Origin of the sequence: Ruegeria denitrificans (genome assembly GCF_001458295.1) — a bacterium.
Classification (GTDB): Bacteria; Pseudomonadota; Alphaproteobacteria; order Rhodobacterales; family Rhodobacteraceae; genus Ruegeria; species Ruegeria denitrificans.
On record NZ_CYUD01000012.1, the window covers coordinates 57,672 to 114,585 of the forward strand.

A 56,914-nucleotide genomic window follows, 5' to 3' on the forward strand; every position below is an offset into this window, starting at 1 on the left:
ATGCTGGGCGCACATCGGCGCGAGTTCGGCAATATCGTCGGCCATGTCGAGGGAATCTCGGACACTTCTTCGCTGGGCGCATGGACGGCTGAACAATTCGACCCCAGCCTTGACTGGACAAAGGTCGAAAAACTGATGGAACAATGGGGCGGCAAGGTCATCCTCAAGGGCATTCTGGACGCCGAAGACGCCAAAATGGCTGCGAAGCTGGGGGCCGACGCCATCGTCGTATCCAACCACGGCGGGCGGCAGCTGGACGGTGCGCTGAGTTCTATTCGCATGCTGCCGCAGATCATGGATGCGGTCGGCAGCGACGTCGAGGTTCATATGGACAGTGGCATCCGCTCGGGCCAGGACGTGCTAAAGGCATTGGCGCTGGGTGCCAAAGGCACCTATATCGGCCGCGCCTTCGTCTATGGGCTGGGGGCGATGGGTCAGAAAGGCGTCACCACCGCGCTGGACGTCATTCAAAAGGAACTCGATACCACCATGGCACTGTGTGGCGAGCGGAACGTGGATGATCTGGGTCGTCACAACCTGCTGATCCCCGAGGATTTTGAAGGTCGATGGCAAGATACGCCGCCCGCTAACTGACCGGCATTGGACTGGCGGTCTTGTCAATTCATGAATTGCACTTTGGTTCAATACAACGCGCCGTCTGCAGGCTGAGATATATGTTTCAGGGCCTTACAGATTGTAGGGCCTTGGCATTTGAGGGATTTACTGCCTGGGCGCGAGCCCTGCGAATTCGCCCAGAACCAGTTGGGCCACTTTAACCAATTATACATCCTGCTACGGCACCGAGCTGACACAGGACGACCTCTCTGGATATAACTGGCTTTCGAGCCCTCAGCAGGACGGGCATTATTTTTTATTTTCAGAATGAGCCTCAGCCCTTCCCCACGATATTCTGAACGTTGGAGGTTTCGTCGACGGCAGTCTCTGCAAGAAATCTGCGGGCATCTATCAGATCGACCGTATGCTCCCCTCCTGTCACTGTTTCCAAAACATTAATTAAGTCGGAAGTGGGAACGGGAACGTCTCCAGATTTTTTGCAGAGTCTGATAAAATCAACCGCGGTCCGAAGCTCGAACATTTTTGCCTGTTGTCGCCGGGCCGTGTCCAAGGCCTTACGAAACTCCGCTTCAACAATTCCGCCTTCGGAAGTCGCTATCGCATAAACACGGTCTGTTTCAGCCTGTGCCCATCCTTCATTTGTGAGGTTTTGATGCTTGCGTGCATCGGCCAATGAACGCAAGGCACTATCCCGCTCACCTATTTTCAAACTGAGTTCGGCAATCAAAGTAAGAAAGAAAGGTTTGTAATTTCCGGCCCCGCTGGCCCACCATGCTTCCGAAGCCTCTCGAAAAGATTGGATTGTTCTGGTCTCGGGTGAAACATAGGCATTCACCCAGCTTCGCCAAAGAGCTGCAGTCAACGACATGAATTTAAACGAGTGTTTGGAAGATAGCTCCTCAAGCTGGTTTGCGACGTGAAGCACCTGGTCAGGCTCGCGGCGCAAAAGATGCAGCATGCACAGGTAGGTTAACGACTGTGCGATGCTGTGAGCATGCTCAAGCCTTCGCGCTGCTGCGACGGCTTGCTTCTGAACTTCAAGTGCTTTGTCTGGCGCTCCGCGCATCCAAATAGCTATACTCAAGAAACACGACGTGATCGCGGCATGGTCTGATCCGAAGATATAGGCCAGGTGCCCATGACGTTTCCTGTCGTATAACTCCAATGCTTTATTCAAATGTTGATACGCCAGGTCCAGTTGCCCAATATGGAACAGGACTGCGCCCATCGCCCGATGAGCCACCATCTGATGTTGTGTTTCATTCGTTGAATCCGCCAAATCCAACAATTGCGCTGCAACATTTCTGGCCAAATCGTACTCCGCACGCACCAAATGAAAGGAATACAGACCATTCAAAACCGGGAATAAATGTTCTGTCTCTTCTGCCCGCTCACATAAGTCGCGTATTCTTGCGTAGACAGTCCCGGTTTCGTCGGCGGCTATTCCTGCAGTCGATCGCAAAACACCCGCTCTGAGAACTTGAACTTCGATTTCTTTCCGATCCCGTTCAATACTGTGCTGCAATTCTTTCAACTGCTCGATTGCCAAGGACAGTTGCGTGTTTGCTTCAATATTGGCAGAACGCTGAACTGCACGCTGGCCAGCGAGATAGCGGTGGTCGATGGCCTCTTTGCCCATCCCCGCCATTGTGTAGTGGTGAGCCAGGATTTCCGGACTGGCGTCGCCAATATGAGATGTTTTGTCATTCAATACTTCTGCGACACGGGAATGCAATATCCGACGCTCGCTCTTTAAAAGGCTGTTGTAGGCTGTGTCGCGAATAAGCGCATGACGATAGCTGAATGTTTCAATGTTTTCTTCTTCAGAAACTGTAACAATGCCCGCATCGAACAGAAGCTCTAATCCCGCGCGAAGCGCCTTGTCGCTGATACGGGCTACTTTGGCGATCAACGGGTATGAAAATTGAGGTCCGATTACCGCGCCGATTTGAGCTATTTCCTTGACCGAACTCAGGCGATCCAGCCGCGCCATCAGCGCATCATGCAACGTACTGGGAACCGAACTTGCCGGAGAAGCCCCACCCAATGAATATGCGGCCGTTCCCTGCGTCAAATTCCCGGTTTCCAGAAGATCCTTTGTCACTTCTTCGACATACAATGGGACACCGTCGGATCTGGCGGCAATCGTGTCGTACATTTCGTCAGCGATCGACTGACCTTTGGCAACTTCGTCCACAATGCTTTTCACTTGTTGAAAATCCAATTGCTTCAAAACCACCTTTGAAAGGTTGGATTGCAATACCCATCCCAGGTCGAATTCAGGCCTGAATGTCATCACAACCAATACCCGAAGGTCGCGAATCCGGTCCGCAATTCGATCCAGCAGCAACTTAGTTGTCGGGTCGATCCAATGCGCGTCTTCAAACAAGAGCAGCACTGGTTTTTCCTCTGCCTGCGACGCCAGATTGCTCAGCAGCATTTCCAACGTCTGCTCCATGTATTGCTGCGGGGACAGATCCAGAGTCCCCAATTGGTCTTCGAATGGAACCGAAAGAAGGGACGCTGCCAGCTTCAGGGCATGATTGGACCGATCGCTCATAACGGAGGAGATCTTTTTGAGTTTCACGTCGTCTGGTTCGTCGGCGCGCAGACCTGCAGCATTTTCAATTTGTCGAATGACCGGATAAAACGCACTCGCGTAATGGTAGGGAGAACACTGATATCGAATTTGAGCGTGCGACACCCTCGGAATATTCTGCCTTAATTCTTCAACCAGTCTGGACTTGCCAATTCCTGGTTCACCGGACACCAGCACAACCTGTCCTTGACCGGCACTTGCCAGCTTCCACTTTTCAGTCAGGGTTTCATATTCTGTGGCACGACCGACCAAAGGGTTCAGTGAGATGTCATCTAACGCCATGAAGCGGCTGACTGTATCTCGTGCTCCGGTCACTTGCCAGGCTTCAACTTCCTTAGCAAAACCTTTGAGGTTGAACGCACCACGCAGTACATATTCGAAAGCATCACCCGCCAAATGATGCGTGCTGGGAGCGACGATCAGCGTGCCAGGATCAGCCATTGCTTGCAGACGTGCGGCCAGGTTCGGCGTCTCCCCCATCGCCGTTCCATCCTCAAACATTTTTTCACCACGTAAATCGCCGACAACGACCAACCCAGTCGCTATCCCTACGCGAACATTCAGTTTTGCATGAGTGCGAATATTGGGAATTTCCTCGATAATGCGCAGACCCGCCCGAATAGCTCGCTCTGGGTCATCTTCATGCGCGTGGGGAAACCCGAAAAAGACCATAATCCCGTCGCCATAGTAGCTTGCGATGTGGCCATCAAAAGCGGCAACAGAAGCGGCGCAGGTTTCTTTGAACAGTCGAAGTACTTCTGCCAGATCTTCCGGGTCGACGCGCTGGGAAATTTCAGTTGAGCCGACCAAATCTATAAACATGACAGTAAGCTGCCGACGCTCAGCGACGATTGCAGGACCTAACGCAGTGTTGTGCGGGCGAGTTCCCCCCACTGCATCGGCTCGAACGGCTTTCATGAAACGCCGCCGCGGACCTAGAGCCAGTCCGATCATAGTGAGATCTTTGTCCGTCAACTCGGTCAAATCACCAAGTTCGATTTCGTGCTCAGCAAAGGCCGCAGCATACTTGGACAAGCCATGTTTCTCTAGCCAGCGCGAGATTTCAGACATTTGATCCTTTCGCTTGCGGCCGCTGCAGCACTTTCGTCTGCAACACACCGACATGCATTTCATTGTCTATTTGGTTTTTTCAAAGCGCTCAGAAGTATCTTCTAACCACCCGGTCTTCTTTCTTTAAATGAAGAACGCCGTATTCGTTTGGTCAAGGGTTTCATCGGTTCCAAACCAGCCCCTTTCTGCATTGGATCGCGAAAGACGTGGTCACAGATTGCTTGGTTTCTACATCATTGCAGACGGCTCTGCAGAACTTGTGAGTGCGACTGTTGCCCGCGACAACACACAGCGAATGAAGTCTGCCCTAGTCGTCGCCAGATGGTATTGGCGTGATGCACTGGAATCCCTTGTTCATCTGGCTCAATATACCTCCGAACGCGAGGCAGAGCTTCGCTGAAAATTATTCGGTCTAACCCCTTTCCAAACCCAATGAATCAAGCTAAGGACGCGGCTTCACGCGGGCATACAGCCTTGGAGGATGCCCGCCCTAACTTTGGAGAATTATCATGGCTGGAGAGATTCCTGATCTCGTAGCTCTGGAACGGACGGGGACAGGCAAGGGCGCCGCTCGTCAGGCACGCCGCGACGGCATGGTTCCGGGCATTGTTTTTGGTGGCGATAAAGAACCGCTGCCGATTCAGATCCCGTTCAACGTCCTGTTCAAGAGCCTGAAAGCAGGCCGGTTCAAGTCGACCTTGTGGAACCTGAAAGTTGAAGGTCACGAAGACGTCCGCGTCATCTGCCGCGACGTTCAGCGTGACGTTGTCAAAGACCTGCCGACCCACCTGGACCTGATGCGTCTGCGTCGGACCACCAAGATCGCGCTGTTCATCCCGGTTGAGTTCATCAACGAGGAAGAAGCACCCGGCATCAAGAAGGGCGGCGTTCTGACCGTTGTTCGTCCGGAAGTCGAACTGATGTGCACCGCAGGTGACATTCCTGAGAAAATCGTTGTTGACGTGACCGGAATGAACATCAACGACGTTGTCACCATTTCCTCGGTTGACCTACCGGTCGGCACCACGCCGACCATCGACCGTGACTTCGTGATCGCGAATGTCTCGGCACCGACAGGCCTGTCGACCGATGACGATGAGGAAGAAGGCGAAGAAGTGGCTGCAGACGAAGTCGAAGTCGTCGGCCAGGAAGAAGCCGAAGAATAAGTCCGGACTCAACAATTCGGATTTGGAAACGGGGCCTTTTTCAGGCCCCGTTTTCTTTTGGTGCAACCGGGCTGGAAAACTGGTGGCATTCCATGCCATCAACCACCTGCACAGGTTGCAAGGCACAAGGACGAGACTATGAAACTGTTTGTCGGATTGGGGAACCCGGGGTCGAAATACGCCCGCAACCGGCACAATATCGGCTTTATGGCTGTTGACCGCATTGCCGAGGATCACGGCTTTGGCCCGTGGAAATCCAAGTTTCAGGCCGAGATCACCGAAGGTCGTCTGGGCCACGAAAAGGTGCTGCTCATCAAGCCGCAGACGTTCATGAACCGTTCTGGTCAGTCCGTCGGCGAGGCGATGCGGTTCTACAAGCTCGACTCAACCGATGTGACCATCTTTCATGATGAGTTGGACCTCGCCCCCGGCAAGGTGCGCGTCAAGGCGGGCGGTGGGCATGCCGGGCACAACGGGCTGCGCTCGATCCACGACCATATCAGCCCGGCCTATGATCGTGTGCGGTTGGGGATCGGCCATCCGGGCCGCAAGGAAATGGTCTCGCCTTACGTTTTGGGCGATTTTGCCAAAGCCGATGGTGACTGGCTGGATGATGTGCTGCGCGGTGTGTCGGACGGCGCAGGCTATCTGGCTGATGGGGATGGCGGCAAGTTCATGAATGCCGTCGCTCTGCGAACGGCCCCGCCGCGGTCATCAAAATCTCTGGCTGAGGCGCCCAAACAATCCAGCAAACCCGCCCCTGAACCCGAGGTCGACACGCGCTCGGCCATGCAAAAGCTGTTGGACAAGTTCAAATAGGGTGGCTGACCTTGCCGTAACGTCCCAATTGCAGAACGGCTTCTGCCGCGCTCCAATACGGTACGGCTAGGAGGGGCGACATATGAGAGTTTTTTTAAAGTGGCTGCTGCGCATCGTTTTGATGCTGGTGCTGGCGGCGGTCGTCGTCGGATTCTGGAAACGCGAAGAGCTGCAACGGTTGATGGCCGTGAACTCTTTGTTTTCCGAGGAAAAGATCGTTCACAACTTCTCTCATATGAACGACGCATTCCTGACGGTCGACCTGCCGCGCGGCGATGGACCAACCTGGGAATTACCCTATGGCGCTGGCTTTGAGCTGCCTGAGGGCACTGATGAATGGATCGAGGATCGCGCGGTCACCTCTCTGCTGGTGATGCAGGACGGGCATATCCGGTTCGAAGAATACTACCTTGGCACTGCACCCGAGGATCGCCGGATTTCGTGGTCAGTGGCCAAAAGCTATCTGTCCGCTCTGTTCGGCATCCTGTTGGCCGAAGGCGCAATCGACTCGCTGGACGATCCGGTGGTGAAATATGCGCCGAAATTGGAAGGCACCGCCTATGAAGGCCCATCGGTTCGCAATGTGTTGAACATGGCCAGCGGCGTCACCTTCGATGAGGACTATTTCGACCCCAATTCAGACATCAACCGCATGGGGCGCGTCATTGCCCTGGGCGGAGAGTTGGACGATTTCGCAGCCTCGCTGCAGGACAGTTTCGCCACGCCGGGCGAGACCTGGCAATACGTGTCGATTGACACCCATGTCCTCGGGATGGTGATCCGCGGGGCTACGGGGCGCAGTGTGACAGATTTATTGGTCGAAAAGATCATTCAACCCTTGGGTCTGGAACGCGACGGCTATTACGTGACCGACGGTGCCGGGGTTGCGTTTGTTCTGGGCGGTTTGAACTTTACGACGCGCGATTTTGCGCGCTTTGGTCAGATGATCCTGCAAAATGGCGCCCATGACGGCCAGCAACTTGTGCCTGCGGATTGGATCGCCGAATCCGTCCTGCCCAGCGCCCCAACCGCACCCGGCAAGATCGGCTATGGCTTTCAGTGGTGGATTCCCCTCGGTGCGCACGAAGGCGAATTTCTGGCCCGTGGCGTGTACGGTCAGTACATCTATTTCGACCAGCCGCGTGGTGTTTTGATTGTCACAACTGGCGCAGATCGCCAGTTCCGTGACCCCGGTATCAATGAGCTAAACGTAGAAATGTTCCGCAAGATCGCCCAAAGCCTGTAAGATGGTCCCATGCAAAAACAAGACAGTATCAATGTATTGGGCGGTGTGCTCAGCCCTTGTTCCCGTGATCCGCTAACCGGGTTCTTTCGGGACGGGGCTTGCAACACCTGCCCCGAGGATCAGGGCAGCCATACGGTTTGCGCGGTGATGACCGCCGAATTTCTGGCCTTTTCAAAATATGTAGGCAACGACCTGAGCACCCCGCGCCCCGAGTTCAATTTTCCAGGTTTGAACCCCGGTGACAGCTGGTGTCTGTGCGCCGCGCGCTTTCTGCAGGCCCATGACGAAGGTTGCGCCCCGATGGTGCATCTTGAGGCGACCCATCAGCGGGCGCTTGAGATCATTCCGCTGCGCCTTCTGAAAGAGAACGCCGCTTCAGAGTAAGCGGGCCGGCCCGGGAAACCCCGGACCGGCCCTTATTCGGAATTAATCCCGCAGTTTGACGAGGTCGGACATCAACCCTTCGGTCCCGTTATGGACCGCCAGCCGCTCGACCTTCCCGGCGATGGTTTCCAGAGCTTCCAGCTCTTTCAACCGTAGCATCACCGGGTTTTCCGCCATCACCTTCGCGGTGTTCAGCAGAGACCGTGTGGCGTTGGTTTCTTCCCGCCGCCGGATGACGTTGGCCTCGGCTTGTTTTTCGGCGGCGACCACAGCGGTCAGGATTTCCCGCATCTCCCCGGGCAGGATGACGTCTTTCAACGCGATCTCCCCCACTTCGATACCGATCCCGGCCATCTGTGTCCGCACCCGATCCGCAGCCTCGGTGTCGACGGTCACTTTCTCGGCCAGCAGCCGGTCCAGCGTCATCGCCCCCAAGGTTTTCCGGAACGCCAGTTGCAGCGCCCGGTGCAGGGACTGATCGAAATCCTTGACCGCCCCCACCGCCTTGATCGGATCAACGACCCGGTAGTCGGCGGACAGGTTGACCCGGATGGTGACCCGGTCCTTGGTCAGGATCTCTTGCCCTGTCACCTCATGAGTCCGTTGCCGCAGGTCGATTTGCTTGACCTCGACCTTCCGTCCCACTTTCCAGAAGGCATGCGCCCCGGGATTCAGCTGATCTACGAACACCCCGTCAACCGTCAGCAGCCCGGTATGCCCGTCGGCAACCTCGACCTGCGTCAGGTTCAGCCGCAGCCCGGCCCGAACCAACCGCTGTGCCGTCGCTTTGGGCACAGCCATCGTCTCGGTCAGTGCGTGATGTTCGACCTTCCACGGCCCTGCAGCCTTCCAGACAAGCGCCCGCGCTTCGGGGTTCAGGACCCGAACAGGCACCTCATCCCGCAACAGAACCAGAACTTCGTCAGGCCCAGCCCGGAACTCAGTCAGATGCGTGGCGGCCAGTTCAGGCCGGTTCTGCATCAGCGCCCGCTCATAGGACGACACGAAAAAGAGATTCTCCAGATCGTGCAACTCGGTCAGTACATCCTTGCGAGGCAACCGGTGTTTCCCGGCACCCAGGATTGCATCGAACACCCCGTTGCGCAGGACCAGCATCCGCTGGGTCTCGGTCAGGGTCAACCGCCGGTAGCCGGTCAGCCGGTCAATCAGATCTTGGAACAGTGTCATATCATTTCTCCTTTTCGTCTCGCTCTATCGTCGTCGCAAATGCGAACTCCTTTTCATGTTTTCAGTGGGTTGCACCCCGAACGGATGACAGGTGTGAAGCCTTTGGGCGAAGGCTGGAAAGATCCGGACATCCCCCGCGCCATGCCCCTGCGCGGGAGGGTCAGAGAGAGGGGCGCGGGATCCATGCGCCGCCTTACCCTATGGGGTAAGCGGGGCACCGATACGGCGGCACCATCATCTGCCCTCCGGCACAAAGCCAGAGCAGCGAAGACCCCTGCCCCGCCCGACTAAAGCCTGACGTTGCGCGGTGTCGCCCCTGCTGGGGAACACCCGGCCCCTTATGATTTTGGACCGTTTTCACGGGCCGGCGTGGAAGGCCGGTGCTGACTTAACAGCTTTGTCAAATGACGGGATTCGAACCCGTTACACATCGATTTGCGGTCGATTGCTCTCACCAGAATGAGCTACATTTGGAGCTTTGGAAGGAATTGAACCTTCGCCTACAGATGGGAAACCTGCCGCTCTATCCAATTGAGCTACAAAGCATACCAATCCCGGGTTCGGCCCTGGCATACGGGGTCGGCAATGCTGTCCGCACCGAGAGAGTGATCACCTCTGCCCGCTAGGGTCCGGCCCGTCGTGACCGGTAACGGCGGGTTTAGGCGAAGCCGCTGGATTCGCTCAATAATTTTTTTAGGCCCGGAATCAGACCTGTGGCTGTCGCGCAACAAAATTACCCAGTTGCGCAATATTCAAAAAGCCCAGGACTAAAATACAAAGCGGCGCACCCGGTTCAGGCACGCCGCTCTTGTCGAAAATTTCAAATTTTACCACTTGGTCAGTCGGCGCTGCGGCCTTCGGTATCCGACATGTCGAAGTTCAGATATTTGGCCACGGTCTGCACGTCCTTGTCACCGCGCCCACACATGTTCATGCAGATCAGGTGATCCTCGGGCAGTTCGGGTGCGATTTTCATCACATGCGCCAGCGCGTGGCAGGGCTCCAACGCCGGGATGATGCCCTCGGTCGCGCAGCACAGCTGGAACGCCTCAAGCGCCTCTTTGTCGGTGATCGCAACGTAGTTGGCGCGGCCAATATCGTTTAGCCAGGAATGTTCGGGCCCGATGCCCGGATAATCCAGCCCGGCCGAGATCGAATAGCCCTCCAGAATCTGGCCGTCATCATCCTGCAGCAGATAGGTGCGGTTGCCGTGCAATACGCCCGGACGTCCACCTGTCAGCGAGGCGCAATGCTCCATCTTTTCGTTCACGCCTTTACCACCGGCCTCAACGCCAATGATGTTGACCTCTTTGTCATCAAGGAACGGATAGAACAGACCCATCGCGTTCGATCCACCGCCAATGGCGGCAATGATCGTGTCGGGCAGACGGCCTTCGGCCTTCATCATCTGTTCCTTGGCTTCCTTGCCAATGATCGACTGGAAATCGCGGACCATCGCTGGATACGGATGCGGCCCCGCGACGGTGCCGATGCAGTAGAACGTGTCGCGGACATTGGTTACCCAGTCGCGCAGCGCGTCGTTCATCGCGTCTTTCAGTGTGCCACGGCCAGAGGTCACCGGAATCACCTCGGCCCCCAACAAGCGCATACGGAACACGTTCGGAGCCTGACGCTGCACGTCATGTGCACCCATGTAAACCACACATTTCAGGCCGAATTTGGCGCAGACGGTGGCGGTGGCCACGCCGTGCTGGCCTGCCCCGGTTTCCGCGATTATCCGGGTCTTACCCATACGCCGCGCCAAAATGATCTGGCCCAGCACGTTGTTGATCTTGTGCGCGCCGGTGTGGTTCAGCTCATCACGCTTGAGGTAAATCTTTGCGCCACCCAGATGCTCGGTCAGGCGTTCCGCGTAATACAGCGGCGAGGGGCGGCCCACATAGTTCGCCCATAGGTCGTCCATCTCGGCCCAGAAGGTGGGATCATCCTTGGCCTTTTCATATTCCTCTTCCAGCGACAGGATCAGAGGCATCAGCGTTTCGCTGACGAACCGCCCGCCGAATATGCCGAACCGGCCCTTTTCGTCGGGGCCGGACATGAAGGAATTGAAAAGATCGTTGGCCATGGGTGTCTCCCTCGTCGTACCCGTTGTTCATAGGAGGTGACGACAGGATTTGCCATGGCAAAACGTATCATTCCGCCGCTTCAACAAGCTGCGCCCAGACCTGCAATGCCTGCTGGTTGCTGGGCACTGCAATGCAAGGGAAATGGTAGAACTGATTTACGTCTGCGAGCCGCGAGGCCACCTGCACCACGCGGCGGTGAGGGCCGGACTGGGCGAAGGTCAGCATGGCTTCGAGGTCATGCCAAACGCTTAGGGAGAAATACAAACCCTGATGCGGGAACACACCGGCGTGCAGACACAGCGGATCACCGCGCGCCTGCAGCAATGCCTGATGCGCGCGCCAGTAGAACTCTGGCCCATAGTACCACCGTTTCAATGAAACTCCGCCGATTGCCGCCAGCATGATTGCGTCCTCCCCTACCGGGGATACGCGGATGCCGGTCGATCAGATCACCGGGTTGCGTCGATAAAGGCCTGAACCAATGCTGCATCCTTGACGCCGGGCGCGCTTTCGACGCCTGACGACACATCGACTTGTCGCGCGCCGGTCATTCGGATCGCCTCGGCAACGTTTTCCGGCGTTAACCCTCCGGCCAGCATCCATGGGCGCCGCCAGTATTTACGCCCCGCCAACAGGCGCCAGTCAAAAGCCAGGCCATTGCCGCCCGGCAGTTCCGCATTTCGGGGCGGCTTGGCGTCGATCAGCAACTGGTCGGCAACCTCGGAATAGAGGTTAATCGCAGCAAGGTCTTCCGCTTCGGCCACGCCGATGGCCTTCATCACTGGCAAACCAAAACGGTCGCGAACCTCGGCCACACGATCCGGGCTTTCCTTGCCGTGCAATTGCAACATGTCCAACGGCACATTGGCCACAATCCGGTCCAGATCCTCATCTGTCGCGTTCACCGTCAACGCGACCTTGGCAACCCCGGCAGGCACCAAGTGGGCCAACTCTGCCGCGGACGCCACCTCCAGATGACGTGGCGACTTGGGGAAAAAGACAAACCCGACATAACGCGTACCGGCATCCACCGCCGCGCGCACGTGATCAGGGGCGGTTAAACCGCAGATTTTGACGGATACATCAGACATAAAAGGGCCTCAGCTGGCCTCGTCCAACAGTGCAAGGACTTCGTCCTGACCTTCGTTCTGCTTTTTCTTGAGCTTCTTGACCTCACGCTCAAGCTTGCGGACTTCGCTTTTCTTTGTGGACGCATCGCGGCGATGCTTATGCTCGCGCAGCCATTCCCAAAGGAAACCGATGACCAGACCGGCAACCACACCGCCCAGCACCACAACAAACAGCGGCAGCGAAGTGCTGAGGTTAAAGCCCAAAAGCTCGGCAAATGCATCGGGCATCAGGGTCAGTTCAACCGTTTCGCGGTTTGCCAGCGAAACGGAAATAAGCACGATCCCGAGGATCGCCAGAAAAGCATATCGAAGGTAGCGTATCATGCCTTAGGCTTTACCGTTCAATCGGTCCCTAAGCAACTTGCCAGTTTTGAAAAACGGTACACATTTTTCTTCGACCTGAACGGTTTCTCCGGTGCGCGGATTACGACCAACGCGCGCGTCGCGCTGTTTTACCGAAAAGGCACCGAACCCGCGCAGTTCCACACGGTCACCGCGGGCCATTGCATCCGTCACTTCTTCGAACACGGTATTCACGATCCGCTCGACGTCGCGTTGATACAGATGCGGGTTTTCGTCGGCGATTTTCTGAATCAGTTCTGAACGGATCATAAGCGTTACCCTCCCAGGCGACCGGTTATCCATGTCTATTTATTTGGACAGTATAGGAAAAAACCGTGATCGGGGGAACGTAAACTCTTTGTGCAAAGCCCTCAATTTCGCGCCAAGATACGCGTTTTTTTGCTTGTGGGCATGAAATACACGTCTAAAGCGTAAACGACAGCCGGAATAAGCCCAAAATTAGGAACATATTGATTCGCAACAAAAACGGCCCCGCGCGGAAACGCGGGGCCGTAAATTCGGCTAAGGCTTAGGCCCGGGCTTAGTCGCCCGATTTCAGCGCTGCACCCAGGATGTCGCCCAGCGATGCGCCCGAGTCGGAAGAACCGTACTGTTCCACGGCCTCTTTCTCTTCGGCGATCTCGCGTGCCTTGATCGACAGACCCAGACGGCGAGTCTTGCTGTCAACGTTGGTGACGCGGACGTCGACCTTGTTACCGACCGAGAAACGCTCGGGGCGTTGTTCGGCACGGTCACGGCTCAGGTCCGAACGGCGGATGAAGGACTTCATGCCTTCGTACTCCACCTCGATACCGCCATCTTCGATCGCAGTAACTTCGACGGTGATGATCGAGCCACGCTTCACGCCGCCCACGGCTTCGGCGAACTTGTCACCTCCCAGGGCTTTGATCGACAGCGAGATACGCTCTTTTTCCACGTCAACTTCCGAGACAACGGCCGAAACCATGTCGCCTTTGCGGTAGTTCTGGATGGCATCCTCGCCACGCTCGTCCCAGGACAGGTCCGACAGGTGAACCATGCCGTCGATGTCGCCTTCGAGGCCGATGAACAGACCGAATTCGGTGATGTTCTTGACTTCGCCTTCGACTTCGGTGCCCTCGGGGTGTGTTTCTGCAAACACTTCCCACGGGTTGCGCTGAGTCTGCTTCAGGCCCAGAGACACGCGACGCTTGGCGCCGTCGATTTCCAGAACCATGACGTCGACTTCCTGGCTGGTCGAAACGATCTTGCCGGGGTGGACGTTTTTCTTGGTCCAGGACATCTCGGACACGTGCACCAGACCTTCGACACCAGCTTCCAGCTCGACGAACGCGCCGTAGTCGGTGATGTTGGTGACGCGACCCTGATGGACCGAGCCCAGCGGGTACTTGGCAGCAACCAGATCCCACGGATCTTCTTGCAACTGCTTCATGCCCAGGCTGATGCGGTGGGTCTCTTTGTTGATCTTGATGACCTGAACCTTGATGGTTTCGCCGATCGTCAGGATCTCGGACGGGTGGTTGACACGACGCCATGCCATGTCAGTGACGTGCAGCAGGCCGTCAACGCCGCCCAGGTCAACAAATGCACCGTATTCGGTGATGTTCTTGACGACACCCTCGACGGTCTGACCTTCGGACAGGTTGCCGATAACTTCGGCACGTTGTTCGGCACGCGATTCTTCCAGGATTGCGCGGCGCGAAACAACGATGTTGCCACGGCGGCGGTCCATTTTCAGAATCTGAAACGGCTGCTTCAGACCCATCAGCGGGCCAGCGTCGCGCACGGGGCGCACATCAACCTGCGAGCCGGGCAGGAACGCAACTGCGCCACCCAGATCGACGGTGAATCCACCTTTGACGCGGCCAAAGATTGCACCTTCGACGCGCTGGTCGTCGGCATATGCTTTTTCCAGACGGTCCCATGCCTCTTCACGGCGGGCCATCTCGCGCGAGATGACGGCTTCGCCACGGGCGTTTTCTGCGGCGCGCAGGTAGACTTCTACCTCGTCACCAACAGCGATTTCAGGAGCTTCGCCGGGATTCGCGAATTCTTTCAGATCAACGCGGCCTTCCATTTTGTAGCCTACGTCGATGATGGCTTGGCCGGCTTCGATCGCCAGTACCTTGCCTTTGACAACAGAACCCTCTTCGGGCGTGTCCATTTCGAAGCTTTCGTTCAGGAGGGCTTCGAATTCCTCCATGGTTGTATCAGCCATCTGGCAGTGTTTTCCTTTACATACGTTTTTACTGGCCGAGCGGTTGTCTCCGCCGGTCTTGTTTCATGACGTCTTCGGGCGTGATCCGGGGCGCATCCGACTACACAAACACAAAGGGCCGAGGTAACCCGGCCCTGCTCAGATACGTCATCCGGACGTTGACCGCCCTTGTTAGACAGCGCGCGTATAGGCGGATTCCCAGCTATGTGCAAGAGCAAAGCCCATGTTTTTAAGGTTCGGCAGGTCTTTGCAGGCGCCTTATTCAGCTTTTGCCACTCCAAACCCTGGCATCACGCCGCAGCATGGCTTGTTCAATTTCATTCAGGCGCGTCAGTGCAGCAGCGGGGTTGCGCGCGCCACCGGCCCGGTTCCATATCTTCTGTGCGGAAACAGGGCTCCACGGCAGGCAGTCCGAGGCCAACCATTTTCGCAGCCCCATTGGAAGGGAATCGTAGACCTGCATAGGTGCCACGTGCCGCCGTCGGCGCTTGAGGCCGCTCCGCAGATTCCGCCCAACCCTACGGCCTTGTTCCAGTTGTTCCAGCAAAGTGCTCGCCCTTTAGCTATATAATGTTATTACATTACATTTCATAAAGAACAAGAACTCTCACAACAGCAATCCGAGGGCGGGGAAGTAACGCCCCGCCCATCATCTATTTCAAATTACTCGCAATACGAATCGCAACGAAGATCTAGAACAGCTGCAAATCCTTAGCACCACTTTGAATTTCAGCGAAATTCGGCATGTTCTGAATCGTCACAGGTGCCGGTGTGGTGCCTGGCATCGGCACTGTCGGTTTCATTCCGGCGGTTTTGCCAAAGGCTGGCCGCTCCAACTCACCTCGGATTTCACGTAGCAGCGTTTTGTGATCCGGCATTGATTTGATTATCTGCGCCAGATCCGCCTTTGCGCGTTGCATGCCCTGAAGCCAAATCTGTTTCTTCAACGGCCGTATACGATCGCGGATACCGGTACCATAGCCGGTATCATAAGACTGTTTTCCCAGAAGAACTGTCTGGTAAACGCGATGGTCAAAAAGCGTGGCGAATTCGACATCGTGATCCATCGGCAGACGGTGCTGCCACAACTCGAGATTTTCGGCCAACCGATCCGGCACCTTCATCTCTGTGCGTGCGTCGATCCAGTATTGATCATCTTTGCGGTTGCCCAACCGATAGTGCAGACAGATGAATTCCAGCACCTCGTTATAGAGCTTGTCCATCTGCCGATTGTATCTGTCGCGCAGTGATGGTTCGACGTCTTTAGTGGGCAAATGCTCGGCAAACCAACGTACGGCATGATCAACCATATGGATCGCAGTACTTTCCAACGGCTCAATAAATCCGCCGGACAGACCGATTGCCACACAGTTCTTGACCCAAGCGTTGCGAACACGACCGACACGCATCGGAATGACGCGCGGCGTAGCCCCTTTACCGCTGTCACCCAGCCATTTGAGGTATTCATCTGCCGCCTGATCATCCGTGCGATGTGCGGATGAGAATACATAACCTGTGCCGACACGATTATAGAGCGGCACCCGCCATGTCCAACCGGCACCAAGAGCGGTAGACCGCGTGAGGCTTTCGATCTTCTCTGGTTTGGGATGCTCAATCTGCAACGCCATAGCTCGATCATTGGGCAGATAGTCCGAATAATCCAAAAATGGCTCGCCCAGCGCCTGATTGATAATCAGCCCGCGGAACCCCGTGCAGTCTATGACCATTTCGATGTCATGGCGGCCCTTGCGCTCTAGCATCAGATGGCTGACGTTGCCCTGTTCATCCAGCTCGACTGACTGGACCTCGTCCCGGATATGCTCCACGCCGCGCTTGGTGCAAACTTTCGTAAGCATGCCTGCAAACTTCACCGCATCCAGATGATACGCATAGCCAAAACGTTGCTCAAATTCGGGTTGCCCCAATTGCCTCGCGCCCTTGCATAGGCGGCCCAGATGATCGTGTGGTGAGATGGATTGCGTAAAGTCCCGATCGCCGTTGCCGAAACGCAGGAAAAACTCGGCCGCTTCCAAACCCTGTACCATCTGGCCATGGGCAAAGGGGTTCACATAATCAATACGATTACCCTTGCGGTCCTTGTTCCAATTGCAAAACTTCACACCCAGCTTGAACGACGCATTGGTTTCGCGAAAAAAGTCCCGCTCAGAAATGCCCGCTTGCCGCAACGTGACCGGCATACGCGGCACCGTGGCCTCGCCGACACCTACGGTTGCAATATTAGGGCTTTCGATCAGGCAGATGCGCGGACGATCCTTAGAAGCTGATGTGCGTGAAAACACCATGTCTAGGATCAGCGCGGTCATCCAACCCGCTGTGCCTCCACCCACGATGGTGATCTGGCTCAAACGATTGTTCATATTTTCTGTCCCTGTTGGCTCGAGGGAATTTTTTTTGCTGCCTCCTCTTTCTTTGAGGCTTATGAAGCAGCTTTCCCTTTTAGCATGGGAAAGACTATAGCAGCTTTCCCGCATCCAGCTAGGGTTTGCTGCATACATCTCCAGCCCAGTGAGACACAGCGGATTCGAAATGAGCGCACATTCCGTGCAGGGGTCAGATTTCTTCACCCTTTTTTAGCAGATCCTCGATCAATTGCCGCTGTAATTCATTGCTGTCACCGCCACCAAATTGGATCGCGCCACCGCTATAGGACGTGCCGTAAGTTGTGGCGATATTCACCGTCTGCGCCAGACCAGAGATCAGCTGATCCTTCTTCAAAGACGAAAGAGGATGAATAAACGTTGCCCAAACAATGCCGTTCGCAATTGCATAACGGGCGTCCAGGGCAGTGTCGAAATTAGCCTGCATCATACGGTGCAGCTCCTCCTTCGACAGCTCGTTTGCATTGCGGATTGCGACCATCGCGCGCATTCGATCAGTGCTGACATCGGTGACGACAAGAACAGGAATGTCTGACAGTGTCAGTTCAAAACCTGGCCCCTGAGGCTGCGCATCGGGATCAAGAGCAAAGAGGATCTTGCCCAGGCGTTCATAATCCATCGGCGGCTCGGCTTCAGGCGCGTCCTGGGCCGCCAGACCTCCGGCCAGAAAAATCAGCATTAGGGCTAGTCGGATCATGGCATCTCTCCTGCAGGCTACACCCTTACCATAGGCACCTACCCACATCCTGACCAAACAAAGCTTGGTGAAGAGTATGTCGCGTACCGCCACAAGTTTGAACGATCTGCAAAGTTTACCGGCCTTACTGCGATAGCCCGTTCAAAACTCTGCCTCTAACTTTGTTTCAGAGGTTGGTTCCCCAGCCAACCCGAACCTGAACAGTAAAGGAAAACACAATGAAATCTCTGGTTCTGACAACCCTGATCGCCACCCTGCCCCTGATCGCCGCACCGGCCTTTGCAGCGGATGAGATCAACGTCTCAAACGGTATCTCGGCTGCAGGCGCGCCCTTGGCCGCACATGGCGTTGATCTGGTTGCCCTGATAAATGAGGGCAACCCGGTAGAAGGGTTTGCCACCCATTCTTCGACCTATGACGGCGCATCCTATTACTTCACCAGCGCCGCAAATCTCGAAGCGTTCGAGGCCAACCCCACCGCATATCTGCCCCAACATGGCGGCTTCTGTTCGTTTGGCGTATCGGTTGGCAAAAAATTCGACGGTGATCCGGATCAGTATCTGGTCGCAGACGGCAAGCTGTACCTGTTCCTGAATGCCGAAACCCGGGCCGCGTTCCTGAAGGACGTACCTGCCACCGCAAAAACCGCTGACGATCAGTGGGCACAGATCAGATCTGTCGCTGTAGGCAAGCTGTAATTCCCCCCACCCGCGGCGTTAAGGCGTCGCGGGGCACTTGCTTTCGACAAGGGCCACGGCCTGCGCCAAGGCGGCCTCGACACTCAGATCGGATGTGTCCAACAGCACGGCGTCCGCAGCAGGTTTCATCGGCGCAGTACTGCGTTCGGCATCCCGCACGTCACGCTCGCGCACATCCGCCAGCACAAACTCACGGGTCACATTCGCACCCTTAGCGCTCAGTTCAAGAAAACGACGTTCCGCCCGCACCTCGGTACTGGCAGTAACGAACAGTTTTACTTCTGCCTCAGGGCAGATCACCGTTCCAATATCGCGACCATCCAAGACCGCGCCCCCTGCCCGTCGAGCAAAGACACGCTGGAAATCCACCAGCGCCGCGCGCACTTCGGGAACCACCGCCACTTTTGACGCTGCTTGCGCAATCTCGGCTGTACGCAGATCGCCTTGTTGCAGTTCTTCTGCAGTCAATGCCTGCGCGGCCTCAACAGGATCGGTCCCATCCAGCGTCCGACGTCCAACCGCACGATAAAGCAACCCCGTATCCAGATGCGCAAAACCGAACTGCGCCGCCACCCCTTTCGAGATCGTCCCTTTGCCCGCCGCGGCGGGACCGTCGATGGCGACGGTGAAACTCATGTGCGTGCGACCTTGGCACCCAGCGCCGCCATCAGCGGTTCAAAAATGGGAAAAGAAGTCGCGATTGGCCCACCATCATCCACGGAAACCGGAGTTTTCGCGCCCATCCCCATGACCATGAAAGACATGGCAATGCGGTGATCCAGAAAGCTCTCACAGGTGCCGCCGCCGGGGACATTGCCAATGCCCATCCCTTCGACCGACCACCATTCCTCGCCTTCCTCCACGGTGACGCCATTGGCCCGCAGGCCGCGCGCCATAGCATCAATCCGGTCACTTTCTTTGACGCGCAGCTCTTTCACGCCGCCCATCATTGTGGTGCCGGTGGCATTTGCCGCAACCACAGACAACACCGGGTATTCGTCGATCATCGAGGCCGCGCGCTCGGGCGGCACATTGATGCCCTTCATATTAGGCGAGTATTTTGCTCGCAGATCGGCGACGGGTTCACCGCCCTCTTTACGTTCATTCTCGTAGGTCAGATCAGCGCCCATGTCGCGGAGTGTAGTAAACAGTCCTGCACGGGTCGGGTTCAGGCCGATACCTGGCACCAGCACATCCGAACCCGGCGTGATCAGCGCCGCACAGACCGGAAAGGCCGCGCTGGACGGATCGCGCGGTACGGCGATGACCTGCGGTTTCAATTCGGGACGGCCGGTCAGGGTAATCACCCGGCCCTCATCGGTATCCTCGACGGTGATTTCGGCACCGAATCCGGCCAGCATCCGTTCCGAATGATCGCGGGTGGCCTCTTTCTCGATCACAACAGTCTTGCCCGGCGCATTCAGACCGGCCAGCAGCACGGCGGATTTCACCTGAGCCGACGGCACCGGAACTTCGTACCGGACAGAAACCGGCTCTGCCGCGCCCACAATGGTCATTGGCAGACGGCCACCCGAGCGCCCCACCGATTGCGTTCCGAACAAAACCAGCGGATCAGTCACACGCGCCATCGGGCGCTTGTTCAAGCTGGCATCACCGGTAAAGGTCGCCGAGATCGGACAGGTCGCCATAGCACCCATGATCAGTCGAACACCGGTGCCCGAGTTACCGCAATCAATCACCTGATCCGGCTCGGCAAAGCCGCCGATACCCACACCATGCACAGTCCACTTGCCATTGCCATGATCCGTCACTTCGGCTCCAAAGGCGCGCATGGCTTTGGCGGTGTCCAGCACATCCTCACCCTCAAGCAGGCCCGAAATTCTGGTCTCACCCACCGCCATTGCACCCAGGATCAGCGACCGGTGCGAGATCGACTTGTCACCGGGCACCTCTGCCGTGCCGGTCAGCGGGCCGCAAGGATGCGAGGTCATCGGGATGGGCGTGCCGTGTCCGGACATGGGGGCTCCTGTTTTCGCTATCAGTTCAAGGCGGATTAGCGAATTGGGGCCGGTTGGTCCAGCCGCAATCAGCCTTTACGCCGGAAGGTCAGATAATGTGGCGTCCGACCTTCACGCAGGGCCTTCTGTTCATAGCGGGTGGAAATCCAGTCATCCCACGGCTCACGCCAGTCAGCGGGGCGTTCGGCCAACCACTCAAACCCGGCACGCGGAACCTCTTCCAGCGTCTGGCGCACATAATCAGGAATGTCGGTGGCCACGCGGAAAATCGAACCGGGCTTCAGGACGCGTGCCAAGGGCTCTAAATGTTCCGGCGTCACAAAACGGCGACGATGATGACGCGTTTTGGGCCATGGGTCAGGATACAGCAGAAACGCACGCGAAATGCTGGCCTCGGGCAGAACATCAAACAGATCCCGCGCATCGCCGGGATGAACAGCCAGATTTTCGACCCCAGCCTTGCGGATTTTCCCCAGCAACATGGCGACACCGTTGATATACGGCTCAGCCCCAATAATACCGATATCGGGATTACTTGCGGCCTGATGCACCAGATGCTCACCGCCGCCAAAGCCGACCTCAAGCCAGACCTCCTTACCGCTGAACAGCGCCTTCAGGTCCAGCGGATGACGTTCGGGGTTAGCCTCCCAATCCACCGCACCCGGCGACAAGGCGTCGAGGTCTTCATTCAGATACGTCTTTTGACTCTGCTTCAGGGTTTTGCCCTTAAAGCGGCCATAGAAGTTTCTGCGGGGGCGTTGGGGTGTCTGAGTGCTCATGGCGGTGCCCATACTGCGCAGGCAAAGCCAAAGCAAGGGGCGGTCGCGTCAGTTCTGCCGGCACGCCGCCCCATATTGCATTTCTAACAATAGAGCGCGCCCGCAAGGGCGCACCTTTTGACAGCGGAACGGTTAGACCGCCGCCTTCAGTGCGTCAGTCAGATCCGTGCGCTCCCAGCTGAAGCCGCCATCTGCATCCGGCTGACGCCCGAAATGACCATAAGCAGCCGTGCGCTGGTAGATCGGCTTGTTCAACTGCAGATGCTCGCGAATACCGCGTGGTGTCAGGTCCATGACCTGACCAACGGCTTTCTCGATCTGAGCGTCCGCAATTTGACCGGTTCCATGCGTGTCGGCATAAATTGACAGCGGCTTGGACACGCCAATCGCATAACTCAGCTGAATGGTGCAACGATCTGCCATGCCCGCAGCAACCACGTTTTTGGCCAGATAACGCGCGGCATAAGCAGCCGAGCGGTCCACCTTGGTTGGATCTTTCCCCGAGAACGCGCCTCCTCCATGCGGTGCGGCACCGCCATAGGTGTCCACGATGATCTTACGCCCCGTCAGGCCCGCATCACCGTCCGGACCGCCGATCACGAACTTGCCCGTGGGGTTCACGTGCCATTCGGTTTCGTTGTTCAACCAACCATCAGGCAGGGTTTCACGGATATAGGGCTCAACAATGGCGCGGATATCGTCCGAACTCAGCGCCTCATCCAAATGCTGCGTCGACAGCACGATTGAGCTGACACCGACCGGCTTGCCATCCCGATAGATCACAGATAGCTGCGATTTCGCGTCCGGGCCCAGCGCGGGCTCAGACCCGTTCTTGCGTACCTCGGCCAGACGCCGCAGGATCGCATGGGAATACTGGATCGGCGCGGGCATCAGCGCGGGTGTCTCAGTGGTGGCATAGCCGAACATGATACCCTGGTCGCCGGCACCTTCGTCCTTGTTGTCCGAGGCATCTACACCTTGCGCGATATGGGCGGACTGTTCGTGCAACAGGTTCGTCACCTCGACGGTCTCGTGGTGGAATTTGTCCTGCTCGTAACCGATATCCTTGATACAGGCACGCGCAATCTCGTCGATGCGGCCCATATAGTCGTGCAGTTTATCCTGATCAGACAGACCTACTTCGCCGCCAATGACGACACGGTCTGTGGTCGCAAAGGTTTCACACGCCACGCGGGCTTCGGGTTCTTCGTTCAGAAATGCATCAAGTACAGCATCCGAGATCCGGTCGCATACCTTATCCGGGTGCCCTTCGGAGACTGATTCCGAAGTGAAAGTATAGTTCTGTCGGGACATGAAAGTGCTCCATTAAGATTTCCCCATCACGCCAGGAAGCCGTTGTGACGAGCATTCGAGGGGATACGCCCACACAAACACAGGGTCAATCGGTAATTAAGCGTGTGCCCGCCGTGCGTTGCGCCAAAGCAGCGCAACCAAGGCTCCCAGAAGGACAAAAACCGGGACATCGCCAATTTTGGAATAAGCAGTAGGGGCAAGCGGCGCGGGCAGTTTTGCATCTATAAACCCGGCCTGTCCCAGTGGCAGCGCTTTGGTGATACGCCCTAATGGATCAATCATCGCAGATACACCGGTATTGGCTGACCGCATCATCGGCAGCCCCTGTTCGATGGCGCGCATCTGCGCTTGAACCAGATGTTGATACGGGCCAGACCTCGTGCCGAACCAAGCGTCATTGGTAATCTGTAGCAGGAAATCCGCGCGCCCCGGAGCGGACAGCACATCCTGCGTAAACACGGCCTCATAACAGATCAGCGGCAGCGCTTTGCCCAACTTCCCCGCATTCATCAAGGCTGCCCCCGGCCCCGCGCTGAACCCATGGCCACTGGTGGCAGCCATGCCATAGATACCAAATTTTGCCATCACTTCACCAAACGGCACGTATTCCCCAAACGGGGCCAGATGGTGCTTATCGTACAAACCTTGCTGCCGGCCCTGCTCATCCAGGTAGATCATCGAGTTATAGATGCGCGGCCCGTCGCCCCTCTGAATGCCCAAAAACACCGGCGTGCCCTGCGCCGCATCGGTAACAGCGTTCAGATAGGGTTGCGCGCTGCCCAGCCATGCTGGCACCGAGGTTTCGGGCCAGATGATCAGGTCGGGTCGGGGCTGAGCGGCGGTAAACTCGATCTGACGCGCAAAGAACAAGGGGGCGTAGTCCGGGTCCCATTTCTGATGTTGGGGCGCGTTGGGCTGGATCAGGCGTACGACGTGGCCGGTTTCCGTAACCGCAGGGCGCATGGCGGCATAGCTCAGCGCCAAACAGGCGGCGGCCCCAGTCAGAGCAATCGGCAACGCAAACCCACTGCGTTGCGTCAGTGCCGCCCCCAAGGGCAATGTCGCCAACAGGGTCAATGCACCCAAACCGTAGGGTCCGAACAGTGACAAAAGCTGAGCTACCGGAGAGCTAACCCAGACCTGCGCCAACCCTGCCCAAGGGAACCCCGTCAGCACATAGCCGCGGGCGAATTCCGCCAGTGACACGGCTACAGCCAGAAAGGCGGCCTGCGCGACTGCACCACCCTTTGGCCGTCGCGCGATCCAAAAGGCCAGCGCCCAGAACAGGGCAAGCCCCCCGGCCATGAATATCAGAGCAAAAGGTGCCATCCAGGCGTGCCGTTCAGCGTCTACGAAGAATGGCTCGACAATCCAGCTCAGGCCATGCGCGAAATACCCGGTGGCAAAAGCCCACCCCAACCAGGCGGCCCTTCCCCGCGTCTCGGTTGACAGAAACAGCGGCGCGAGCAGCACCAGCGCAATCAGCGTTGCGGCCCACACACCAAAGGGCGCAAGCCCAAACGCCGCCAGTGCACCCAAAAACGCGGCTAGAGCGCATCTCAGCCAAAACCTCCAGCCCTGAGCAGGGTTCATGCAGCGAGGTCCGGCAACATGACACGCAGACGCTTGATCCGGCGCGGATCGGCGTCGATGACCTCGAATTCAGGGCCTTCGGGATGCAAGACAACCTCGCCCCGTGTGGGCACCCGACCCGACAGCATGAAGACCAGACCGCCCAGCGTGTCGATCTCTTCTTCGTCCACATCCTCGTGGCTGGTCAGAGAGCGCCCGATCTCGGCCTCGAACTCCTCCAGTGGGACGCGGGCTTGAACGATATAACAGCCGGGCTTTTCCTGAACCCATAGCTGATCTTCATCGGCGTCATGTTCATCGGCAATTTCACCCACGACCTGTTCGATCAGATCCTCGATCGTCAGCAGCCCGTCGACACCGCCATATTCGTCGATCACAAGCGCCATATGGCGACGTTCCGTCTGCATCTTGGTCAGCAGCACGCCAATCGGCATCGAGGGCGGCACAAACAGCAACGTCCGCAACATCGTGACCAGTTCGAATTCACTGGACCCGCCATTGAACCCATGGGTCAGGGCAAAATCCTTGAGGTGCACAAATCCCAAAGGGGTATCCAGCGTGCCCTCATATACCGGAATCCGCGACAGGCCGCTTTCGCGGAACACCTGCGCCAACTCGTCTTTGGTGATTGTTGAAGCGACCGAGATGATCTCGGCCGTCGGGATGGCTACGTCCTCAACCCGCATCCGTCGTAGGTTGATCATGCCACGCGGCTGTGCCTTGTCGACATCGTGACCGTTGGCCACCTGACCCTCGTCATTCTCGCCCTGCGGAGAAAACGCGTCCACTATTCGAGAAAACAAACCGGCTTTCTCTTTGCTATCTTCACCGCCGTTCCTGGATTGCGCGCCCTGCGCCGCCATAGAACTGCCGTCTGTCTCGCCCATAATCCTATTCCAAATAATCGGCCTAGATGGCCCGTCTACGTATTATATGGGTCATCGATACCCATTTTGCCAAGTATAGCGACCTCAACCGTTTCCATCAAAGTGGCGTCGAGGTCACGAATGTGATCATAGCCCAGCAAATGCAACGTTCCGTGAACGATCAGATGCGTAACGTGATCATCCATGGTTTTCCCCGCCTCATCCGCTTCGCGTGCACATGTGTCGTAGGCAATCGCGATATCGCCCAGTGCAATCTCGCCGGTGAAGTCCGGCGCGGGCGGCGTCGGGCACTGCCCCGGTTCATCGGCGGCCAGGTCTTCGGCAGGCCAGCTGAGCACATTGGTCGGATTGGACTTTTCACGGAATTCCGCGTTCAGCTCTGCGATCCGAGCATCATCACAGGCCAGCAAACTGATTTCGCACAGATCGGCGTCCAGATCGCAATAATCCAGCACCGCCTGAATGCCGCGCGTGGCCAAGGGCTCCAGCCCCTGCCAACGCGCATCCTCAATTGTCAGTTCAAGGTTCATATCACCACGTCCAAAGCCTGCGGCCGCGGACGATTATCCCGTCTCACGGCCCGAGTCGGCCTCATACGCTTCGATAATGGCGGCGACAAGCGGGTGGCGAACAACATCCTTCGAAGTGAAATAGTTGAAGCTGATATTCGGGATCGTCTTCAACAAACGTTCCGCATCTTGCAGCCCCGACTGAACCCCGCGCGGCAGGTCCACCTGCGAGCGGTCACCGGTGATCACCATACGGCTGCCTTCACCCAGACGGGTCAGGAACATCTTCATCTGCATGGTCGTGGCGTTCTGCGCCTCATCCAGCACAACAAACGCATTGGCCAAAGTCCGACCGCGCATAAAGGCCAGCGGTGCAATTTCGATTCGTTTTTCCTCGATCAGCTTGGCCAGTTGCTTGCCGGGCAGAAAGTCGTTCAGCGCATCGTAGAGCGGCTGCATATACGGATCGACCTTGTCCTTCATGTCACCGGGCAGATAGCCCAGTTTCTCGCCGGCCTCGACCGCCGGACGGCTGAGGATAATCCGATCCACATGGCCGCCGATAAACATCGACACACCGACGGCTACGGCCAAATAGGTTTTACCTGTACCCGCAGGCCCGATTCCAAAAGCCAATTCGTTGTTAAACAGCGACTGAACATAGGCCTTTTGCGCATCGGTACGTGGTTCGACCAGCTTTTTGCGGGTCTTGATTTCGACCGTGCCGCCCTTGAACATTTCAAGCTGATCGCCGTCGCGACTGCCAGTATCCTGTTCCGAACCGCCCATCCGCAATTCGCGATCCACATCGGCGGCTTCAACGTCACGCCCGCCTTCCAGACGGGTGTACAGGGCCTGCAGCACCTCAATCACCTGTTTTTGCGAGTCTTCATCTCCCATGACAACCAACTGGTTGCCACGGCGCACAATTTGCACGGACAGCTTTTGTTCGATTTCGGTCAAGTTGCGGTCATACTCGCCGCACAAATCAATCAGCAACCGATTGTCAGGGAATTCAACAAACGCCTCACGTTGGGGCATGTCATCTTGCGGTGGGGTAAGGGCACCGATGGCCAATCCGTTCTCCTGTCTTGGCGTTTATACCCTGAGCGTAGACAACAAGTCTCGGTGGGCGCAAGCCACAGTTTCAAATTTTCCCAATCGGATGGCAAAACCGCCGAAGGAAGTTGCAGCCGTTGCCTGCACCAATCCCCCGCATTTTCAGAACGTGTAGTTCAATCCAAAGCGCACACCACGGTATCGCGGCGTGGACTTAGTTGAGAACCCATTGCCAAAATCAACATCGCGCGAGTCGAACTGAACGTATTCAAATTCACCTGTAATCGACCAGTTGTCGTTCAGACTATGTTCGGCGCCAATGCTGACGGAATACCCATCACGCGAGTCGCTGTCTTCAAAGGATTGCAGCGTGCCGAAGGAAGCCAGACTGCTTGTGGTCGTCACGTCACCCTGCACATATCCAACCGAGACAAAATATAAAACCGTACCGCTTTTGTTGGTCAAACCATTGCGAAAACGCAGCGACAGGATGTCCGAGACTTCAGAGCCGCCGGTAACCGTTACAGCGCCAACCTCGGTCGACACCTCATCGTCGATTTTTCCGAAGTCATAGCCGAGTTCGAAGCCATAAACGTAGTCTCTGCCGCCGATAGATGGCAGTACACCGCGCCACCCCCCACGGATACCACCGTAGCCGCCACTCAGGTCCAGTTCGCCAATCGCGAAAAGGTCCGTCGGTGTCCGAAACCCGAATCGATCCGTACCGCCCGAGGCATAGGCCCCGCTCAAACCGACATAGAACGCGCTCACATCACTTCCGAGACGCGTTGGGCTGACGACCGGAGGATCGGTCACACCCTGTTCGAGGTTACCCGCAACGGTCGCGCTGGAAAAAAGTGAAAACACCAGCACTGTCGAAAAAACAAACCGACCGTTTTGGCCAAAGAAACGTGTTAGGAATTTCACTCGTACCCTCCATCGTTCCAACCCGACAACCGGGTCAGTACCGACCTGAATTTCAGGAAACAGAAACCCTTTTCCCCAAATGCGCCCGGCTTTTGTCCGAGCATAGTTACCAGCGATAAATCAAGGGTTAAATTTTGGAACAATTACCCGCTATGGCTTTCAAACGGCACTGTTTGACTGCCTCAGAACAAAGCCCCGGCCAATGAATTTGCCCCCGAACCGGTGATCTGAACATCCCGCAATTCTCCAACCGCAACATCGGCCTCAGACACGTGAACCGAATGCAAATACTCGGATTTTCCGACCATCTGCCCCGGCAACCGACCGGGTTTTTCAAACAGAACTCTGACCTTGCGCCCAACCATTGCATCCTGAATTTCCCGCTGATGCTGCGTGATCAGTGCCTGTAGGCGTTGCAGGCGATTATCCGCCGCCTCAGGATCGACCTGAGGCCGTTCGGCCGCGGGCGTTCCCGGGCGTGTCGAGTATTTGAAGGAATAGGCGTAGCCGTATTTGACCTCTTCCACCAGATCCATGGTGGCCTGGAAATCCTCTTCGGTCTCTTCGGGAAAACCGACGATAAAGTCACCAGACATCACGATATCGGGACGCGCGGCGCGGATACGCTCGATCAGACGCAGATAGCTTTCGGCGGTGTGACTGCGGTTCATGCGCTTGAGGATGCGATCCGAGCCCGACTGCACAGGCAGATGCAGATACGGCATCAGCTTTTCGCAGGTTCCGTGCGCCTCAATCAGGTCATCGGCCATGTCATTGGGGTGCGAGGTGGTAAAGCGGATGCGCTCCAGCCCATCGACCTTGTTCAACTCCCAAATCAGCCCAGCCAGTGTCATGTCGCCGTTCACGCCAGCGCCGTGATAGGCGTTGACGTTCTGACCCAGCAAAGTGATTTCGCGCACGCCGCGTTCGACCAGATCTTGCGCTTCGCGGATGATACGATCTGCCGGACGGCTGACTTCAGCCCCACGGGTATAGGGCACCACGCAGAAGGCACAGAACTTGTCACAGCCCTCCTGCACGGTCAGAAACGCCGTCGGGCCGCGCTTGGCCTTGGGGCGGTTTTTCAGCTTTTCGAATTTATCTTCTTCAGGGAAATCCGTGTCCAGCGCCCTGGCGCCAGTGCGCGTCTTGGCCTCCATCTCGGGCAGGCGATGATAGCTTTGCGGCCCCACAACCAGATCGACCAGCGGCTGTCGGCGCATGATCTCTTCGCCCTCGGCCTGCGCCACACAACCCGCTACGCCGATCTTGAGGTCAGGCTTTTCCGCCTTCAAACCTTTGAACCTGCCAAGTTCGGAATAGACCTTTTCGGCGGCCTTTTCCCGGATATGGCAGGTGTTCAGCAGGATCATGTCGGCATCATCGGGGCTTTGCGTTTCCACATAACCCTGCCCACCCAGCGTCTCGGACATGCGTTCGCTGTCGTAGACGTTCATCTGGCAACCGTAGGTTTTGATATACAGCTTTTTGGGTTCCGACATGGGTATGGCCTTTGCACTCGCTGGATCGGCGTCATCTATACCCTACGAACGCCGCTTGCAATGCCGAGGCGGATACCCGATTTTAACCGTAGATTCCAGCCAAGTGGAACCGGACAGGCAATGCAATACGACTCTCTCGATGATTTCCTCACCTCAGGCAAGTCCGCCCTGGCCAAGGGCCCTGTCGCGCTGATCTTCGTCGAAGACAATGTCGAGGTCGACAGCACCCTGCGCCACCATCTGCATCTGGGTTTTAAATCCGTGATTGCGTGCATGCCGCAGGATTTCGCGCTGGGTTCTGAACTGTCTGAGCGCATCCACAGGGTCACCCTGACCTGCGTGCCCAGCACGGTTGCATTTGACACCATCAACAAGATCATTCAGGCCGCGCCGGGTATCTGGATGTATTACTGCTATAACGCCGAGTACCTGTTCTTTCCGTTTTGCGAGACCCGCACGGTGGGCGAATTGTTGGCCTTCCACACCGAGGAACGCCGCGACGCTATGCTAAGTCATGTCGTCGACCTTTATGCTGACGACCTGAACACCTTTCCAAACGGCGTTGCCCCGGATCACGCCATGCTGGACAGCACAGGATATTACGCCCACACCCGCCATGACGCCGAAGGCCACCCGGTTGAGCGGCAGTTGGATATGTCTGGCGGCCTGCGCTGGCGGTTCGAAGATCACATCCCCTATGAACGCCGCCGCATCGACCGGATTGCTCTGTTCAAATCGCGCAAGGGGTTGGAATTGCGGCCCGACCACACCTTTAACGAGCCGGAATACAACACCTATGCCTGCCCGTGGCATCACAATATGACGGCGGCTGTGTGTTCATTCCGCGCGGCCAAAGCGTTGAAAACCAACGCCGGGTCTACCTTCGATATTCCTAGCTTCTGCTGGCACAACTCGGTGCCGTTTCAATGGAAGTCCGGTCAACTTCTGGATCTCGGACTGATCGAATCTGGTCAGTGGTTCTGACCCCGCCCTAGCGCCGTAGCAGTACCGGGAACCAGTCCTCGCGCAGCCGTTGGCCGGGGATCATGTCATGACCGGGGAACGGCGGAGAGGTCCGGCCCGGACGTTCTATATACCGCGCATCATCTCCGACCAGCCGCAGAGAAAACGCCCGGCGACGACTGTCGGATTGGTTTCCCCGCGCGCCGTGCAGGGTGCGATAGTTGAACGCCACCGCGTCGCCCGGTTCCATTTCGAATTCCACGACCCTCATGCCCTCGGCGTCCGGGTCCGGAATGGGGATATACTGGCCTTCATCGGGAAAGAACCCCTCTTCCGACACCCAACGGGTCGGCAGAACCTCTTTCTCCCAACGGTGTGACCCCGCCACGCAGCGTAACGTTGCCTTTCTAACCGCATCCAGAGGCGACCAGAAGCTGATCGTCTGCTGCCCTTCCACGAAATAATACGGCCCGTCCTGATGCCACGGTGTCGCCATCGAGGTACCGGGCTCTTTGACCAGAACGTGATCGTGGAACATCTGCACGGTTTGCGACTGCATAAGGTCCGCTGCAACCTCGGCCACCGGAGAGTTTTCGATCACTTCCCGAAACTGATCAATCCGCGACCAGTTGCAGTAATCGTCAAAGAACAGACCGGTCTCGCCCTGTTTCTTGTTTTCCGACGCATACGGGCCCGGCTCGGCCATATTTGCGGCAACGCCTTCGCGCAACGTTTCGACGTGATCAGCATACAGCCCCCTGATCAGGACAACGCCGTCCTGCTGAAAAGTGTCAATCATCTCTTGCGTGACCAGTGGGTGCGTCATGTCTGTCTCCGTGCCGATTGGTTGGATGATCTGCACATGGGAAAGCCCTCTGTTCAAGTCATATCTTTCAAAGGTAGACTTAACTTCATGTTATATATTTCACTACGCAAATACGAATATGTCTGTGCCATCGGGCGCCATGGCAGCCTGTCCGCCGCCGCGCAGTACCTGAATGTCTCGCAGCCCGCGTTGTCCAATGCGTTGACTCGGGTCGAGGCACAATTAGGCTATCCCCTCTTCGCCCGTAGGCGCGGGGCAGCCATGGCGCTTACACCGCAAGGGCGCAGTTTCATCGAAGAGGCCGAAGCCCTGCTGGCCAGCGCCGCCCGGTTGGAAAATGCTGCTGAAACAGGCGCGGGCAAGGCACGATTGCGGTTGGGATGTTTCGTTGATCTGGCACCCTTTCTACTATCGCGCGCTCTGCACCAATTGCGCGTGCAGATGCCGGACGTGGCGATCACTTACAGGGTGGACAGTTTCGAGGGGCTGATCTCGGGCCTGATTGATGGACGGATCGACCTGGCGCTGACCTACGGGCTGAGCATGGATGCCGGCTTTACCCAGCAAACTCTGTTTACCAGCACACCGCATGCGCTGATGTCTCCGGATCATCCTTTGGCGACACAAAACGACGTTGGCCTGCAGGATCTGGCGCACTACCCGCTGATCTTGTCAGAAGAAGGTCTTTCGGCGCAGCATGTGCTGGGTTTGTTTCGGCAGATCGGGGAAAATCCAACAGTGGCGCATCGCGCGGCCTCGTTGGAAATTCAGCGCAGCCTTGCGGCGCATGGCGAAGGGGTTACGATCAGCTATGCCAACCCGCCAGCCAAGATCACTTATGACGGGATGCCGCTGTTAAGCCTGCCCGTTTCGGACCCGTTCGCGGCAGAACCCGTGGTGCTCGCGCGGCACGGCACTGGCCCCACAGACGCGCAGATTGCGAATGCAGAGCGGGCTTTGGCCGATCTGAATACGTGAGATTATTTTTTTCGCAGACGGATCACGACGTCGACAGACGCAATTTCCACCCCTTCGGGCGCTTCGGGCAGACGCTGAATCACCAACTGATCCGATGGTGCATCGCTCAGGCGGCTCTCATCCTCCCAGAAAAAATGGGGGTGATCATGGGTATTGGTGTCGAAATAGCTTTTCGAACCATCCACCGTGATTTCCTGCAGCACCCCGGCCTCGCAGAACGCGCGTAGGGTGTTGTAGACGGTCGCAAGTGAAACGGCATCGCCATTCTTCTTGGCCGCATCAAACAGGCTTTCCGCTGTGACGTGGCGATGTTTGCCGTCGCCCACCAGCAATTCGGCCAAGGCAACGCGCTGACGCGTCGGGCGCAATCCGGCGTCTACCAACCAGGTTGTGGCTATGTTCTGGCTCTGAGGTGTCATTAATCCGATACCTGATCTCTGTTGAAGTATATATAAGGGTTCCGGCTAGGCAATTTCAAATGAAATTCATTCGCAAAGAATGCCCTGAACACAACATGATGTGGGCGACCGCTCTTGCAGGACCTTGCATACGGGTGCTAGGTGAGGCCAGATTAGATAAACGGACCCCTGGCAGGAGAGGCGGCAGAATGGCCCAATTCCCGAGCAGCTTTGACAAAGACGATCTGCTGAAATGCGCCCGTGGCGAGTTATTCGGCCCCGGTAACGCGCAGCTACCTGCTCCACCGATGCTGATGATGGACCGCATCACCGACATTTCGGAAGATGGCGGTGCGCACGGAAAAGGCCATGTGCTGGCCGAATTCGATATTACCCCGGACCTGTGGTTCTTTGACTGCCACTTTCCCGGCAACCCGATCATGCCTGGCTGTCTTGGGCTGGACGGTCTGTGGCAGCTGACCGGCTTCAACCTGGGCTGGCGTGGCTGGCAAGGGCGCGGCATGGCCGTGGGCGTGGGCGAGGTCAAACTGACCGGCATGGTGCGCCCGGACCGCAAGATGCTGACCTACAAGATTGATTTCAAGAAAGCGATCCAGACCCGCCGCCTGACGATGGGCGTGGCAGATGGTATCGTCGAAGCGGACGGCGAAATGATTTACGACGTCAAAGATATGAAAGTCGTTCTGTCCGAAGCCTAAGCCGGACTGGCTTGAAATAAGGAGCACGCACATGCGTCGAGTAGTTGTCACCGGTCTGGGGGTTGTCTCTTCCATCGGGAACAATGCCGAAGAGGTTCTGGCCTCACTCAAGGCTGGGAAATCCGGCATCGTGGCCAATGAACAGATGGTCGAACATGGCTTTCGCAGCCAGATCGCCGGATCGCTGGATATCGATGTATCCGAGCATGTAGACAAGCGCACCTTGCGCTTCATGGGCCCCGGCGCGGCCTATGCCCATATTGCCATGACCCAGGCGATTGCCGATTCCGGTCTGAGCGAAGATCAGGTTCAGAACCCGCGTACCGGGCTTGTGGCCGGATCGGGTGGCCCATCAACCAGCGCCATGCTGACCGCGCATCAGACAGTGCTGAAAACCGGCGCAACCAAGCGGATCGGACCGTTCGCGGTTCCGAAATGCATGTGCTCGACAATTTCCGCGAACCTGGCGACTGCGTTTAAGATCAAGGGCATCAACTATTCAATCACGTCGGCCTGCTCGACCTCGCTGCATTGCATCGGCAACGCGGCGGAACAGATCATGATGGGCAAGCAGGACGTGATGTTTGCCGGCGGTGGCGAAGAACTGGACTGGACGCTGTCCTGCCTGTTCGACGCGATGGGGGCGATGTCCTCGAAATACAACGACACGCCCGACAAAGCCTCGCGTGCGTTCGACCAGGATCGCGACGGGTTCGTGATTTCCGGCGGTGGCGGTATCGTCGTGCTTGAGGATCTGGAACACGCATTGGCACGCGGCGCAAAAATCTATGCCGAAGTGACCGGCTACGCCGCAACCTCGGACGGGCACGACATGGTGGCCCCGTCCGGTGAAGGTGGCGAGCGCGCCATGCGTCTGGCTATGGCAACCCTGCCCGAAGGCCGCAAGGTCGGCTACATCAACGCCCATGGCACCTCGACCCCGGTCGGCGATGTGGGTGAGGTCGAAGCGGTACGCCGTATCTTTGGCGAAGGCAACGTGCCCCCGATTTCATCGACCAAGTCGATGACGGGCCACGCACAGGGGGCCGCTGGCGCGCTTGAGGCGGTCTTCTGCCTGCTGATGCTGCACCATGATTTCATTACTCCGTCGATCAATGTCGACACACTTGCCGAAGGCATCCTGCCCGGTGAAATTGCAACTCAAGTAGTTGAAAACGCAGGCTTGGACAGCGTAATGACCAACAGCTTCGGCTTTGGTGGCACGAATGGGTCCATGGTTCTGTCTAAGTATAACGGGTGAAAATGATGTCGGATCTTCTCAAGGGCAAACGCGGCCTGATCATGGGCGTGGCAAATGACCGCTCGATTGCGTGGGGCATTGCCAAAGCCATGCACGAAGCCGGCGCAGAGCTGGCCTTCACCTATCAAGGTGAGGCGTTCGGCAAACGGCTGGAGCCTTTGGCGCAAAGCCTGGGCAGCGATTTCATGGTAGATGCGGATGTCACCGACGACGCCTCGCTGGACCGCGCGTTCGACGAACTCGGCGCACGTTGGCCCAGCATCGACTTTGTGGTTCACGCGATTGCCTATTCGGACAAATCCGAACTGACGGGCCGCTTTCTGAACACCACGCGGGCGAATTTCAAGCATTCCATGGATGTCTCGGCCTACTCCTTTATCGAAGTCGCGCGCCGCGCTTACCCGCTGATGAAGGACAACGGTGGCTCGCTGCTGACGCTGACCTATCAGGGGTCGAACCGGGTTGTGCCGAATTACAACGTCATGGGCGTGGCCAAAGCGGCGTTGGAATCGGCGACGCGCTATCTGGCCAATGATCTGGGCCCCGAAGGCATCCGCGTGAACGCCATCTCACCCGGCCCGATGAAAACGCTGGCCGGTGCGGCCATCGGCGGCGCGCGCAAGACCTATAAGTTCTGCGATCAGAACGCGCCGATGCGCGCGAATGCAACGCTCGAAGCAGTCGGCGGCACCGCAGTTTACCTGACTTCGGACGCCGGAGCCTGCACCTCAGGCGAGATCATCCGGGTCGACGGAGGGTTCCACGTTCTGGGCATGCCGCAACCCAATCACATGTGACCCGATCTTTCCCTGCCCGTGCCCAGATTTAACCATCTTTCACGGGCACGGATAGCGGCATGAGCAAAGCAGAACAAATCATCGCAACCACCACGCGGGCTTCCCGACGAAAATCGGGTTTTCTGGGTCAACGCGGCCGGATCGCATTACTGACCCTGACCATGCTGCTGATGCTGTTTGTGTTCTTCACACAGCCGGACGTACGCACAGCCCTAACTTCCTGGACCAGCCTGACTTCAGGCTGATCCAACAAGCGGGTCAAAACCTGGTCAGTTAATCGATACGACCTCGATATCGAAAATCAGATCCTGCCCGGCCAACGGATGATTGGCATCCAGAGTAACGGTTGCCTCATCCACTTCCACCACCGTCACAGGCAATGCCTGCCCATCCGGTGTCTGCATCTGCAATTGAGTGCCAAGCTCCAGCGGGATGTCATCCGGTATCCCTTCGCGCGGGATCTGCTGCCGCATCTCCGGGTTGATCGGACCATAGGCATCCACACAGGCAATTTCGACACGCTTTTTCTCGCCGGCCGCCAGACCTGGCATGGCCGTATCCAGACCGGGAATGATCTGACCGGACCCAACCACAAATTCCAGCGGATCGCGCCCTTCGGAACTGTCGAACACGTTTCCGTCCAGCAAAGAGCCCTTATAGTGGATGCGAACCGTGTCGCCTTGCTTGATCTCGGTCATAAGTGGCCTCCGGCCGTAAATAAATTGAGCGGCCAACCCTAGGGGGTGACACGGTATTGTAAACCCTTCCCTCTTTTGTGCCTGCAACTCTTGTGCCAACCTGCGCCCAATTGAGGGAGGGGAATTGATGCCGATCACCACTTGCGTATTCGACGCCTATGGCACGTTGTTCGACGTGGCCGCCGCCGCACGGCAAGCCGCCGCCGAACCCGGATTCGAGAAGCTGCAACAGAAATGGCCCGAACTGGCCAATCACTGGCGGCTGAAACAGTTGCAATACACGTGGCTGCGCGCGATCACCGATGCCCACGCCGATTTCTGGGACGTTACACAGGACGGTCTGGACTGGGCGTTGGAAGCCACCGGGCTTGAGGGCGCCCCAACCCTGCGCCAGCGTCTGTTAGATCTGTATTGGGAATTGCAGGCCTATCCGGAAGTGCCCCAGATGCTGACGGCCCTGAAAGAGGGTGGTCTGAACACCGCGATTCTGTCCAATGGATCGCCGCCCATGTTGGATGGTGCCGTGCAATCGGCAGGGATTGGAGGCGTGCTGGACGATGTGCTGTCGGTCGAAAGCGTCGGCGTCTTCAAACCGCACTCCAGTGTCTACGATCTTGTGCAGCAGCGCTTCGGTTGCGCCCGTGACGAAGTGCTTTTTGTCAGCTCGAACGGTTGGGACGCTGCCGGTGCCAGCGGGTATGGGTTCACGACCGCTTGGGTTAATCGCGCGAACGAGCCAATGGACCGCTTGCCATGGAAGCCTGCGCATGTTCTGTCCGATCTGACGACGATCCCTCAACTGGCCGGTCTTTAATGGCTTTTTTCACTACCTCTGACGACAGGCGTATTTTCTTCGAAGACACCGGGACCGGCACCCCAGTGCTGTGCCTTGCCGGGCTGACCCGCAACAGCAGGGATTTCGCGTTCCTGGCACCGCATATCACCGATTTACGGATGATCACGATGGATTACCGGGGGCGCGGGCAATCGGACCATGACCCCGACTATATAAACTACAACATCATCCGCGAATCCCTTGATGTGGTCGAATTGCTGGATCATCTGGGCCTGGACCGCGTTGCTATTTTGGGCACATCTCGAGGCGGGTTGATTGCCATGACGCTGGCCGTCAGCCATCCCGAACGGCTTTCCGGAGTGGTTCTGAATGACGTCGGCCCCGTGATCGAATCCGTGGGTATTGCCAAGATCATGGAGTATGTGGGCAAGCAGCCGGTCTCAAAAACTTATGACGAGGCCGCATTGGTCTTGCAACAGGCGATGGAGCAGCAATTCCCCGGTGTTTCGCTGGCCCGTTGGCGACAACAGGCGGATTTCCAGTACGAACAGACCCAAAACGGCCTGACCCTGCGCTATGACCCGGCCTTGCGGACGGCGCTTCTTGAACAGGCTGCAGCAGGTACGCCCCCGGATTTATGGATGTTCTTCGAAGCCCTGCGCGGCATACCCACCGGAGTCATTCGGGGTGCAAACTCAGATGTGCTCGGCAAAGATACGCTGGCCGAGATGCACAAACGTCACTCCGGTCTTATCTCTGCAGAAATACCAGATCGCGGCCACGTACCTTTTCTGGACGAACCGCAGTCTTTGGCCCTTATCCGCAATGTACTGGACACCGCATGAGCACGTTGGAGATGATCGAAGCCGCCGCTGACCGACTGCATGGCCACGTTCGGGAAACGCCGCTGTTGACGTCGCCATTTCTGGACGAACTGGCGGGGCGTCGGGTGCTGGTAAAACCAGAATGCCTACAACATACTGGCAGCTTTAAGTTTCGCGGCGCGTGGTCGGCAATTTCCGCACTGAACGCCAAGGAACTAAAACGCGGCGTGATCGCCTATTCCTCGGGCAATCACGCGCAGGGCGTGGCCCTGGCCGCAACACGGCACGGCATTTCGTCGGTGATCATCATGCCCTTGGATGCGCCGCAGCTAAAGATCGACAACACGCGCGCACTGGGGGGCGAGGTCGTCCTGTATGATCGCGCCAATGAAAGCCGCGAAGAGATTGGTGAGGCTTTGGCCAACGAACGCGGCCTGACCTTGATTCGCCCTTATGATGAGCCGCTGGTGATTGCCGGTCAGGGCACCACCGGTCTAGAACTTGCCCGGCAAGCGGCAGAACTGGACGTTGATCGGGGGGATGTTCTGGTTTGCTGTGGCGGCGGCGGGCTAACCTCGGGGATAGCGTTGGCGCTGGAAGGTCACGCACCCGGACTACGCGCCCGCCCCTGTGAGCCAGAGGGGTTCGATGACGTTAAACGCTCTTTGGCCACCGGGCAGATCCAGAACAACAACGCCGCTGCGGGCAATATCTGCGACGCCATCCTGACGCCTCAGCCTGGCGACATCACCTTTCCGATCCTGAAACGCTTGTGCGGTCCGGGCCTGTCAGTCACCGAAGAGGAAGCGATGCGCGCCATGGCCCTGGCTTTTTTGCGCCTGAAAATCGTGCTGGAACCGGGTGGCGCGGTTTCGTTGGCTTCGGCACTTTTCCGCAAGGACGAAATCGAAGGCGACGCGGTGATCGTCGTGGCCTCGGGCGGAAATACCGACGCAGAAGTATTTGGAAAAGCTCTGGAATTCCTGACCTGACAATGATCATAGCTTAGGTCAACCTGATACTTTAAAGTGTGGCGACAGGGGATTGGGTCATGCAAATCGCAGATATTGGAGAGGTGCAGCTGCACTACCGCGTCGATGGTGATCCAAACGGCGCGCCCATTGTATTTGCCAATTCGCTGGGGACCGATCTGCGTCTTTGGGACGCGATGTTACCCCATCTGCCGGCCGGTCTTCGGATCATCCGATATGACAAGCGCGGGCATGGCCTGTCGTCACAACCGCCTGCCCCGTATTCCATGGGGGCACTGGTGCGTGATGCCGAGGCATTGCTGGATCTTCTGGACGTTCGCGATTGTGTCTTTGTCGGCCTGTCCATCGGCGGGTTGATTGCGCAGGGGTTGGCGGTCAAGCGCATGGATCAGGTTCGGGCGCTGGTCCTGTCGAACACCGCCGCCAAGATCGGCATCCCCTCAATCTGGCAGGACCGCATGGATGCAGTGCAGCAAGGCGGTATCGAAGCACTGGCCGATGCAACGATGGAGCGGTGGTTTTCGAAGAGCTTCCGCACCACCCCAGACCACTTGCTGTGGCGCAACATGATGGTGCGACAACCCGTCGACGGTTATCTCGGTTGCTGCGCTGCAATTTCGGGTACGGATTTTTACACCCCGACCAGCGGCCTGCGCCTGCCGACGCTAGGCATCGCCGGCAGCGAGGACGGCTCGACCCCGCCGGACCTGGTGCGCGAAACCATCGAGTTAATCCCTGGGTCGAAATTCGAATTGATGCGCCGGGCCGGTCACCTGCCCTGTGTTGAACAACCGGCAGAATACGCGGCCCTGCTGCGAGATTTTCTGACCGATATTGGACATATTTGAAGGAGCACAGTTTTGGCAGATTTTCTGTTGGTCCATGGATCCTGTCATGGCGCCTGGTGCTGGCGCGATATGATCCCCGCCCTGACGGCATTAGGGCATACGGCACGTGCGATTGACCTGCCCAGCCACGGCTCGGACCCGACATCGATTGCCGATGTCACGCTGGACAGTTGCCGCGATACGGTTCTGTCGGCCTCGACCCCGCAAACGATTATCGTTGGTCATTCCTGGGGCGGCTATCCCGTCAGCGCCGCCGCCGAGACCACCCCGGACGCCATGCGTGCCCTGATTTATCTATGCGCCTATGTTCCGCAAGATGGCCTTTCGATGGTTGAGATGCGCAAACGAGCCCCGCGCCAACTGATCGTCGACGCTGTAGAAAAATCAACCGATGGCCTGTCTTACACGGTCAGACCTGATATGGTGCATGACCTGTTCTATCATGACTGCCCACCTGAAACCGTGCCTTATGCCCTTGCGCGCATGTGTCCACAGCCCATCGCACCGCAGGAAACTCCGCTGTTCGTGTCTGATAATTTCGCACGCGTCCCCAAGGCCTATATCCGAGCCACGGACGACCATACGATCCCAACCGAATACGAAGAACAGATGAGCCACGTCGCGCCCAAGGGATTGAGGGCAGATATCAACAGCTCACATTCTCCGTTCTTCTCCCATCCCCGCCTTCTGTCCGAAATCCTGGACGATCTGGAGCAGAAATTACCGGCGGTATAACCTGACGTCACAGACGCTTCACACGTGAACCAAGCGTGTTAGGGTCCGAGTGAATCTCACGAGCGGTTTCCATGCGTCTGCCTTTTCTTTTCGTTCTCGGTACGGTCATGATCGACGCCATGGGCATCGGTCTGGTGTTGCCCATCATGCCGGACCTGATTGTTCAGGTTCAGGGCGGCACCCTGGCCGACGCGGCTATCTGGGGCGGCGTACTTAGCACCGCCTTTGCCGCGATGCAGTTCGTTTTCGGGCCGATCCTAGGCAATCTGTCCGACGCCTATGGCAGGCGCACAGTTTTGCTGGTGTCCTTGTTTGTCATGTCCTTGGATTATGTAGTGATGGCGATTGCGGGCAGCATCTGGCTGTTGCTGGCCGGGCGTATCGTGGGTGGTATCACTGCGGCCACCCATGCCACCGCAGCAGCGTTCATGGCGGATGTCTCGAAACCGCATGAAAAGGCGGCGAATTTCGGCCTGTTGGGGGCTGCCTTCGGGGTGGGGTTCGTGCTGGGCCCGGTCATCGGCGGACTGCTGAGCGAATACGGAACCCGCGCACCATTTTGGGCGGCAGCTGCTTTGTCGGCACTAACTTTCCTGACCGGTCTGCTGGTGATGCCGGAAACGGTGACTGACAAAACCCGCCGCGCATTCAGTCTACGCCGCGCAAATCCTGTGAACTCTCTGCGCGCCATCGCTTCCCTGCCCGGTATCCGCCCAATGCTGTGGGTCTATTTCCTCTATTCGGTATCCATCTACGTCTACCCTGCGATCTGGGCCTATTTCACAACTGAACGGTTCGGCTGGTCGCCGCAAATGATTGGCCTGTCATTGGGCGTATACGGGATCGCCATGGCTGCGGTGCAAGGTGGACTGATCCGTCCCGCAACCCGATATCTGGGCGAGCGAGGGACGATCATCTACGGTATGGGCTTCGAGTTTGTTAGCTTCCTGCTGCTGGCCTTTCTGACCAATGGTTTCATCGCCCTGATGCTGATCCCAATCACCGCCGCCGGAGCGGTTGTGACCCCCGCCTTGCAGGCCCTAACTTCCCGCGCCACCCCGGATTCGCAACAAGGTGAGCTGCAGGGTGTACTTACCTCGCTGCATGCGCTGTCGATGGTGATCTCACCGCTGGTCATGACCAGCGTGTTTGCGCATTTCGCCAAACCTGATGCCCCGATCTACTTACCCGGCGCTCCATTCCTGCTGGCTCTGCTGCTGATGGTCGTCGGATTTTCCCTGTTTTTGCGCTCGCGCCCTGTCGTGGCGTAACAACGACCTCAGGATGACGGTTTCCGTCTTGCGGCAAGCAATTTCCCGCGCCACCGTGACCAAAAGGGAGTGAGAGACCACATGCAAACCATCAAAGCCGCCGTCTGCCGGGCGTTTGACGAACCTCTGGTCATCGAAGATGTCTTGCTTGCACCACCGGGCGCAGGTGAGGTCGAAGTGACATTAGAGGCCGTGGCGATCTGCCATTCCGACATCACCTTTGCCAGCGGGGCATGGGGCGGGCATTTGCCAGCTGTCTATGGGCACGAAGCCGCGGGGGTGATCACCGCGATTGGCGATGACGCCGGAGGGTTCAAGGTCGGCGACCCGGTCGTCGTCACCCTGATCCGTGCATGCGGGTCATGCCCGTCTTGCGCTGGCGGACGTCCAACCATCTGCGAAACACCTTACGACACCGTCAAGGGCCCATTACGGACAGCGAATGGCGGTCCATTGGATCAGGCGATGGCCTGCGGTGCATTTGCCGAGAAAGTTGTCGTCAGCCATCGGCAGATCGTAAACCTTCCCGCTGAAATGCCGAAGGATGTGGCCAGCCTGCTGTCCTGCGGTGTGATCACCGGGGTTGGCGCGGCGGTAAATGCCGCGAAACTGCGGCCTGGTCAGGACGTTGTGGTAATCGGCGCGGGTGGAGTTGGTCTGAACGCCATCCAGGGTGCTCGCATCGCCGGGGCACGCCGGATTGTGGCCGTCGACATGAACGAAGAAAAGTTGGAGATCGCCAAGGAATTCGGTGCGACACATGGCGTTTTGGCCAGCCTCAAGGAACCTTGGAAAGCCGCTTTCAAGGCGCTGGGCGGTCGCGGCGCGGATGCAGTGCTGATCACGGTCGGTGCAATCCCGGCTTATGATCAGGCCCCACGCTATCTGGGCCGGGGCGGCCGGGCGATCATGATCGGCATGCCGCATTCGGGTGATATGTCCAGTTATGAACCCGTGGTTCTGGCGGCGTTGGGTCAGGGCATGGTGGGCTCGAAAATGGGCGACGTCGTCATTCAGCGCGATATCCCGTGGATGATTGACCTTTATGAACAGGGGCGGCTGAAACTGGACGAGTTGATATCGGGCCGGTGGTCTCTGGATCAAATCAACGAGGCAATCGAAGACACCAAGACCGGATCGGCCAAACGTAACGTGATCCTGTTCGACAAGCGCTGACGTCATTCAAGGGGAGGATACCGGATGAAACTGCAGGACCTCGACATCATCGTCACCGCACCACCTGCACCGGGCTGGGGCGGGCGATATTGGATTTTAGTCAAGGTTACGACTGATACCGGGATCACCGGCTGGGGCGAATGCTACGCGTCCTCGATCGGCCCCGAGGCGATGGGCCACGTGATCCGGGACGTGTTCGAGCGACATATGCTGGGCGAAAACCCCGAAAATATCGAGATGATGTTCCGCCGCGCCTATTCCAGCGGCTTCACCCAACGCCCCGACCTGACCGTAATGGGCGCGTTTTCGGGACTTGAGATCGCCTGTTGGGACATTCTTGGTAAGGACCGGGACCGCCCGGTCTATGCCCTGCTGGGCGGGCTGATGAACCAGCGCATCCGGGCCTACACCTACCTCTACCCCCTACCCCAGCATGATCTGTCCGACTTTTGGACCTCACCCGATCAAGCTGGCGAATGCGCAGCAGAGATGGTGCGGCGGGGTTTCACCGCCGTGAAATTCGACCCCGCAGGCCCTTACACGATCCGCGGCGGGCACATGCCTGCAATGTCCGATATCTCAATGTCGGTCGCGTTCTGCAAAGCCATTCGCGAAGCCGTGGGGGACAGGGCCGATCTGCTGTTTGGCACCCATGGTCAATTCAACACCGCAGGCGCAATTCGGTTGGGACAGGCGCTGGAACCCTATTCGCCGCTCTGGTTCGAAGAACCCACCCCACCCGACATGATCGAGGATATGGCCCGCGTCGCCCGCAACGTCCGCATCCCTGTAGCGACCGGAGAGCGCATGACCACCAAGGCTGAATTCGGTGCGGTCCTGCGCACGGGGGCTGCCGAAATCCTGCAACCTGCCCTTGGCCGCGCCGGAGGCATATGGGAGATGAAGAAGGTCGCCGCCATGGCCGAGGTGTTCAACGCCCAGATGGCACCGCATCTGTATGCCGGACCAATCGAATGGGCCGCCAATATCCATCTGTCCGTGTCGATCCCGAACCTGCTGTTGTTGGAAAGTATCGAAACGCCTTTCCACAATCAGCTGATCAAAAACTCCTTGCGTGTTGACGATGGTTTCGTGACCGCCCCAACCGCCCCCGGCCTTGGGATTGAGGTGGACGAGGATCTGGCCCGCGCGCATCCCTACACCGGCGATGGATTGCATCTACAAATGCAGGAAGAGCCTTGCGACTATGTCAACGGCAACGCCTTTCAGGGCGGTGCGTCAGCCACCGAGGGGTGACAACCAAACCCGTTTCAGGGCATATTGGTCCAACCCCATTGCGAAACAGGCCGCGTGTGACCCCCAAAGCCCAAGACACCGAAAGCGCACATTCCGAAAACCCCGCGGACATGAAAGAAAGCGCCGCGCGGGCCGCGACGTTTCTGAAGACGCTGGCGCATGAAGGCCGGCTGATGATCCTGTGCCATTTGGAAGATGGCGAAAAATCGGTGGGTGAGCTTGAGGACCTACTGCAAATCAGGCAGGCCGCCGTTAGTCAGATGCTGGCCCGACTGCGGCAGGAACGGCTGGTGTCCACACGTAGGGATGGCAAGACCATCTATTACTCGCTGCAGGACGGCAACACCGCACAGGTCATCGAACTGCTTTACGAATTGTTCTGCAAGCCCAAGATCTAGTTCGAGACGTACCCAGCAATCACCTGCATCAGCTTGAACGCGGTCGCGGCATCGTTTTCGACGACCGCCAGGAATTCCTCTTCACCGATCCTCAGGCATGACAGTTCTGTCTCGGCAATCATGCTTAACGCGCGGGGTTCTTTGCGGATCAGCCCGAGTTCGCCCACCAGTGCCCCCGGCCCCACTTTTGTGATCAGTTGATCCGGGCCTTCCATCTGCGGCAGGTACAGCCCGGCCTCGCCTTCAAGCACCACATAGGCGCCATCTGTGGGTTGGTCATCTTTCAGAAATACAACCTCGCCCGGCTTGGCATCGAACCAGCGCGCACCAAAGGCCAGCAGACGCAACTGCCTGCGGTCAAGACCGGAAAACAGTGGCGTCTGTTCCAACGCGCGCAGCTTGCGCGCCAGATCGGCTGAGGCGGCGCTGTCCTCTTCCACGGTGTCATATCCTTCATCCGAGACCACCCGACCTTGCCGGATTTCAACATACATGTCGAATACATCCGGGTTTTCGAACTGGTCATTCAGATAAAGGACGGTCGTATCTGGCAGCAGCTCACGCAGGTTTTTGTAAACGGCAACCTGGGTGGCCATGTCATAGCTGGCCAGCGCGTTTTCCAGGATCAGGATGTCCGGCTTTTTGATCGTCGCACGGGTAAAGGCCAGTGGTTCGGCAAAAACCGCGGGCAGGTTCTGACCACCGAGCGCGACTGGGATATCGTAGATCAGCTCAACCACCAACGGCCGCGCGCCGTTATCGTCCAGCACGTCGACAATCAGCTTGCGGGCCTCGTCCGACCGACCGCCTCCGATTTGGCTGACCTTGCCGAACAAGGCGTTTTCCATAACTGTCAGGCCCGGCGCAAATGCGGTTTTGTCCAGCGAGACAAAAACGTCATGCAACCGCCCAAGCAATTTCTCGGAATGACTGTGGCGCAATTCGAGGATGCGGTTCTTCAGCTCATCCGTGAAAGCAGGCCCGATCTGTTCGGCCGAGATCACGAATGGTACCGCCAGCAGATTGGCCAGTTGTTCGTCCTCCAGTCCAGACACGCCCTCGTTCCTGGTTCGCTCAACCAATTCCAGCGCGGCCTCATAAGTCTGTGCCTCAAGGCCGAGCTTGCGGAACAGCGGGTGGTCGGTGCCGTCCAGACCAAAGATCTGGCGCAGCATCTCGATCACATCGCGCGTCAGACCGACCAGAGTTTCATCCAGCCCCAACTCGCGCAATTGCCCCAGAAATACGGTCTGACGCGCCAGCAGTTCTTGCGTGACCGGCACACGCGGCGTGGCGAACAGCAAGTTTTCCACCACCGGCAAGGCCGGGTTGTAAGATTCGCGATCAAACACGAGGGCCTGTTGCTCCAACCCTGCCTTTTGCACAGCCAGTTGGACCAGAGGGCGCAACTCGACCAACTTGCGGGCCAATTCCGGATGTTCGTTTGCATCAAAAACCTGCTCTGATCCACGCTGGAACAAAGCCGCCCCAGACCCCATGCCATCGATCAGGTGCAGCCACCAATCGCGCAGCGCATCGGGGCTGTCCAACCCGGCCAGAGACGGATCCAACCACTCGGCATCATACGGATCGGCGCTGTTGCCTGCACGTTGGGTCTCGGCAAAATCAGGATCTTCAGATTGGGATGTCAGCGGCTTCTGACGCATCGGCATCATGACATTGTCGCCCAAGGTCCCTTTAAACATGACCGGGCGCGACGAGGCATAGCCGATGCGTGCGGCCACCACACTTTGATGCAGGTCCGACAGGTTTTCACCGTCAACTTCGACCCGGCCTGCGCTTGGCAGGACTTCCCTTGTCAACAGTTCGGCGACGGCGCGCCGATCCTCTTCGCTGGGGGCGGCGATACCGATGGTTTGCCCGCCCTTGAAGGTCAGGTTCAGATCATCCAAAACCTGATTGCCGTCCATATCCCGGACCGAGACCCGATCCAGCACGATATCCCCGTTCAGGTGCGGCTGCGTTTCGGGTTCGCCTTCAAACAGCTTTTCATCAGGCATTCCCGGCGGGGCGAAACGTTCGATCACTACGTCCCAGCGCAGCGACATATCCTGCGTCTGATTATAGTAGGTCAGCAGCTCTTTCCATGGCGAGCTTAGGTCCTTATACGCCGCCAACGCTGCCACCAGCGCCCCCAGCGAGACTGATCCCTGCAACACCAGAAGACCGCCAACCAGATAGAACATGAAGGGCGTCAACTGCGAGATGAAGTTGTTGATGAATTTCATAAAGAATTTTTTCTGGTAGATATCGAACCGAATACCGAACAGCCGCCCCAACTGTTCCGAGATCATCGCCCGGCGATAACGCCAACCACCATTGGCCCGCAGGGTCGAGGCCCCGGCGGCATTCTCGCCGATCTGCGCGGCCAGAATGCGAACCTCTTGAATGCGTTTCTTGTTCAACAGGTTGATCTGGCGTTGCAGTTTGGGAATCAGCCAAGCCTGCAACGGAATCAGCGACACGGCGGCCAGCCCGAACCAAACGCTTTGCAGGAACAGAAACGACAGGATCGTGATCATCTGTCCCGCCTGCAGAACCGGCTGGCTGATCGCATCGCCCATAAGCCCGCCCATCGGCTCGCTTTCGGCGGTGATCATCGACACCATTTCACCCTGGCTGACCCGCTCGAAATACGGTTGGGGAAAGCGCAGGGCGCGGTTGATCAATTGATACCGGAAGCGGCGCAACATCCTTTCGCTCAGCACACCTTTCATGGTGTTGATACGCATTTTCATCAGGCCATGCGCCAGCACTGCCAGCAAAAACGCACCACACAGGATAATCAGGAATGTGGTCTGTGGAACCTCATACCCCAGAACATCCACAATCGGACTGGTCGCACCGATGGCATCGTTGATGATGCGCTTGGGCAGCTCCAGCGTCAGATACAACAGCGGAAACAGCGTAGAGGTCACGGCCAGCAGGATCAGCTGATCGCGTTTTGAGTATTTCCAAATAAACCGGAAAATCGAACGTTCTATGGAACCTGCCCCTGCTATGAATCACCGATCCGATCTGGAAGAAAGGGCGGCAAACCCAACACTCTGAATTTACAGCAATCGTGACAGGTGACGCAATTAATTACCAGTTTGAACATTAATCCGCCTTGTGTGAACTAGTTTATTTGCGCCGCACAGGTTTAGCCCCTAAGGTTCGCATTAGGACGATATCGGGAGGATAAATTTGACTGCCAGCTTAGGCGCAGTGTTGTTGATGCTCTGCTTATTGCAGATCAAACATATGTTTGCTGACTTCTACCTCCAGACTCCCAAAATGTTATCCGGTCGTGGTGAATACCTTCACTGGGGCCGTGCCCAGCATGCCGGTGTGCACGTTATCGGATCGGTTATCGTCTTTGTGCTGTTTGGCGCCCCGTGGTCATTTATTCTGATCATCGCTGCGCTGGAATGGATCGTGCATTTCAACATCGATTTTGCCAAGGCCAGCTATTCTGACAAGAAACAGCTCACGCCGACGCAGGCTGCTTTCTGGCGCGCTGCCGGATTGGACCAGTTCATGCATAACCTGACCTATATTGCGATGGTCTGGGCCTGGGCGACTTTCGCCACCTGATCAATTTTACCGTTTCAAGTGGAATTTCCCGCAGTTGATGCACAATAAACCTGAAACCATCGTCGATCCAAGTCGTCAATCTTGCTTGGGTCGAACCTGTCTGCACCCTCCCAATATCGCCCCGAAGGGACGTGGTATCCCAGTTCGTCTTCCATCAGCAAGATATCTTTCATTGCACCGGTTTCAGGAAGATCGAGGTTAGCCAGATCATTCACCCCAACTGAGGGAAACAACAAGCGGCTTTCCCCTTTTGACAGTCTGGCGACACGGCATCTTTGCGCCGCGCCAAACAAGGCCAGACGCGCAGACTTGGCCTCGAGCGACCGCAAAGTGATATCCGCGCGCAGAGGATCCGCCTGACCGGTTCCGTAGAAATGCGTTTTCCCGGTTTTGGGGTAGATCATGTCACAGCCGAAAAAGGCCAGAACCGTAGGTTGCAGGGCTGCCAACGCCCAATATCCGGCTGTAAAAGCCATCGTCCCACCGGCATAGACGAACCCTCCGAAACTGTTCTGCACTGGCACGTAGATCTGTGCCGTGACGATCCGCTGATGTGTGGCAAGTTCAGTCGGAAGGTTTTTTTCCGGAAAATCCTCAGGGTGGATCAGAACATCCCAATCGGGCCGGATGCGCCAGGCATTGTTGATCGCAACGATATGGGTGAAAGGGTCACGCGCCCAGTCCCGCGCGGCCAGCGCGCCGAGAGCGCTACCTAGTATCAGAACTCGGTTCGTTGGCTCGGTCATCCGGGACCCCGTACATAGCTCCCGGAAAGATTAGGGTGTTTTTGCGGGCATGCTAACCCAGAACCGAAAAACTGCTTTCTTCATTGATCGGGCGTTTTCGCGAATAGAACCCGACGTCGATCATTCGCTTGATGTAGGGCAATTCGAACTGCAGTGGCTGCACGTCGTGATCCACCCCACCCTCGCAATAGTCGATCAGGGCCACCATCATCTTGCCCGCAATCGGCGCATTCTTGTACTGGTTCCCGCTGGTGCCACACGCCATGTAGAACCCGGGCAGACAGGACTTGTCATAGATCGGAATCCAATCGGTCGATGCATCATACAGGTCGACTACTCCGCGTGTTTTCGACGGAATACCCAAGCTCGGTACCCGCTGAGCATAGCGCATGGCCTGCGTCGTCCATTGGTCGGTGAAGTCGTGGTTAAAATGTACGTCATCTTCGCACCATTGATGCGGGTCGCATTCCGGGTCTTCTGAACCAACCAGAATATGATTGCCATGTTCGGGTCGGCAATAGCAGGCGATATCGCTGTCTGACACGATAGTACCGTCATTTTCGAAATCGAACCCTTCGGGTGCGGGAACGTGGACCACTTCCTGACGCAACGGGCGGGTTTCGATGGTCATGTCCTCCAGCACACCTGCCATCTTGTTGATGATAGCAGATCCCGGTCCGGCGACATTCACCACCACTGTGGCACGGACTTCCTCGCCCGAGGCCAACTTGACCCCGGCGACGCGACCTTCTTCCGTCAGAACTTCGACAACCTCAGCCCCGGTGCGTACCTCGGCCCCATGCTGTTTGGCCGCATCCATCAAGTTCTGCGCCGACAAGGCCGGGTCAGTGACGTATCCCGCCTGCGGCCAAAACACGCCACCTTGCATCTTGCGTCCGTTCGGCTGACCGAATTCCGGATCGTCCATACGTTTGGGTGGCGTAAAACTATCCAGAGAATAGACCGGCAGGCGTTCGATGATTTTCTCGGATGACCAGTCCTCGAACGGGCAATCCAGATTGGCGCTGTTTTTCATGTGCTTTTCCAGCATCCCGTTGGCCTCGGTCTTCATCACCAGACATCCGGTTTCGCGAAACTGTGCCAGATTGGCATCTGCTGGCAGACCCAAATAATCGGCCCAGTCGCGCCAATAGTGATAGCCTTCCCAAGCAAAAGCCGTGCCATCAAAGGTCGAATAGTGCATCCGAATGATCGCGCAAGACCCGGCGGTCGAACCGTGACCGACCTGCGCGTTACGATCCAGCGACAAGGTTTTCCATCCGGCCTTGGCCATCTCGAATGCGATGGCTGCGCCGATGACACCCGTGCCGATGATAATTGCGTCTGGTTGGCTCATTCTGTGTTTCCCTTCCAATAGCACTTTGAACAGGTATTGAATTCCTAAACTTCTTCGGATCTGGATTCGACTCCGATGAAGACGATCCTTCCGGAAACCCTCGTGAACTCAGGCTCCGAGGTTTCTGACAAACCAACCCCATTGCGGATCACCTTGCATTCCTGCTCCACAATTTCCAGAACTCTTAAGCGTTAACGTCTTTTCAAACCTTTCGGCGCGAAGGAGAGCGGCGCCTTAAGCATGGCCAACGCGGCAGGCGAAATTCACGGTTCACCTCTGCCAGGGCAAATGTGCACTGTCATTTCCGCGCAGGATCTTTGAATTAAATTCACAAATTTATAGCTGCGCGCTGGGCCGGGCACTGACCGTCTCAAACCACGCCAACGTGGCCGAATTTTCCGTCGGTATCCGCGCCTTGATCACACGGGCGAAGTCAACGAAGACAAAGGCCGAGATATCGGCCAAGGTGAATTCGGGCCCGGCGACATAGGGGCTTGCCGCCAATCGCTTTTCCAGCAGAGTAAAGAAATGCACGACCCGCGCTGTACCCCGCTGCGCCAGTTCGGGTATCTGGGCGTAATGTATTGGGCCGGGAATCGCCCTGTCGGCAAAAGCGGGATGCCTGTTGCGCAATGTCTCGGCAATGGGTTTGCCACCTTGTTGTTCAACGATGCTGTTCCACATCAGAACCTGCCCTTTTTCGTCCGGAGTGCGCCCCAACAAAGGTGGCTCGGGAAAACGAGATTCAAGATAGGCAGCAATGCCAAGGTTTTCGGTCAGTGCTGTGCCCTCATCCGTAACCAGCACCGGCAGGGTTGCGTGCGGATTAACCGCCGTGAACGCGTCACTCAGCTGTTCGCCATTGGCGATCGAAATCTCGCGGGTTTCAATGTCCAACCCTTTTTCCGCAATGAACATGCGGGCCCGCCGTGGGTTCGGAGCGGTCACGCAATCGTAGAACAGCATCGAACGCTCCTATGTTTCAGCGGCGATAGACAAAGCAGCGGCCCTGAACCGCACCCGGCGGCAGGGGCAGTTCGGTCAGATCGTCGAAATAAGTCCGGTCACTGGACACCATCAAACCACCCTCTGCCAGCAACGGCTGAATCAGAGGCGACACGAATCTGGCAAAGGCGTCGTTCTTCTCCCGATTATGTCCGCCAAGGTCTGCGTGAATCACGCTGGCGGTGGCCCCGAAGCGTCTAAGTGCTGCCGGCAGCGTTTCCCGCACATCGCCCAGAATCACCCGATCTTCGGGCGGCGTCGAATCCGGATGCGACGCCACGGCGCGCTCGAACACGTAAACGGGGCGGCCTTTCACATTCTGCACCATGTGATGATAGGTACGCCCATTTCCCAAACCCAGTTCAAAAACCGGCCCCGGCATGCTGCGGGTTTCGGCAATCGCAAAATCCAGACAGGCGCGCTGCGACACCATACGGTCAATGAACAGATCGAGTCGGCTTTGATCGTCGGGCACGGGGAAATCTCTCCTTGATATCAGTCGATTTGCCAAATGGGGTCGACTCGGCCTGTGATGGCAAATCCTCAAGACTTTGTGTAGACAAATTGGTGTCAGTTTCACTTTTTCGCGACAATTCACCCCAAGAACGGGTTTGACTACCCCGCCCCAACCGCGCGAAACTGCATCAAAAAACACAGGGAGTTGATTAAGCCGATGCCGACCCACGGCCAAACGGGTAGAATGCCCGCATGACAGCGCTGTTGTCTGTCCGCGATCTCAGCATCGGATTTGGTGCAGGTGATTCCGTTGTCAAAGGCGTCAATTTCGACGTCGAGGCCGGGCAAACTCTGGCTTTGGTTGGCGAATCCGGTTCCGGCAAAACCATCTCATGCCGGGCGGCGTTGCGGATATTGCCGCGCACTGCGCAAATTCGCAGCGGCACGATCATTCTGAATGATTCCAAGGGCACAGAAGATCTGACCAAGATCAGCGAAAAACAGATGCGCAACATTCGCGGTAACCGGGTTTCGATGATTTTTCAGGAACCGATGCGATCCCTGTCACCTCTGCACAAGATCGGCAATCAAGTCAGCGAGGTTCTGTGGCTGCACCGTGGCGCGTCCGAGGCGCAGGCCCGTAAAGAAGTTCTGACCCAGTTCGAACGTGTGGGTTTTCCCGATCCGCAGCGTGCGTATGATTCTTACCCGTTTGAATTGTCCGGAGGCATGCGGCAACGCGCTATGATTGCTATGGCGATGGTGTCCAAACCGGAATTGCTGATTGCCGACGAACCGACTACCGCACTTGACGTGACGACACAGGCACAGGTTCTGGGCCTGATCAAGGAATTGCAGCGCGAAACCGGCATGGCGCTGATCCTTGTCACGCACGACTTGGGTGTGGTCGCCAACATGGCCGAGCACGTCGTCGTCATGCACAAGGGACGCGTGATGGAATCCGGAGCCGCCGCCCCGATCCTGACGGACCCCGCGCATCCCTATACGCAGCAGTTGTTCAACGCCGCACCCGAGATTCCGGATGAGGACGCTGTTGGAATACCGATGCCCAGCGAGGATCTGATCCTACAGATCAAGGATGTCTCGAAAACCTATACCTTGCGATCCAGCAAAGGCTGGCAAGGTCAACAACTGATCCATGCCTGCCGCGGTGTTGATTTGAGCCTGGCGCGCGGCAAGACGCTGGCTGTGGTCGGTGAGAGCGGCTCGGGCAAGACCACGGCAGCGCGTATCGCGCTGGGGGCCGAACTGCCCGATCCGGGCGGCGAGGTCCTGTTCCGAACTTCGGCGACTGAAGATCCGATTACCGTTCACCGTATGACCCGCGCCCAGCGCACCGCCTTTCAGCGCAAGGCGCAAATGGTGTTTCAGGACCCCTATAGCTCGCTCAGCCCTCGCATGCGCATTCAGGATGCCATGACCGAGCCGCTGGAGATCCACAAAATCGGCACGACTGCCGAACAGCGGGCCAAAGCCGCCGAGATGCTGCAACGGGTTGGGCTGAATTCCGACATGCTGAAACGCTATCCCCATGCTTTCTCTGGAGGTCAGCGGCAGCGCCTGTCTATTGCCCGCGCCATGATGCTGGATCCGCAGCTGATCGTCTGTGACGAGCCGACCTCGGCCTTGGATGTCTCGGTTCAGGAACAAATTCTGACGCTGCTGGAAAACCTGCAGGACAGTCTGAACCTGTCCTATTTCTTTATCTCGCACGACCTTGCCGTCGTAGCGCGCATCGCCGACGAGGTAGCCGTGATGCGCCGCGGGCTGGTCGTTGAACAGGCTCCGCCCGAAACCCTTTTCTACAATCCCCGCCACCCTTACACCAAGGCGCTGATTGCCGCTCAGCCAGAACCTGACATCAACCGTCCGATCGACCTGAAATTGGTTGCTTTGGGCGCAGGTTCGCCAGACAGTTGGGATGACGCCTTCCGATTTACCGACTCCGTGATACCTTCGCTGGTAGAGATGGAACCCGGCCATAAGGTACGATGCCATGTATAAGACCACTCGCCCCCTGTTTCTGGCTGCTACAATGGCAGCTGCATCATGGATGCTGCCCGCCGCCGCAGACACACCCACCCCACAGGAAAGCGGATTTTGGGAAAGTGAAGTGAATGCGGGCAATCTTCCACCCGTTCAGGACCGTCTTCCAGACGAACCGCTCGTTGTCGATCTGTCGGCCAAAGGGCGTGAATTCGGAACGCCGGGCGGCACATTGCGCACCATGGTGACCCGCTCCAAGGACATCCGGCAGATGGTTGTCTATGGCTATGCGCGATTGGTGGGCTTCAACGAAAACTACGAACTTGTCCCTGATCTGCTGGAGTCGTTTGAGAGCGAGGACAACCGCAAGTTCACTCTGAACCTGCGCGAGGGGCATAAATGGTCTGATGGATCGCCGTTTACTTCGGAAGACTTCCGATATTGGTGGGAAGACGTCGCGAGTAACGAACTGCTCAGCCCATCCGGCCCGCCTGATTTCCTGATCGTTGAAGGCAAGACGCCCACGGTATCCTTCCCCGACGAAACAACCGTTGTCTTTGAATGGGAGGACCCGAATCCGGACTTCCTGCAATCACTGGCACAGGCGCGCCCGCCCTTCATTTACAGACCGGCCGCGTTTCTGAAACCTTATCACGAGAAATATGCGGACCCCGATGAAATGGCCGCGCTGGTCGAAGACAATCGCGTCAAAAGCTGGGCGGCGCTGCATAACAAGCTGGACAACCTCTACAAGTTCGACAACCACGAACTGCCCACGCTGCAGCCATGGCTGAATGCCAGTTCGGGCAAGAAAATCCGGCACAATTTCGTGCGTAACCCCTATTACCACCGCATCGACAGTAAAGGCGTGCAGTTGCCCTATGTCGACGTGGTAGAGATGGAGATTGTCGCCCCTGGTCTGGTCGCAGCGAAAACCAATGCTGGTGAAACCGACCTGCAGGGACGTGGGTTGGCGTTCCGCGATGCCTCGATCCTGAAAAAGGGGGAAGAGGGCGGCAATTACAAGACGCGGCTGTGGAAGACCGGGGTCGCCTCACAAATTGCGATCTATCCGAACCTGAATTTCACCGACGAGGGTTGGCGCGAAGTTCTGCGCGATGTCCGCGTGCGCCGCGCTCTGTCACTGGCCATTGATCGCAAGACGATCAATCAGGCGCTGTATTTCAAGCTCGCGAAACCCGGCGCTATGTCGGTGCTGCCTGCATCCCCATTCTATGATGAGGAGAACGCAAAAGCCTGGGCCCAGTTTGATGTCGGGCAGGCCAATGCCTTGCTGGATGAGGTCGGATTGACCGAGCGCGACAAGAACGGCATCCGCTTGCTGCCCGACGGCCGCCCGATGGAACTGATCATCGAAACCGCTGGTGAGCGGCAAGAGGTCGAGAACGCCCTGCAAATCGTCACCGACACATGGCGCGAAATCGGTGTGGACCTGGTGATGCGTCCGCTGGACCGTGACATTCTGCGCAATCGTGTATTCGCTGGGAACACCATGGCTTCGGTCTGGTTTGGCTGGGATGACGGTATTCCACAGGCACACACCTCGCCCGCTTATCTGGCACCGACTGATCAGGTCTTTCTGGCCTGGCCAAAATGGGGGCAATTTTATCAGACTGGCGGTGACGCAGGCGAAGCCCCCGATATGCCTGAGGCAGAACGCCTGATGCAACTGGCCCACGATTGGGAAACCGCCACGAACGATGATGATCGCAAGGCGATCTGGACCGAGATGCTCAACATTCATGCCGACCAACTATTTGCTATCGGCATTCTGAACGGCGCACCACAGCCCGTCGTGGTATCAAACCGCCTGCGCAATGTGCCTGAACAGGCCATGTGGGCGTGGGAGCCCGGCGCGCATTTCGGCATTCACCGGCCGGACGAATTCTTTTTCGCCGACTGATCAGGAGCAGCTAAATGGTCATGCTGCGCTATGCGGTGTATCGCTTTTTCACGATGCTGCTGACTCTGTTGGTGGTGTCGGTGCTGATCTTTGTGATCATCAACCTGCCGCCCGGTGACTACCTCAGCAACCAGATTGCCGAGTTACAGGCTTCGGGGCAGTCGGCTGGCGTGGCCAAGGCGGAGTTTCTGCGCGCAGAATATGCGCTAGACCGGCCCGTCTGGGAACAATACCTGATCTGGATGGGTTTCTGGCCTGGCCCCCACGGGTTTGAGGGTCTTTTGCAGGGCAACTATGGCTGGTCCTTCGAATTCGACCGCCCCGTGGCCGAGATCGTGGGCGACACCCTTTGGCTGACCGTGGTGGTCAATCTGGCGGCAATCCTTTTCGTCTATGCTGTAGCTCTGCCGCTTGGTGTTCTCGCCGCTGCCAAGTCCCGGACCTGGATCGACTATACGTCGGCTTTTGTGGGGTACCTGGGTCTGGCCACGCCCAACTTTCTGCTAGCGCTGATCCTGTTCTACTACGGCCATCGCTATTTCAACCTGCCCATCGGCGGCTTGATGGATCCGTCCTTCGAAGGGCTGCCCATGAGCTGGGATAAACTGAAATCCATCCTTGTCCATCTGATCGTTCCGACCTTTGTGATCGGCACATCTGGGGCCTCGGCAATGATGCAGCGCCTGCGGGCCAACATGCTGGACGAGCTGGGCAAACCCTATGTGGAAACCGCCATCGCCAAGGGTATGGCCCCGTCTCGAATGCTGACAAAATACCCGTTGCGCGTGGCGTTCAACCCGTTCGTGGCGGATATCGGCAACCTGCTGCCTTCGATGGTGTCTGGCTCGGTTTTGGTCTCGGTTGTTCTCGGCCTGCAAACCATCGGCCCCACCCTTCTGACAGCATTGAAAACGCAGGATCAGTTCCTGTCTGCCTTCATTCTGATGTTCGTGGCCCTGCTGACCCTGATCGGCACTATGATATCCGATATTCTGCTGGTCATGCTTGACCCGCGCATCCGGTACGAGGGGCGTGAAGCATGACCCAACTTCCCGACGGTCGTTATGTCGACGACACACCCTATGACCCGGACGCCGCCCTGCAACAGCTTGAGCGCGCTGATCTCGACGCCCCAAACTGGGTGCTGGTCTGGCGCAAATTCAGGACCCACAAGCTGGGCCTGATCTCGGGCGTTTTCCTGCTGCTGTGCTATCTGATGCTACCCTTTGCGGGGTTCATCGCGCCCTATGGCCCGAATGAACGGAACGGAGAGCACCTCTATGCCCCGCCGCAAAGCATCAACTGGTTTTACGAGGGCGAATTCATTGGCCCGCACGTCTTTCCCATCGTTGCCGAAGCTGATCTGGAAACCTTCCAGTGGAAATTCGTACCCGACCTCGAAGACCCTCGGCCAATCAAGTTTTTCTGTGGGGCGTCAGAATATAAACTGGCTGGCCTGATCAAAACTGACACCCATTTGTTCTGCGCCCCTGAAGGCGCAACGCTGTTCCTATGGGGGTCTGATCGTCTGGGACGTGATGTTTTCAGCCGCATTCTCTATGGCGCGCAACTGTCGCTGACCGTGGGTCTGATCGGCATCTCGGTGTCTTTCACCCTTGGAATTATTTTCGGTTCGATGGCTGGCTATTTCGGCGGCAAGATCGACTGGGTGATAAATAGGATCATCGAAATCCTGCGATCCCTACCCGAACTGCC

General features: G+C 57.3%; 55 protein-coding genes, 1 tRNA gene and 1 riboswitch (2 of these 57 only partly in view). Of the genes, 26 read left to right on the forward strand and 30 right to left on the reverse strand.

The window, feature by feature from the left end; genetic code table 11:
* A protein-coding gene (locus tag RUE5091_RS17330; RefSeq protein WP_058283207.1) for an alpha-hydroxy acid oxidase crosses the window boundary here: on the forward strand, positions 1-594 show its 3' portion. Its footprint begins 588 nt before the window's first position; only the last 594 of its 1,182 coding nucleotides appear in the window; its start codon lies beyond the left edge, outside the window; the stop codon is at positions 592-594.
* A 295-nt stretch (positions 595-889) separates the two neighbouring features.
* Here RUE5091_RS17330 and RUE5091_RS17335 read toward each other — a convergent pair whose 3' ends face one another.
* Positions 890-4,246 (reverse strand): AAA family ATPase, encoded by a 3,357-nt coding sequence (locus RUE5091_RS17335; protein WP_058283208.1) that lies wholly within the window; start codon positions 4,244-4,246, stop codon positions 890-892.
* Between the two features lie 509 nt (positions 4,247-4,755).
* Between RUE5091_RS17335 and RUE5091_RS17345 the strand changes: the two genes are divergently transcribed.
* The 4 genes from RUE5091_RS17345 (at position 4,756) to RUE5091_RS17360 (ending at position 7,861) form a co-directional block, all read left to right on the forward strand.
* Entirely contained in the window at positions 4,756-5,412 is a 657-nt protein-coding gene (locus RUE5091_RS17345; protein ID WP_058283210.1) for a 50S ribosomal protein L25/general stress protein Ctc, read from the forward strand.
* Between the two features lie 138 nt (positions 5,413-5,550).
* Positions 5,551-6,231, forward strand: a complete 681-nt coding sequence (gene pth / locus RUE5091_RS17350; RefSeq protein WP_058283211.1) for an aminoacyl-tRNA hydrolase — start codon at positions 5,551-5,553, stop codon at positions 6,229-6,231.
* An 82-nt stretch (positions 6,232-6,313) separates the two neighbouring features.
* Positions 6,314-7,477 carry a serine hydrolase domain-containing protein gene (locus tag RUE5091_RS17355; RefSeq protein ID WP_058283212.1) on the forward strand — a complete coding sequence of 388 codons (1,164 nt, stop codon included), beginning with the start codon at positions 6,314-6,316 and terminating at the stop codon, positions 7,475-7,477.
* A 9-nt stretch (positions 7,478-7,486) separates the two neighbouring features.
* Entirely contained in the window at positions 7,487-7,861 is a 375-nt protein-coding gene (locus RUE5091_RS17360) for a DUF2237 family protein (RefSeq protein ID WP_058283213.1), read from the forward strand.
* 42 nt (positions 7,862-7,903) lie between these two features.
* Here RUE5091_RS17360 and RUE5091_RS17365 read toward each other — a convergent pair whose 3' ends face one another.
* From RUE5091_RS17365 to RUE5091_RS17420, 11 genes are all read right to left on the reverse strand, one after another.
* Positions 7,904-9,049 (reverse strand): slipin family protein, encoded by a 1,146-nt coding sequence (locus RUE5091_RS17365; RefSeq protein ID WP_058283214.1) that lies wholly within the window; start codon positions 9,047-9,049, stop codon positions 7,904-7,906.
* Between the two features lie 399 nt (positions 9,050-9,448).
* Positions 9,449-9,523 (reverse strand) — tRNA-Cys (locus RUE5091_RS17370).
* Positions 9,524-9,887: 364 nt separating this feature from the next.
* Positions 9,888-11,135, reverse strand: a complete 1,248-nt coding sequence (gene trpB / locus RUE5091_RS17380) for a tryptophan synthase subunit beta (protein ID WP_058283215.1) — start codon at positions 11,133-11,135, stop codon at positions 9,888-9,890.
* Positions 11,136-11,202: 67 nt separating this feature from the next.
* Positions 11,203-11,538: a hypothetical protein gene (locus RUE5091_RS17385; protein ID WP_058283216.1), complete on the reverse strand. Its 336-nt coding sequence runs from the start codon at positions 11,536-11,538 to the stop codon at positions 11,203-11,205.
* A 47-nt stretch (positions 11,539-11,585) separates the two neighbouring features.
* Positions 11,586-12,227: a phosphoribosylanthranilate isomerase gene (locus RUE5091_RS17390; protein ID WP_058283217.1), complete on the reverse strand. Its 642-nt coding sequence runs from the start codon at positions 12,225-12,227 to the stop codon at positions 11,586-11,588.
* A 9-nt stretch (positions 12,228-12,236) separates the two neighbouring features.
* Entirely contained in the window at positions 12,237-12,590 is a 354-nt protein-coding gene (locus RUE5091_RS17395; protein ID WP_082643703.1) for a lipopolysaccharide assembly protein LapA domain-containing protein, read from the reverse strand.
* A gap of 3 nt (positions 12,591-12,593) precedes the next feature.
* Positions 12,594-12,878 (reverse strand): integration host factor subunit beta, encoded by a 285-nt coding sequence (gene ihfB / locus RUE5091_RS17400; RefSeq protein WP_037310872.1) that lies wholly within the window; start codon positions 12,876-12,878, stop codon positions 12,594-12,596.
* Positions 12,879-13,149: 271 nt separating this feature from the next.
* Positions 13,150-14,826 (reverse strand): 30S ribosomal protein S1, encoded by a 1,677-nt coding sequence (gene rpsA, locus RUE5091_RS17405; protein WP_058283218.1) that lies wholly within the window; start codon positions 14,824-14,826, stop codon positions 13,150-13,152.
* A gap of 262 nt (positions 14,827-15,088) precedes the next feature.
* Positions 15,089-15,373: a DUF6525 family protein gene (locus RUE5091_RS17410; protein WP_279385384.1), complete on the reverse strand. Its 285-nt coding sequence runs from the start codon at positions 15,371-15,373 to the stop codon at positions 15,089-15,091.
* Positions 15,374-15,518: 145 nt separating this feature from the next.
* Positions 15,519-17,204, reverse strand: coding sequence for a tryptophan halogenase family protein (locus RUE5091_RS17415; protein WP_058283220.1), 1,686 nt, complete (start codon positions 17,202-17,204; stop codon positions 15,519-15,521).
* Positions 17,205-17,397: 193 nt separating this feature from the next.
* Entirely contained in the window at positions 17,398-17,922 is a 525-nt protein-coding gene (locus tag RUE5091_RS17420) for a hypothetical protein (RefSeq protein WP_058283221.1), read from the reverse strand.
* A gap of 218 nt (positions 17,923-18,140) precedes the next feature.
* Between RUE5091_RS17420 and RUE5091_RS17425 the strand changes: the two genes are divergently transcribed.
* Positions 18,141-18,620 carry a YHS domain-containing (seleno)protein gene (locus RUE5091_RS17425; protein WP_058283222.1) on the forward strand — a complete coding sequence of 160 codons (480 nt, stop codon included), beginning with the start codon at positions 18,141-18,143 and terminating at the stop codon, positions 18,618-18,620.
* 18 nt (positions 18,621-18,638) lie between these two features.
* Here the strand turns inward: RUE5091_RS17425 and RUE5091_RS17430 are convergent, their stop codons facing one another.
* The 10 genes from RUE5091_RS17430 to miaB all read right to left on the reverse strand — a co-directional run bounded on the left by RUE5091_RS17430 (position 18,639) and on the right by miaB (position 29,169).
* A complete protein-coding gene (locus RUE5091_RS17430) occupies positions 18,639-19,256 on the reverse strand; it encodes a (d)CMP kinase (RefSeq protein WP_058283223.1) in 618 nt (205 codons plus the stop codon).
* Entirely contained in the window at positions 19,253-20,599 is a 1,347-nt protein-coding gene (gene aroA, locus RUE5091_RS17435) for a 3-phosphoshikimate 1-carboxyvinyltransferase (protein WP_058283224.1), read from the reverse strand. Before aroA ends, RUE5091_RS17430 begins: the two co-directional genes overlap by 4 nt.
* A 68-nt stretch (positions 20,600-20,667) precedes the next feature.
* The gene (gene trmB, locus RUE5091_RS17440; RefSeq protein ID WP_112297195.1) at positions 20,668-21,378 is read right to left on the reverse strand and encodes a tRNA (guanosine(46)-N7)-methyltransferase TrmB; all 711 of its coding nucleotides are present in this window, start codon (positions 21,376-21,378) and stop codon (positions 20,668-20,670) included.
* A 132-nt stretch (positions 21,379-21,510) separates the two neighbouring features.
* Positions 21,511-22,692: a methionine adenosyltransferase gene (gene metK / locus RUE5091_RS17445; RefSeq protein ID WP_058283226.1), complete on the reverse strand. Its 1,182-nt coding sequence runs from the start codon at positions 22,690-22,692 to the stop codon at positions 21,511-21,513.
* Between the two features lie 5 nt (positions 22,693-22,697).
* Positions 22,698-22,746, reverse strand: a riboswitch (SAM-SAH riboswitch).
* A 42-nt stretch (positions 22,747-22,788) separates the two neighbouring features.
* Positions 22,789-24,285: an apolipoprotein N-acyltransferase gene (lnt, locus tag RUE5091_RS17450; protein ID WP_058283227.1), complete on the reverse strand. Its 1,497-nt coding sequence runs from the start codon at positions 24,283-24,285 to the stop codon at positions 22,789-22,791.
* Positions 24,282-25,172, reverse strand: coding sequence for a transporter associated domain-containing protein (locus RUE5091_RS17455; protein ID WP_058283228.1), 891 nt, complete (start codon positions 25,170-25,172; stop codon positions 24,282-24,284). Before RUE5091_RS17455 ends, lnt begins: the two co-directional genes overlap by 4 nt.
* Before the next feature lie 35 nt (positions 25,173-25,207).
* Entirely contained in the window at positions 25,208-25,702 is a 495-nt protein-coding gene (gene ybeY, locus RUE5091_RS17460) for an rRNA maturation RNase YbeY (RefSeq protein WP_058283229.1), read from the reverse strand.
* 33 nt (positions 25,703-25,735) lie between these two features.
* Complete coding sequence (locus tag RUE5091_RS17465) at positions 25,736-26,758, reverse strand: PhoH family protein (protein ID WP_058283230.1); 1,023 nt, start codon at positions 26,756-26,758, stop codon at positions 25,736-25,738.
* 144 nt (positions 26,759-26,902) lie between these two features.
* A complete protein-coding gene (locus RUE5091_RS17470) occupies positions 26,903-27,667 on the reverse strand; it encodes an outer membrane protein (RefSeq protein WP_082643704.1) in 765 nt (254 codons plus the stop codon).
* Positions 27,668-27,849: 182 nt separating this feature from the next.
* On the reverse strand, positions 27,850-29,169 hold the full coding sequence (gene miaB, locus RUE5091_RS17475; RefSeq protein WP_058283231.1) for a tRNA (N6-isopentenyl adenosine(37)-C2)-methylthiotransferase MiaB: 1,320 nt from the start codon (positions 29,167-29,169) through the stop codon (positions 27,850-27,852).
* Between the two features lie 120 nt (positions 29,170-29,289).
* On the opposite strand from miaB, the gene RUE5091_RS17480 reads away from it, so the two are divergent.
* A complete protein-coding gene (locus RUE5091_RS17480; protein ID WP_058283232.1) occupies positions 29,290-30,153 on the forward strand; it encodes a hypothetical protein in 864 nt (287 codons plus the stop codon).
* A 7-nt stretch (positions 30,154-30,160) separates the two neighbouring features.
* On the opposite strand, the gene RUE5091_RS17485 is transcribed toward RUE5091_RS17480, so the two are convergent.
* Positions 30,161-30,958, reverse strand: a complete 798-nt coding sequence (locus tag RUE5091_RS17485; protein ID WP_058283284.1) for a phytanoyl-CoA dioxygenase family protein — start codon at positions 30,956-30,958, stop codon at positions 30,161-30,163.
* Between the two features lie 87 nt (positions 30,959-31,045).
* Here RUE5091_RS17485 and RUE5091_RS17490 point away from each other — a divergent pair, with 87 nt between their 5' ends.
* Complete coding sequence (locus RUE5091_RS17490; RefSeq protein ID WP_058283233.1) at positions 31,046-31,936, forward strand: LysR family transcriptional regulator; 891 nt, start codon at positions 31,046-31,048, stop codon at positions 31,934-31,936.
* 2 nt (positions 31,937-31,938) lie between these two features.
* On the opposite strand, the gene irrA is transcribed toward RUE5091_RS17490, so the two are convergent.
* On the reverse strand, positions 31,939-32,355 hold the full coding sequence (gene irrA / locus RUE5091_RS17495; protein ID WP_058283234.1) for an iron response transcriptional regulator IrrA: 417 nt from the start codon (positions 32,353-32,355) through the stop codon (positions 31,939-31,941).
* Between the two features lie 188 nt (positions 32,356-32,543).
* Here irrA and fabA point away from each other — a divergent pair, with 188 nt between their 5' ends.
* Genes fabA through RUE5091_RS17515 form a run of 4 tightly spaced genes read left to right on the forward strand, consistent with a single transcriptional unit; the run spans position 32,544 to position 35,356 of the window.
* Positions 32,544-33,053, forward strand: a complete 510-nt coding sequence (gene fabA / locus RUE5091_RS17500; RefSeq protein ID WP_058283235.1) for a bifunctional 3-hydroxydecanoyl-ACP dehydratase/trans-2-decenoyl-ACP isomerase — start codon at positions 32,544-32,546, stop codon at positions 33,051-33,053.
* 31 nt (positions 33,054-33,084) lie between these two features.
* Complete coding sequence (gene fabB / locus RUE5091_RS17505) at positions 33,085-34,314, forward strand: beta-ketoacyl-ACP synthase I (protein WP_058283236.1); 1,230 nt, start codon at positions 33,085-33,087, stop codon at positions 34,312-34,314.
* A gap of 5 nt (positions 34,315-34,319) precedes the next feature.
* Positions 34,320-35,111 carry an enoyl-ACP reductase FabI gene (locus RUE5091_RS17510; protein WP_058283285.1) on the forward strand — a complete coding sequence of 264 codons (792 nt, stop codon included), beginning with the start codon at positions 34,320-34,322 and terminating at the stop codon, positions 35,109-35,111.
* Positions 35,112-35,170: 59 nt separating this feature from the next.
* Positions 35,171-35,356, forward strand: coding sequence for a hypothetical protein (locus RUE5091_RS17515; RefSeq protein WP_058283237.1), 186 nt, complete (start codon positions 35,171-35,173; stop codon positions 35,354-35,356).
* 24 nt (positions 35,357-35,380) lie between these two features.
* On the opposite strand, the gene RUE5091_RS17520 is transcribed toward RUE5091_RS17515, so the two are convergent.
* Positions 35,381-35,809 (reverse strand): FKBP-type peptidyl-prolyl cis-trans isomerase, encoded by a 429-nt coding sequence (locus RUE5091_RS17520; RefSeq protein WP_058283238.1) that lies wholly within the window; start codon positions 35,807-35,809, stop codon positions 35,381-35,383.
* A gap of 127 nt (positions 35,810-35,936) precedes the next feature.
* Between RUE5091_RS17520 and RUE5091_RS17525 the strand changes: the two genes are divergently transcribed.
* From RUE5091_RS17525 to RUE5091_RS17565, 9 genes are all read left to right on the forward strand, one after another.
* On the forward strand, positions 35,937-36,623 hold the full coding sequence (locus RUE5091_RS17525) for a haloacid dehalogenase type II (protein WP_058283239.1): 687 nt from the start codon (positions 35,937-35,939) through the stop codon (positions 36,621-36,623).
* The gene (locus RUE5091_RS17530; RefSeq protein WP_058283240.1) at positions 36,623-37,450 is read left to right on the forward strand and encodes an alpha/beta fold hydrolase; all 828 of its coding nucleotides are present in this window, start codon (positions 36,623-36,625) and stop codon (positions 37,448-37,450) included. Before RUE5091_RS17525 ends, RUE5091_RS17530 begins: the two co-directional genes overlap by 1 nt.
* Complete coding sequence (locus RUE5091_RS17535) at positions 37,447-38,421, forward strand: threonine ammonia-lyase (RefSeq protein ID WP_058283241.1); 975 nt, start codon at positions 37,447-37,449, stop codon at positions 38,419-38,421. The genes RUE5091_RS17530 and RUE5091_RS17535 overlap by 4 nt, the downstream gene beginning before the upstream one ends.
* A gap of 59 nt (positions 38,422-38,480) precedes the next feature.
* A complete protein-coding gene (gene pcaD, locus RUE5091_RS17540) occupies positions 38,481-39,269 on the forward strand; it encodes a 3-oxoadipate enol-lactonase (RefSeq protein ID WP_058283242.1) in 789 nt (262 codons plus the stop codon).
* A gap of 12 nt (positions 39,270-39,281) precedes the next feature.
* Entirely contained in the window at positions 39,282-40,004 is a 723-nt protein-coding gene (locus RUE5091_RS17545; RefSeq protein ID WP_058283243.1) for an alpha/beta fold hydrolase, read from the forward strand.
* Between the two features lie 71 nt (positions 40,005-40,075).
* Positions 40,076-41,275: a TCR/Tet family MFS transporter gene (locus tag RUE5091_RS17550; protein WP_058283244.1), complete on the forward strand. Its 1,200-nt coding sequence runs from the start codon at positions 40,076-40,078 to the stop codon at positions 41,273-41,275.
* Positions 41,276-41,356: 81 nt separating this feature from the next.
* Positions 41,357-42,451, forward strand: a complete 1,095-nt coding sequence (locus RUE5091_RS17555; RefSeq protein WP_058283286.1) for a Zn-dependent alcohol dehydrogenase — start codon at positions 41,357-41,359, stop codon at positions 42,449-42,451.
* Between the two features lie 24 nt (positions 42,452-42,475).
* Positions 42,476-43,708 (forward strand): mandelate racemase/muconate lactonizing enzyme family protein, encoded by a 1,233-nt coding sequence (locus RUE5091_RS17560; RefSeq protein ID WP_058283245.1) that lies wholly within the window; start codon positions 42,476-42,478, stop codon positions 43,706-43,708.
* Positions 43,709-43,818: 110 nt separating this feature from the next.
* A complete protein-coding gene (locus RUE5091_RS17565) occupies positions 43,819-44,106 on the forward strand; it encodes an ArsR/SmtB family transcription factor (RefSeq protein WP_058283287.1) in 288 nt (95 codons plus the stop codon).
* On the opposite strand, the gene RUE5091_RS17570 is transcribed toward RUE5091_RS17565, so the two are convergent.
* Entirely contained in the window at positions 44,103-47,099 is a 2,997-nt protein-coding gene (locus RUE5091_RS17570) for an ABC transporter transmembrane domain-containing protein (protein ID WP_207383745.1), read from the reverse strand. The two genes, RUE5091_RS17565 and RUE5091_RS17570, sit on opposite strands and share 4 nt — an antisense overlap.
* Before the next feature lie 244 nt (positions 47,100-47,343).
* Here RUE5091_RS17570 and RUE5091_RS17575 point away from each other — a divergent pair, with 244 nt between their 5' ends.
* Complete coding sequence (locus RUE5091_RS17575) at positions 47,344-47,703, forward strand: DUF3307 domain-containing protein (protein ID WP_370732439.1); 360 nt, start codon at positions 47,344-47,346, stop codon at positions 47,701-47,703.
* 14 nt (positions 47,704-47,717) lie between these two features.
* Here RUE5091_RS17575 and RUE5091_RS17580 read toward each other — a convergent pair whose 3' ends face one another.
* The 4 genes from RUE5091_RS17580 to RUE5091_RS17595 all read right to left on the reverse strand — a co-directional run bounded on the left by RUE5091_RS17580 (position 47,718) and on the right by RUE5091_RS17595 (position 51,286).
* Positions 47,718-48,449: a hypothetical protein gene (locus RUE5091_RS17580; protein ID WP_058283248.1), complete on the reverse strand. Its 732-nt coding sequence runs from the start codon at positions 48,447-48,449 to the stop codon at positions 47,718-47,720.
* A 52-nt stretch (positions 48,450-48,501) separates the two neighbouring features.
* Entirely contained in the window at positions 48,502-49,806 is a 1,305-nt protein-coding gene (locus RUE5091_RS17585) for an NAD(P)/FAD-dependent oxidoreductase (RefSeq protein ID WP_058283249.1), read from the reverse strand.
* A 336-nt stretch (positions 49,807-50,142) separates the two neighbouring features.
* Positions 50,143-50,772 carry a glutathione S-transferase family protein gene (locus RUE5091_RS17590; protein WP_058283250.1) on the reverse strand — a complete coding sequence of 210 codons (630 nt, stop codon included), beginning with the start codon at positions 50,770-50,772 and terminating at the stop codon, positions 50,143-50,145.
* 16 nt (positions 50,773-50,788) lie between these two features.
* On the reverse strand, positions 50,789-51,286 hold the full coding sequence (locus tag RUE5091_RS17595) for a class I SAM-dependent methyltransferase (RefSeq protein ID WP_082643706.1): 498 nt from the start codon (positions 51,284-51,286) through the stop codon (positions 50,789-50,791).
* A gap of 233 nt (positions 51,287-51,519) precedes the next feature.
* On the opposite strand from RUE5091_RS17595, the gene RUE5091_RS17600 reads away from it, so the two are divergent.
* The 4 genes in view from RUE5091_RS17600 to RUE5091_RS17615 are tightly spaced (at most 14 nt apart) and all read left to right on the forward strand, a layout consistent with a single transcriptional unit that may run on beyond the window.
* Positions 51,520-53,292, forward strand: a complete 1,773-nt coding sequence (locus RUE5091_RS17600; protein WP_058283251.1) for an ABC transporter ATP-binding protein — start codon at positions 51,520-51,522, stop codon at positions 53,290-53,292.
* Positions 53,285-55,198 (forward strand): ABC transporter substrate-binding protein, encoded by a 1,914-nt coding sequence (locus RUE5091_RS17605; protein ID WP_082643707.1) that lies wholly within the window; start codon positions 53,285-53,287, stop codon positions 55,196-55,198. Before RUE5091_RS17600 ends, RUE5091_RS17605 begins: the two co-directional genes overlap by 8 nt.
* Positions 55,199-55,212: 14 nt before the next feature.
* On the forward strand, positions 55,213-56,241 hold the full coding sequence (locus RUE5091_RS17610; RefSeq protein ID WP_058283252.1) for an ABC transporter permease: 1,029 nt from the start codon (positions 55,213-55,215) through the stop codon (positions 56,239-56,241).
* A protein-coding gene (locus RUE5091_RS17615; protein WP_058283253.1) for an ABC transporter permease crosses the window boundary here: on the forward strand, positions 56,238-56,914 show its 5' portion. The gene runs 478 nt beyond the window's last position; only the first 677 of its 1,155 coding nucleotides appear in the window; it begins with the start codon at positions 56,238-56,240; the stop codon falls past the right edge of the window. The genes RUE5091_RS17610 and RUE5091_RS17615 overlap by 4 nt, the downstream gene beginning before the upstream one ends.

Excerpts from the sequence above, each read along its gene's own strand:
- RUE5091_RS17335 (WP_058283208.1), bottom strand. The coding sequence starts at position 4,246 with ATGTCTGAAATCTCGCGCTGGCTAGAGAAACATGGCTTGTCCAAGTAT.
- RUE5091_RS17345 (WP_058283210.1), top strand. The coding sequence starts at position 4,756 with ATGGCTGGAGAGATTCCTGATCTCGTAGCTCTGGAACGGACGGGGACA.
- pth (WP_058283211.1), top strand. The coding sequence starts at position 5,551 with ATGAAACTGTTTGTCGGATTGGGGAACCCGGGGTCGAAATACGCCCGC.
- RUE5091_RS17355 (WP_058283212.1), top strand. The coding sequence starts at position 6,314 with ATGAGAGTTTTTTTAAAGTGGCTGCTGCGCATCGTTTTGATGCTGGTG.
- RUE5091_RS17360 (WP_058283213.1), top strand. The coding sequence starts at position 7,487 with ATGCAAAAACAAGACAGTATCAATGTATTGGGCGGTGTGCTCAGCCCT.
- RUE5091_RS17365 (WP_058283214.1), bottom strand. The coding sequence starts at position 9,049 with ATGACACTGTTCCAAGATCTGATTGACCGGCTGACCGGCTACCGGCGG.
- trpB (WP_058283215.1), bottom strand. The coding sequence starts at position 11,135 with ATGGCCAACGATCTTTTCAATTCCTTCATGTCCGGCCCCGACGAAAAG.
- RUE5091_RS17385 (WP_058283216.1), bottom strand. The coding sequence starts at position 11,538 with ATGCTGGCGGCAATCGGCGGAGTTTCATTGAAACGGTGGTACTATGGG.
- RUE5091_RS17390 (WP_058283217.1), bottom strand. The coding sequence starts at position 12,227 with ATGTCTGATGTATCCGTCAAAATCTGCGGTTTAACCGCCCCTGATCAC.
- RUE5091_RS17395 (WP_082643703.1), bottom strand. The coding sequence starts at position 12,590 with ATGATACGCTACCTTCGATATGCTTTTCTGGCGATCCTCGGGATCGTG.
- ihfB (WP_037310872.1), bottom strand. The coding sequence starts at position 12,878 with ATGATCCGTTCAGAACTGATTCAGAAAATCGCCGACGAAAACCCGCAT.
- rpsA (WP_058283218.1), bottom strand. The coding sequence starts at position 14,826 with ATGGCTGATACAACCATGGAGGAATTCGAAGCCCTCCTGAACGAAAGC.
- RUE5091_RS17415 (WP_058283220.1), bottom strand. The coding sequence starts at position 17,204 with ATGAACAATCGTTTGAGCCAGATCACCATCGTGGGTGGAGGCACAGCG.
- RUE5091_RS17420 (WP_058283221.1), bottom strand. The coding sequence starts at position 17,922 with ATGATCCGACTAGCCCTAATGCTGATTTTTCTGGCCGGAGGTCTGGCG.
- RUE5091_RS17425 (WP_058283222.1), top strand. The coding sequence starts at position 18,141 with ATGAAATCTCTGGTTCTGACAACCCTGATCGCCACCCTGCCCCTGATC.
- RUE5091_RS17430 (WP_058283223.1), bottom strand. The coding sequence starts at position 19,256 with ATGAGTTTCACCGTCGCCATCGACGGTCCCGCCGCGGCGGGCAAAGGG.
- aroA (WP_058283224.1), bottom strand. The coding sequence starts at position 20,599 with ATGTCCGGACACGGCACGCCCATCCCGATGACCTCGCATCCTTGCGGC.
- trmB (WP_112297195.1), bottom strand. The coding sequence starts at position 21,378 with ATGAGCACTCAGACACCCCAACGCCCCCGCAGAAACTTCTATGGCCGC.
- metK (WP_058283226.1), bottom strand. The coding sequence starts at position 22,692 with ATGTCCCGACAGAACTATACTTTCACTTCGGAATCAGTCTCCGAAGGG.
- lnt (WP_058283227.1), bottom strand. The coding sequence starts at position 24,285 with ATGAACCCTGCTCAGGGCTGGAGGTTTTGGCTGAGATGCGCTCTAGCC.
- RUE5091_RS17455 (WP_058283228.1), bottom strand. The coding sequence starts at position 25,172 with ATGGGCGAGACAGACGGCAGTTCTATGGCGGCGCAGGGCGCGCAATCC.
- ybeY (WP_058283229.1), bottom strand. The coding sequence starts at position 25,702 with ATGAACCTTGAACTGACAATTGAGGATGCGCGTTGGCAGGGGCTGGAG.
- miaB (WP_058283231.1), bottom strand. The coding sequence starts at position 29,169 with ATGTCGGAACCCAAAAAGCTGTATATCAAAACCTACGGTTGCCAGATG.
- RUE5091_RS17480 (WP_058283232.1), top strand. The coding sequence starts at position 29,290 with ATGCAATACGACTCTCTCGATGATTTCCTCACCTCAGGCAAGTCCGCC.
- RUE5091_RS17485 (WP_058283284.1), bottom strand. The coding sequence starts at position 30,958 with ATGACGCACCCACTGGTCACGCAAGAGATGATTGACACTTTTCAGCAG.
- RUE5091_RS17490 (WP_058283233.1), top strand. The coding sequence starts at position 31,046 with ATGTTATATATTTCACTACGCAAATACGAATATGTCTGTGCCATCGGG.
- irrA (WP_058283234.1), bottom strand. The coding sequence starts at position 32,355 with ATGACACCTCAGAGCCAGAACATAGCCACAACCTGGTTGGTAGACGCC.
- fabA (WP_058283235.1), top strand. The coding sequence starts at position 32,544 with ATGGCCCAATTCCCGAGCAGCTTTGACAAAGACGATCTGCTGAAATGC.
- fabB (WP_058283236.1), top strand. The coding sequence starts at position 33,085 with ATGCGTCGAGTAGTTGTCACCGGTCTGGGGGTTGTCTCTTCCATCGGG.
- RUE5091_RS17510 (WP_058283285.1), top strand. The coding sequence starts at position 34,320 with ATGTCGGATCTTCTCAAGGGCAAACGCGGCCTGATCATGGGCGTGGCA.
- RUE5091_RS17515 (WP_058283237.1), top strand. The coding sequence starts at position 35,171 with ATGAGCAAAGCAGAACAAATCATCGCAACCACCACGCGGGCTTCCCGA.
- RUE5091_RS17520 (WP_058283238.1), bottom strand. The coding sequence starts at position 35,809 with ATGACCGAGATCAAGCAAGGCGACACGGTTCGCATCCACTATAAGGGC.
- RUE5091_RS17525 (WP_058283239.1), top strand. The coding sequence starts at position 35,937 with ATGCCGATCACCACTTGCGTATTCGACGCCTATGGCACGTTGTTCGAC.
- RUE5091_RS17530 (WP_058283240.1), top strand. The coding sequence starts at position 36,623 with ATGGCTTTTTTCACTACCTCTGACGACAGGCGTATTTTCTTCGAAGAC.
- RUE5091_RS17535 (WP_058283241.1), top strand. The coding sequence starts at position 37,447 with ATGAGCACGTTGGAGATGATCGAAGCCGCCGCTGACCGACTGCATGGC.
- pcaD (WP_058283242.1), top strand. The coding sequence starts at position 38,481 with ATGCAAATCGCAGATATTGGAGAGGTGCAGCTGCACTACCGCGTCGAT.
- RUE5091_RS17550 (WP_058283244.1), top strand. The coding sequence starts at position 40,076 with ATGCGTCTGCCTTTTCTTTTCGTTCTCGGTACGGTCATGATCGACGCC.
- RUE5091_RS17555 (WP_058283286.1), top strand. The coding sequence starts at position 41,357 with ATGCAAACCATCAAAGCCGCCGTCTGCCGGGCGTTTGACGAACCTCTG.
- RUE5091_RS17560 (WP_058283245.1), top strand. The coding sequence starts at position 42,476 with ATGAAACTGCAGGACCTCGACATCATCGTCACCGCACCACCTGCACCG.
- RUE5091_RS17565 (WP_058283287.1), top strand. The coding sequence starts at position 43,819 with ATGAAAGAAAGCGCCGCGCGGGCCGCGACGTTTCTGAAGACGCTGGCG.
- RUE5091_RS17575 (WP_370732439.1), top strand. The coding sequence starts at position 47,344 with ATGCTCTGCTTATTGCAGATCAAACATATGTTTGCTGACTTCTACCTC.
- RUE5091_RS17580 (WP_058283248.1), bottom strand. The coding sequence starts at position 48,449 with ATGACCGAGCCAACGAACCGAGTTCTGATACTAGGTAGCGCTCTCGGC.
- RUE5091_RS17585 (WP_058283249.1), bottom strand. The coding sequence starts at position 49,806 with ATGAGCCAACCAGACGCAATTATCATCGGCACGGGTGTCATCGGCGCA.
- RUE5091_RS17590 (WP_058283250.1), bottom strand. The coding sequence starts at position 50,772 with ATGCTGTTCTACGATTGCGTGACCGCTCCGAACCCACGGCGGGCCCGC.
- RUE5091_RS17600 (WP_058283251.1), top strand. The coding sequence starts at position 51,520 with ATGACAGCGCTGTTGTCTGTCCGCGATCTCAGCATCGGATTTGGTGCA.
- RUE5091_RS17605 (WP_082643707.1), top strand. The coding sequence starts at position 53,285 with ATGTATAAGACCACTCGCCCCCTGTTTCTGGCTGCTACAATGGCAGCT.
- RUE5091_RS17610 (WP_058283252.1), top strand. The coding sequence starts at position 55,213 with ATGGTCATGCTGCGCTATGCGGTGTATCGCTTTTTCACGATGCTGCTG.